This window comes from Amphibacillus jilinensis Y1 (assembly GCF_000306965.1).
Lineage (GTDB): Bacteria > Bacillota > Bacilli > Bacillales > Amphibacillaceae > Amphibacillus_C > Amphibacillus_C jilinensis.
Map to the genome: position 1 here is coordinate 162,958 of NZ_JH976435.1, position 57,671 is coordinate 220,628.

The following is a 57,671-nucleotide window of genomic DNA, read 5'->3' on the forward strand; positions in this document are numbered from 1 at the left end:
TACGCTTTTGATCTATTGTAAAGAACTTAGTTGAGCTAGTCAGGTTATTTTGATAGGTAGTAATGGCTCTATTTATCGAATCATATAGTTTAATTAAGGATGGTGATATTAAATGGTTACATTATCAACTCTGCAAACGAAACAGATCGTATCGATGGATACAGGGGCGAGGATAGGTCATGTGATTGATTTGGAGATAGATGTTGAGACGGGCTTAATTACAGACATTGTTATAGGGAATCGATCTAGCGTAAGTCATATTTTTCAAAAGCAAACCGAGGTGATTATTCCATGGAAAAACATCGTTACTTTTGGTCATGATGTTATTTTAGTAAATGAAAAGTCATAAACAATTGATAGGATTGAAAACAAATTTTTAAAAAAATATGATAGAATAGTGAAAAAAGGAGTGCGATATGGAACCTTTTCAACAAGTACATGAGTCTTTCTATCATGTTTCACCGTGGATTCAACGTGATATCGGCGTACAGGCTGGTCTGACGACACGTTATGGTGGGGTTAGTCAATCTGATTATGCTTCGTTAAATATGGGTTTACACGTTGGTGATGATCCAGAAGCTGTTATGGCGAATCGACATCGACTAGCTAAACAAGTGAACGTTGCACTCGATCATTGGATTCTAGGTGAACAGGTACATGGTACGAAAATAGCTCGGATTGATCATAATAGTAAAAAACGAGGGGCAGGTTCAAATCCCACCCACCCTCCTATTTCAGGGGTAGATGGGTTAATAACGAAAGAAAAAAATATTTTATTAGCAGCTTTTTTCGCTGATTGTGTTCCCCTATATTTTCATGACCAACACACGGGATGGATTGGTATTGCGCATGCAGGCTGGCGTGGAACAGTTAATGGTATGGCAATAGAAATGGTTAAGGCATTACAACAAGAGGGTGTAGAAACTGAGCATTTACAAGCTGCAATCGGTCCGTCAATTAGTCAGATGTATTACCAAGTTAACCTAGACGTGATCAATGCTATCCCTCAAACATACAGAGATCTGGTGACGATCAGAATAAAAGAAGCACCCGAACAGTATTTATTAGACTTACGCCAACTTAATAAACATATGTTAATAGATCAAGGGGTAAACCGTGAGCATTTACTAGTAAGTCAGCGATGTACCTATCAAACCAATGCTCTATATTCATATCGCCGTGATCATGGTAAGACAGGCCGTATGCTTGGATTTATTGGTCACTATTGAAGGGTGTAGTAAGGAGGATTCGATGTCTGTTTCAACTAATCTTGATCAAATAAAGCAGCAAATTGAATATAGCTGCCATCAAGCCAATCGCTCACCTGACGAAATTACTATAATCGCAGTGACGAAATATGTTACAATAGATCGTACCAAGAAAGTAATTGAAGCAGGTGTTAATCATATAGCAGAGAACAGAGACCAAGGGTTACTTGAAAAACAATCAGCGATTTCAAATCAAGATACAAGATGGCACTTTATTGGGAATCTGCAATCCAAAAAGGTAAAAAAAGTTATTAATGAAGTTGATTACTTCCATGCATTAGATCGATTATCACTTGCTGAAGAAATAAATAAGCGAGCAATTAAAAAAATCCGATGCTTTGTTCAAGTAAACATAAGTGGTGAAACCTCTAAAAGTGGACTTGCTCCTCATGAGGTTGAAGATTTTATTGTTGATCTTAGTACTTACTCAACTATTGAAGTCATCGGGCTTATGACAATGGCGCCGTTTACGAGTGATGAGGATACATTACGTCATGTTTTTAGGTCACTGCGAGTATTAAGAGATCAGATTGCGTTAAAAGCCTATTCTCATGCACCATGTACAGAGTTATCAATGGGAATGAGCAATGATTATCACATTGCAGTAGAAGAAGGCGCAACGTATATCCGAATCGGTTCCAAACTAGTGGGAACAGAAGGGTAGAGGTGAGAGATGAGTATAAAGAATAAATTTAGAACATTATTTTCTGTTGAAGATGAAGAGTATTATGAAGAACTAGCGCCTGATGAAACGGAAGAATTGTCAAGGCGAAGTCAAAAGCAAGAAAAAAAAGATTCTAAAAATGTAGTAAGTTTAAAGTCAGTTCAAGCGCAAACAAAAGTTGTGCTTTCTGAACCGAGATCTTATGATGAAACACAAGATATTGCTGATCAAATTGTTAATCGTCGCTCAGTTGTGATTAACTTACAGCGGGTTGACTATCAACAAGCGAAGCGTATCGTTGATTTTCTAAGTGGAACGGTGTATGCTGTTTCTGGAGAAATTCAAAAGTTAGGCCCTCATACTTTTTTGTGTACGCCAGATAACGTTGAGATAACAGGAAATATAACACAAATGGTAGAAGATGAGGAAGACTTTGAACAAAGGTGGTAAATAGATGGTATTATTTGAAAGGTTAGTTTTTCAATTAGTCAATTTATATCAAATCGCTATTGTCATTTATATTTTAATGTCGTGGTTTCCTGGTTCACGTGACTCATCAATTGGTCGATTGCTTGCCAATATTGTAGAGCCTTATCTTGAACCATTCAGAAAAATCATACCACCGATTGGCATGCTTGATGTTTCAGCCCTTGTAGCACTGATTACTTTGCGATTAGCAACACAGGGTTTAGCAGTTCTATTCTCATTCTTTCGATAAGGCGGCAGATACATAATGGATATATATCAGCATTTTCGTAAAGATGAGCAGGGTTTTATTGATCAAGTATTAAACTGGCGTGAGCAAGTAGATCGCCAGTATATTCCAAAATGCAGTGATTTCTTAGACCCGAGAGAGCAATTGATATTTCGGACAATTATCGGGCAAGATTCGCCATTTAAATTAACCTTTAATGGTGGCTTTGAAGGAGCAGAACGTAAGCAGGCACTGCTTGCACCTTATTATGAAGCGGAAGATCAAGCTGTTTTTCCTATTATCGTTTTATCTGCCAGATATCCAGTGAAATTTGTTAATATAGCACATCGTGATGTGTTAGGTGCATTTTTATCTCTCGGCTTACTTCGAAAGAAACTTGGAGATATTGTCATTGATGTTGAACATGGTCAAATACAGATCGCTGTGAGCGCGGATATTGCAGATTTTGTCATGATGCAACTGACGTCAATTAAAAAGGCCACACTACAATTTCAAACTGTTTCTGACAAAAAGAAGTTAGCAATTGAAAACGAATGGGATATTCAAGAAACAACCGTTTCTTCACTTCGATTAGATGTTCTGATTAAACATTTTTATCGTTATTCTAGAAAAGAAGCATCTGCTTTAATTGACAAGGGTTATATTAAAGTTAATTTTAAAGTTGTTGATGATTCGGCATTTTTAGTTGAACCAGGTGATGTCCTTTCTTGTCGAGGTAAAGGTAGAAGCCGTTTGGATAATATTATTGGAGAAACCAAAAAAGAAAAAAAACGTATTCAATATGCCTTGTTAAAAGACTAAACAATTTTGTATAATAAGCAGGATATTTAATTAAATATGTCGAATACACCAGTTAAGTTAAACAACAGATAGAGGAGGTGGCCGTTGTGCCATTGACACCATTGGACATTCATAATAAAGAGTTTACCCGTGGCATTAGAGGATACGATCAAGATGAAGTAAATGAATTTCTTGATCAGATCATTAAAGATTATGAATTAGTTATTCGTGAAAAAAAAGATTTAAAGCGACAAGTTGATGAGCTTCAACAAAAATTAGGACATTTTTCAAATATTGAAGAGACTTTAAATAAATCGATTTTAATTGCGCAACAAACAGCTGAAGAAGTTAAAGGTAATGCGACTAAAGAGTCTAAATTAATCATTAGAGAAGCTGAAAAAAATGCTGATCGTATTATTAACGAAGCATTAGAGAAATCAAGAAGAATAGAGATTGAAGTTGAAGAATTAAAGAAGCAAGGCAAAGTGTTTCGAACACGATTAAAAATGTTAGTAGAAGCTCAGCTTGAATTAGTTGAAAATGGCGATTGGGACCAACTATTGCATCTACCAAATGGCACTGAAGATCCAGATGAAGAAGGTATGTAGGTGGAGCTTGACGTAATTGAATTTATTACATATAATGCATAGACGAAGATTATATTATCTAACCTATATTATCGACAAAAGCAATGCAAGGAAGAGTAGATTTTTCATTTCTTATTTAAGCGAGCTAGGAAATGGTGAAAGCCTAGTATAAGTAGAGAAATTGAAGATCATCCTTAAGCTTTCTTTTTGAATACTAAACCGATTAGTTAGTAAAAAAGAACGGTTCATCACGTTACGATGCTAGGAGTGGGTTGCAATATGTTGTAACTAACTAGGGTGGTACCGCGAGTTCTCTCGTCCCTTCGAGGATGTGAGGGCTTTTTTTATATGTTAGAAAAGGGATTACATGTGAGCAAAAAAAGCGGAAATTAGCGAAGTTCGCATTTAAAAGCGCTAATGATGAAAAACTTGTACATTCAGTAAATACCAACAATATAGTGAAGTTCTTTTTAAAATGCTGATGAGGAAGCGTTATAAACGAAGGAGGAAATAAAATGGACTATAAAGAAACATTATTGATGCCGAGAACTGAATTTCCAATGCGAGGGAATTTGCCTAACAAAGAACCAAAAATCCAAGAACAATGGGATGAAGCTGATCTGTATCATAAAGCTCAAGAACGGACAAATGGTCGTCCTTTATTTGTGCTTCATGATGGCCCGCCATATGCTAATGGGGATATCCATATGGGGCATGCATTAAATAAAATTTTAAAAGATTTTATTATCAAATATAAATCGATGTCAGGTTTTCATGCACCGTATGTACCCGGATGGGACACCCATGGGTTACCAATCGAAACAGCACTTGCAAAGAAAAAAGTCGATCGCAAGAAAATGACTGCAGCAGAATTCAGACAAAAATGTGCAGAATATGCATTAAAGCAAGTAGATAATCAACGAACACAGTTCAAACAACTTGGTGTTCGAGGGGATTGGGAAAACCCTTATGTAACATTAGATAAGGTCTACGAAGCAGCTCAAATTGAAGTTTTTGGCGAAATGGCTAAAAAAGGTTACATTTATAAAGGCTTAAAACCAGTTTATTGGTCACCGTCTTCTGAATCGGCATTAGCAGAAGCAGAAATTGAATATCAAGATAAGCGTTCACCTTCAATCTATGTCGCTTTCGAAGTAAAAGAAGGTAAGGATTTATTAGCGGGTGATGAGAAGTTTGTTATTTGGACAACGACACCTTGGACAATTCCAGCAAACTTAGCTATTGCACTGCATGCTGATTTAAATTACGTCGTTGTGAATGTTAACAATGATAAGCTTATTATTGCTGAAGACCTTGTAGAAAACGTAGCAAAAGCATTGGAATGGGAAAACTATCAAATTGTAAAATCCTTCAAAGGAAAAGAAGCAGAACATTTAGTTGCTAAGCATCCCCTTTATGATCGCGATTCACTTATTATTTTAGGTGAGCATGTGACAACAGATGGAGGAACAGGACTCGTTCATACAGCTCCAGGTCATGGTGAAGATGACTTTCTTGTAGGGAAAGCATATGGATTGGATGTATTATGTCCAGTTGATGAAAAAGGTGTTTTAACTGATCAAGCACCAGGTTTTGAAGGTTTGTTTTATGATAAAGCTAATAAACTGATTACTGAGAAATTGGAAGAAAATAATGCTTTACTCAGCATAAGCTTCATTACTCACGCTTATCCTCATGATTGGCGAACGAAAAAGCCTGTGATCTATCGTGCGACCAATCAATGGTTTGCATCTATTAAAGATTTCCGTGCTGATATTTTAGCGGAAATCGAACGGATCAACTGGGTGCCAAAGTGGGGAGAAACACGGTTATTTAATATGGTACGTGATCGCGAAGATTGGTGTATTTCCCGACAACGTATTTGGGGCGTGCCGATTCCGGTTTTTTATGGTGAAGATCGTACACCGATTATTACCGATGAGACGATTAAACATGTAGCCAATCTATTTCGTGAGCATGGTTCAAACATTTGGTTTGAGTGGGAGGCGAAAGACCTGCTACCTGAGGGCTTTAGTTCCGAACATAGTCCTAATGGGCAATTTACTAAGGAAATGGATATTATGGATGTCTGGTTTGATTCGGGTTCTTCTCATCAAGGTGTCCTCGAACAAAGACCTGAACTTAGGAGACCTGCGGATCTTTACTTAGAAGGTTCTGATCAGTATCGTGGCTGGTTTAATTCGTCATTATCTACTTCAGTAGCTGTAACGGGGAAATCACCTTATGAGACCATTTTAAGTCATGGCTTTGCTTTAGATGGTCAAGGACGTAAAATGAGTAAATCTGTTGGTAACGTGGTGGTTCCAGCAAAAGTAATGAAGCAATACGGTGCTGATATTTTACGATTATGGGTAGCCTCCGTCGACTATCAAGCTGATGTGCGTGTGTCAGATGAGATCATTAAACAAACATCTGAAGGTTATCGAAAAATAAGAAATACGTTCCGTTTCTTATTAGGAAATTTAGCGGATTTTGACCCTAATGAACATCAAGTGGCTGATGACGCTCTTTTTGAATTGGATCGCTATATGTTAATTAAGTTGCAGCAGCTCATTAATAAGGTGAAGAAAGCATTTGATGCATTTGATTTTTCAACGGTCTATAACCAAATTCATCAATTCTGTTCAGCTGAGCTAAGTGCATTCTATTTAGATTTTGCCAAGGATATTTTATATATTGAACCAGAGAATAGTCCACGGCGACGTTCGATCCAATCTGTTTATTATGAAACAGTTGTTAGTCTTGTTAAATTAATAACACCTATTTTAACCCATACTGCTGAAGAAATTTGGAGTTATATTCCTGAAAAAGAAGCGGAGTTTGTCCAGTTAACGGATCTACCGGAGCCAAGAGATATTACAAATGCTGATCAACTTTTAGAGAAATGGGATCACTTCATTGAGGTGAGAGACGATATACTAAAGGCTTTAGAAGAAGCGCGAGCGGATAAAATAATTGGTAAGTCTTTGGAAGCTAAGTTAATGGTAAAAGCTAAAGATGATGCGACTAAAGCAATGTTAGACCAAATTGAACGTTTAGATCAGCTATTCATCGTCTCTAAAGTGGAGGTTGTAGATCAGATTGAAAGCAATAAAGACTATCAATATGTGCAAGTAAATGTAGAAAAGTATGATGCCGATAAATGTGAACGTTGCTGGGTGGCTTCTGAAACTGTTGGACAAAATGAGCAACATCCTCAATTGTGTCAACGTTGTGCAGAAGTTGTCATTGAACACTATTAATATTTGTTAATGTTCAGGTCTTCGCCTGAACATTTTCTTTTTTTAAAAGAACTGTGGTAAAATGCAGAAGTAAGCAAGCTTTGTTAGAAATAGGAGGAAGAACATGCGTTATTATTTAATTGCAGTTGGTGTTATTATTTTAGACCAATTAACTAAATGGTGGATTATTAATTACATGGAATTAAGGGAAAGTTTTGCTGTTATTGAAAATGTACTGTACATAACATCACATCGAAATCCTGGAGCTGCTTGGGGGATTTTGCAAGGAAGAATGCTTTTCTTTTATATTATAACGGTGGTCGTCATTGTGGCCATTGTCTATTATATGCAAAAGTTTGCTAAACAAGATAGATGGTTAGGTATAGGTTTAGGACTTGTCTTAGGTGGTGCAATCGGTAATTTTATTGATCGTTTACTTTATCAAGAAGTGGTCGATTTTATTAATGTTTACATCGGATCTTATAATTATCCTATTTTTAATATTGCTGATTCATCCTTAGTCATGGGTGTAATTGTAATAGGGATTGCCACTTTAAAAGAAGAATTTGGGAAAGGGCGTTCAAATAAATGAATCTTGACGAACATTATGTACGGGAACATGAACAAAATCAACGGATTGACAAATTGATGACCGAGATAATATCTGACACATCAAGGGCGCAAATTCAGTCAATGATTAAATCAGGGCATATTCGCGTCAACGGTGAAGCGGTAAAGGCAAATTACCGTTGTGTATCTGGAGCGCATGTGACATGGACGATCCCTGAACCGGAAGTATTAGAGGTTGAGCCTGAACAAATACCGCTTGATATTATTTATGAAGACGAAGATATTTTAATTGTAAATAAGGAAAAAGGTATGGTTGTACACCCGTCTGCTGGACATCATTCTGGTACATTAGTTAATGCATTACTTTATCACTGTCAGGATCTATCAGGTATTAATGGTGTCATTCGACCTGGAATTGTACATCGTATTGATCGTGATACAAGTGGGTTACTAATGGTTGCCAAGCATGATCAAGCCCACCAATCGCTTGCTGATCAATTACAGAATAAAACGATTAAGCGCTCATATCTTGCATTAGTACATGGTGATATTCCACATGAATATGGCACGATAGAAGCCCCAATCGGACGAAATCCCAAGGATCGCCAGAGTATGGCTGTTGTCGATGATGGCCGTGAAGCAATTACACACTTTGAAGTGATTGATCGGATTGAACATAAATATACGTTAGTAAAATGCAAATTGGAAACAGGCCGCACCCATCAAATCCGTGTCCATATGAAATATATCGGTTTTCCTTTAGTGGGTGACCCTAAATATGGACAAAGAAAAACATTGGATGTGAAAGGACAAGCCTTACATGCGCAAGAGCTAGGGCTTAAACATCCGCGTTCCAACGAGTGGCTTGAATTTGAAGTTGACCCACCGAGCATTTTTCAAAATGCTTTAAAAAAAGTCCGAGATATACATTGACTTTTGAAATGAAGTTTGAAATAATGAGTATTAATAAAATAACCTTTAAGAACAGTCCCGTGAGGCTGAAAAGGAATGTATTAACCATTTAGATAATTGACGTTTATCTAAACCCTTTTCTCGTGCGCGGAGAAAAGGGTTTTTTAGTTTAACGCACACGCTATGCGGTGAGTTGGACAGATGATGATACAGTCGTAAGTTGTCGAGGTTATTTTAGAATAAGGGGGCAGTGAACGGTGAAGCAAAAGGCGGTCATTTTAGATCAACCGGCTATAAATCGAGCATTAACACGGATTGCGCATGAAATATTAGAGCGAAACAAAGGTGTTAATGATCTGGTTATCGTTGGTATTAAAACAAGAGGCATTCCATTAGCTCAACGTTTAAGAAAAAAAATTACGGAGATCGAAGGCGTAGACATTCCGATTGGTGATATTGACATTACGCTTTATCGTGACGATTTAACCCATGTGTCTGCTAAAAACGAACCAATGGTTAAGCATACAGATTTGCATGCAGACATTAGTGGGAAGAACGTTATTTTAGTTGATGATGTCTTATACACAGGTCGGACGGTAAGGGCCGGAATGGATGCTTTAATTGATTTAGGAAGACCGTCACAAATACAGCTTGCTGTACTAGTCGATCGCGGACATAAAGAGTTGCCCATACGTGCTGACTACATTGGCAAAAATATTCCAACTTCTCAAGAAGAGATTGTTGTCGTGACTTTAGAAGAAACTGATGAAATGGATCTTGTCAGTATTTATCAAAGATAGCCGTCCGTAAGAGGTCCACCTCAAAAATGAGGGCAGTGTTCAGCTATTTAGGTGGGAGTTAACGGCGGTTAATGGCCTGATTCACTTAACGACCAATTAGAGGGAGAAGCACGAAATAACCCGCTGATTGAAAGTTCGTTTTATCAAAGTTAAGATCAATGATTAGAATAGCTAAACCTTTAAAACAAGTCCCGTGAGGCTTGCAAGGTTGTTTAGGGATACGTGTGTGCACACGTCTACCTCTTTGCGACTTTGCAAAGGGGTTTTTTATTTGAGTGAAAGATAAAGAATATAAGAGATAGAGAGCGCTTAGAGGAGGATGTTAAACATGGAAAGATTAGATATGGTGATGGATGTTGGGGATGTCCCAAAAAAATCAAAATGGTTTATGTTAAGCTTGCAACACTTATTTGCAATGTTTGGTGCTACGGTTCTGGTACCGTTCTTAACCGGTTTACCACCAGCTGTAGCTCTCGTATCAAGTGGATCTGGTACGATTGCCTATTTATTAATTACAAAAGGTAAGATTCCCGCTTATTTAGGATCAAGTTTTGCTTTTATTGCACCAATAGTAACAGCAATAAATGAAGGTGGTGTCCCAGCTGCAATGATGGGTAGTTTTATGGCTGGACTTGCTTATGGTGCCATAGCGCTTCTCATTGGTACCTTTGGTTTAGATTGGATTATGAAAGTTTTACCCCCGATTGTAGTAGGTCCTGTTATTATCGTGATCGGTCTTGGTTTAGCACCTACAGCTATTGGTATGGCCATGAATGTAGATGGCGACTATAGCGGTGCACATTTCTCAGTTGCGATTCTCACTTTAATTGTAACGATAGTCGGATCCTTGTTTTTTAAAGGCTTCTTCGGTCTTATCCCCATTCTAATCGGAATCGTTGTTGGCTATGTATATGCTCATATAATAGGGATCGTCGATACAACTGGAATCAGTGAAAGTTGGGCGCAAATTACTAGCGCGGGCTCGATTGGAGAATTTTTCTCAGCAATATTTGTTATGCCTGATTTTGTTATACCATTTATAGATTATTCACCACTAGATGTCATTAATATGAATATTATTGCGATTATGGTGCCTGTAGCTATTGTAACGATAGCTGAACATATTGGTGATCAAATGGTTCTCTCGAAAGTTGCTGGACGTAATTTTATTAAAAAACCTGGCTTGCATCGATCAATTATGGGAGATGGGGTAGCCACTCTAATCGCTTCATGTTTAGGTGGACCGCCAAATACAACTTATGGTGAAAACATTGGTGTTTTGGCAATTACTAGAATTTTTAGTGTTTTTGTCATCGGTGGTGCTGCTGTTTTAGCAATCATCTTTGGTTTCACAGGCATTATTTCAGAACTTATTTCTTCGATTCCTTCACCGGTAATGGGTGGTGTATCAATTCTATTATTCGGGATTATTGCGTCAAGTGGTTTAAGAATGCTTGTTGATAACCAAGTCGATTTAGGTCATAATCGGAATCTTATTATTGCGTCAGTTATTTTAGTAATTGGAATTGGTGGAGCATTGATCAGATTTTCCATCTTTGGTGTAGAGTTTGAAATAGCTGGTATGGCATTAGCGGCAATTACAGGGGTAATTTTAAATCTCATTTTACCTAATAAGGAAGTTGGCTATGGAAACGGAAAAATGTTTGAAACGGAAGAGGTAGAAGAGTAAATAATCTAGGACTAGCCATAATAATTAGCTAGTCCTTTTTATAAAAAAAATGAGGTGAAAGAGTATGAATAACTTTGTCTCTATGAAAACGATAAAAGCGAATGAAATTTTAAAATTATTAGAGCAGACCGATGCGTTTGCTAATGGAAAATCATTTGATTTAGCAAGTCGTAAAAAGCGTTTTATTGCTAATCTATTTTATGAACCGAGCACACGGACTAAGATGAGCTTTGAGGTAGCAGAGAAGAAATTAGGGCTAGAAGTTTTGGATTTTCATGCGGAACGTTCGAGTGTACTTAAAGGTGAGTCTGTTTATGATACAGCCAAAACGTTTGCTTCGATCGGTGCAGAGGCACTTGTTATTCGTCATCCACTCAATAATCAAGTTCAACAGTTAGCAGAATCGTTAGATTTACCGGTGATTAATGCAGGGGACGGCGCTGGAGAACATCCTACACAGTCGTTGCTGGATTTGTATACCATGTATCAGGAGTTTGGTGTGATTAAAGGACTTAATGTCTTAATTGTTGGTGATATTTTACACAGCAGAGTCGCACGATCAAATGCTTATGCGTTAAAAAAACTGGGGGCAAATGTGCATCTAGCTGCAAAGTCAGACTGGAAAGATCCAAGTTTGGATTTCCCTTACGTCGACTTAGATCAAGCGATTGAGCAATGTGATGTCGTTATGTTATTACGGATTCAACTTGAACGCCATCAGCAGAGTGAAGATATAAAGACTAGTGCATACTTAACACAATATGGTTTGACAGAGGAACGGGAACAGCGAATGAAGAAAGATGCAATCATTATGCATCCAGCACCGATCAATCGCGGAGTGGAAATAGATGATAAGTTGGTCGAGTGTCAACGTTCAAGGATATTTAAACAAATGGAAAATGGTGTTTATGCTCGTATGGCTGTTATTCATCAACTATTAAACAAGGGAGAGTCTACACATGGCAACGATTATCAAACAATGTTCGCATATGCTCACTAATTTTAAAGGGAAAATGATAGATATAAAGGTTGAGCAAGGAAAGATCAGTGAGATTAAGGAACATATTACAGCAACTGAAGAAGATCAAATCATTAACGCAAACGGAAAAATGATTGCACCTGGTTTTGTTGATGTACATGTCCATCTTAGGGAACCTGGTGGTGAAGAAAAAGAGACGATAAAAACAGGGACACAAGCAGCTGCTCATGGTGGTTATACCACCATCTGTTCGATGCCAAATACAAACCCGGTTCCGGATGATAAAGAAGCGATGCAGCGCGTTCAAGATGTTATTAACCGTGATGCAGTTATTAATGTGTTACCATACGCCTCAATCACATTAGGTCTACAAGGGAAGCAACTTGTAGATATGAATGCATTAGCAGATCAAGGAGCGTTTGCTTTTACAGATGATGGTGTCGGTATTCAATCGGCCGCTGATATGATGGAAGCAATGCGTCGGGCAAAGGTTGTCAATAAAGTTATTGTAGCTCATTGTGAAGACAATTCACTAATTAATAATGGAAGTGTACATCAAGGTGAAGTAAGTGAAAGACTGGGGATTAACGGCATACCATCTGTTTGTGAATCAACTCAAATTGCGCGTGATGTTTTGCTTGCTGAAGCTACAGGCTGCCATTACCATGTGTGCCACGTTAGCACAAAGGAATCTGTTCGCGTGATTAGAGATGCAAAGCGAGCAGGCATAAAGGTGACAGCTGAAGTAAGCCCCCATCACCTTCTATTAAATGAAACTGCGATTAAGGAAGCTGATCCACAATTTAAGATGAATCCACCGTTACGAGCTCAGGATGACCAAATCGCTTTATGGGAAGGACTAGTTGATGGAACGATCGATTTTATTGCTACTGATCATGCGCCACATACTAAATTAGAGAAACAACAGCCAATCGATAAGGCGCCTTTTGGTATCGTAGGCCTTGAAACAGCTTTTGCACTTTTGTACACCCATCTTGTTGAGACAGGGAAATGTCAGCTTGATCAATTAATTGACTGGCTAGCAAAGAAGCCAGCAGAGGTATTTGGTTTAAATAAAGGAACAATTGAAATTGGGGCAACTGCCGATCTCGTATTAATCGATTTAGAAAAAAAATGGACGATTGATGTGCAAGACTTTTATTCAAAAGGTAAAAACACCCCTTTTAATCAGTGGGAGGTCACAGGTAAGCCGATGATGACAATCGCTAATGGAACGATTGTATACGGGGAGGAGCAAATGGCATGAAGAGAGATTTGATATTAGAAGACGGTACCGTTTTTACAGGTGAAGCATTAGGTGATTTAAATGAGAAACAAGGGGAAATTGTATTTAATACAGGTATGACAGGTTATCAAGAAATTTTATCTGATCCGTCTTACTGTGGTCAAATGGTGACGATGACTTATCCGCTAATCGGCAATTATGGTATTAATCGTGACGATTTTGAATCGATCAATCCATCCATTCATGGTTTGATTGTTAAGGAAATGTGTGATCAACCTTCAAATTTCCGTCATGAAATGCGACTAGATACTTATCTTGCATCAAAAGGGATACCAGCTATTTCCGGGATTGATACGCGACAATTGACTAAAAAAATTCGCCAACATGGGACGATGCGCGCGGTACTTACTGGTGTTAAATCAGCACAAACAGAAGCCGTGAACTGGTCTCCGATCATTAAGGATCAAGTTAAGCGTGTGTCAACGAAGAATCCTTATGTAGTCCCTGGACGAGGCTACCGTGTGGTCCTTGTCGATTTTGGTATGAAGCACGGTATCTTAAGAGATTTAACTAAACGCAATTGCCATGTAACGGTTGTCCCTTATTGGTATTCAGCCCAAGACATTATGGCATTAAAACCTGATGGACTCATGTTAACAAACGGTCCAGGCGATCCCAAACATGTCCCAGAAGCCATTAATATGATCAAGGCTATCCTTGGCCGTGTTCCTATTTTCGGCATTTGTCTAGGGCATCAGCTTTTAGCGTTAGCTTGTGGCGCAAATACAGAAAAGATGAAATTTGGACATCGTGGTGCCAACCATCCCGTCAAAGATTTGCAATTAAATCGAGCATTTTTAACTTCACAAAATCATGGTTATGCGGTAAAGGCGGATTCACTAAACGATACCGATTTAATGTTGACACATGTAGCGATTAATGATGAAACCGTAGAGGGGATTAGTCACCGTTATTATTCAGCCTTTTCTGTTCAATATCATCCAGAAAGTTCACCAGGACCAGAAGATACCAGCTATTTATTTGATCAATTTATTACTGAAATCAAAGCAAATAAACAAGAAAACAAGGGGGCGATATAATGCCTAAACGTCAAGATATAGAAAAAATTTTGGTGATTGGCTCGGGTCCTATTATTATTGGACAGGCTGCGGAATTTGATTATTCAGGAACACAAGCTTGTCAAGCGTTAAAGGAAGAAGGCTACCAAGTCGTCTTAGCGAATTCCAATCCTGCTACAATTATGACTGATCATACCATTGCAGATACGGTATATATGGAGCCACTAACTGTCGATTTTTTAGCGAAGATCATTCGTAAAGAACGACCAGATGCGATCTTACCTACATTAGGTGGTCAAACTGGATTGAATTTAGCAATTGCTTTACAAGATAGTGGTGTATTAGAACAATATCCAACCGAAATGTTAGGAACAAGTTTAGACGCCATTCAATTAGCTGAGGATCGTGAAAAATTCCGACAACTCATGCATCATTTAAATGAACCGGTACCAGAAAGTGAAATTGTGACATCTATTGATGAGGCGTTAGATTTTGCTGATCAAATTGGCTATCCACTTATTGTTCGTCCTGCATACACTTTAGGTGGTACGGGTGGCGGTATGTGTTTTAACGAAACAGATTTAAAAGAGATTACCAGAAATGGTTTGAACTTGTCTCCAGTGGGACAATGTTTAATTGAGCGTAATATTGCTGGATTTAAAGAAATTGAATATGAAGTGATGCGTGACCACAAAGATCAAGCAATTGTCGTTTGTAATATGGAAAATATCGATCCAGTTGGTATTCATACTGGTGATTCTATTGTTGTTGCTCCTTCTCAAACATTAAGTGATCGAGAATACCAATTATTACGCAATGCATCATTAAAGATTATTCGAGCCCTAAAAATTGAAGGAGGTTGCAATGTTCAATTAGCACTTGATCCGAATAGTTTTGACTATTACATTATTGAGGTTAATCCGCGTGTCAGTCGATCATCTGCTTTAGCCTCAAAAGCAACAGGCTATCCGATTGCAAAAATAGCTGCAAAAATAGCTGTCGGCTTGACTTTAGATGAAATTAAAAACCCAATTACGAAAACAACGTATGCAGCTTTTGAACCGGCATTGGATTATGTTGTAACAAAATTTCCTCGTTTTCCATTTGATAAATTCACAGCAGGTAATCGAACATTAGGGACACAGATGAAAGCAACTGGTGAAGTAATGGCGATCGGTCGAAACTTTGAAGAAGCCTTTTTAAAAGGCATTCGGTCGTTAGATTTTAATGCAGATGATTTTTATTTAAGTGAACTTACTTCATTATCTGACCAAGAATTAGAAGATCGAGTTGCTCAACCCGATGATCAGAGAATCTTTGTTGTTGCAGAATTGTTCCGCAGAAATTATACAGTTGAAACGCTTCATCGCTTAACCCGAATGGATAGTTTCTTTTTAAATAAAATAGCTAAAATAATTGCTTTTGAACAAGAATTACAAGATCATCCATTAGATAAAGCCTATTTAAAATTCGCCAAAACAATAGGGTTCTCTGATGCGCAATTGGCTCGAATTACGGATCAATCAGAAGATCAGATTTACCAACTACGCAAAACTTACCACGTTCAACCGGTTTATAAAATGGTTGATACTTGCGCAGCTGAGTTTGAGTCTGCTACACCTTATTTTTATAGTAGTTACGAATGTGAACAAGAATCGAAGGTCTCCGACCGTGAGAAAGTGATCGTGATCGGTTCAGGTCCAATTCGAATTGGACAAGGGATTGAATTTGATTATGCTACTGTACACTCCGTTCTTGCTTTAAAAGAATTAGGTTATGAAGCAATTATTATGAATAGCAATCCAGAAACCGTCTCAACCGATTTTAGTGTGTCAGATAAGCTTTACTTTGAACCCTTAACATTAGAAGACGTCATGCATGTTGTGGAGTTAGAGCAACCTTTGGGCGTAATTGTTCAGTTTGGCGGTCAAACCGCTATTAATTTGGCTGACGGACTGCAAAGAAGAGGTGTAAAGATTTTAGGAACCTCATTAGAAGCGATTGATCAGGCTGAAGATCGCGATAAATTTGAGCGTATGCTATCACAATTACAAATTCCACAACCAACAGGTGAAAGTGTGCGAGAAATTGAGCAGGCCAAAGAAGTTGCTAAAAAAATTGGCTATCCGGTGCTTGTGAGGCCATCGTATGTGATCGGTGGAAGTCAAATGGAAATTGTTTATAATGACGATGAGTTACAACATTATTTGAACAAAACAACACATATTAAACGAAAGCACCCCGTTCTTATTGATAAATATTTAACAGGAATCGAAGTGGAGGTCGATGCGATTAGTGATGGTGAAACAACCATCATACCAGGTATTATGGAGCATATCGAACGAGCAGGTGTGCACTCTGGTGATTCAATTGCAGTCTATCCAACACAACGGATTGCTCCAGACATTAAACAACAATTAATTGATACGACGATTAAAATTGCAGAAACGTTAAAAATAAGAGGACTAATTAATATTCAATTTGTTGTTCATCACAATGATGTCTATGTCTTGGAAGTTAACCCAAGAGCAAGTCGAACGATTCCTTTCCTCAGTAAAATTACAGGTGTTACGATGGCAAATTTAGCAACACGTGCGATTCTAGGTGAACAATTACAGGCATTAGGTTATCAAAGTGGTTTGTTGCCGGAGGCGAATTATGTATCAGTAAAAGTGCCTGTCTTCTCCTTTGAAAAATTGAGAAGTGTAGATACCATGTTAGGACCTGAGATGAAATCAACCGGTGAGGCAATAGGTCGTGATAAAACATTAGCTAAAGCTTTATTTAAAGGTTTAACTGCTTCAGGTTTGAAAATACCATTTGAAGGTGCAGTGCTGATGACCGTTGCGGATAAAGACAAGGAAGAAGCATGCACCATTGCCCAGCGCTTTCAGGAACTAGGTTTTAATATTTATGCAACGACTGGTACTGCTCAATATCTATCAAGTAAAAACGTTAATGTTCAAGAAGTTGGCAAAATCGGTTCAGATCAAGAGAATGTCTTATCAATCATTGAACAGAATCAAGTGCAATTTGTCGTTAATACATTAACTTCAGGTAAGAAACCAAGAAGTGATGGCTTTCGTATTCGTAGAGAAGCAGTTGAACATGGGATAGCTTGTTTGACTAGTCTCGATACAGCTACGGCTATATTAGATGTGATTGATTCGACTACATTTTCTGCACAACCTGTTGTAGCTAACCAGGAGGTTATTCGATAATGAAAGTTTGCGAAGCAGTGATTGATGATATCAAACAAATTGCCAGAGATACGATGCAAGTTCATTTAAAAGTTGAAGCAAATATATTGCAGACGATAAAACCCGGTCAATTCGTGCACATTCAAGTAAATAATGGAACAGAGCATATGCTGCGCCGTCCCATTTCTGTTGCCAATATTGACCAAGAGCGTCAATTGCTTACGATTGTATTTAAAGTGTTTGGACAAGGTACAGCTAAATTAGCAGCATACGAAGCAGAACAGTCTATTAACCTTCTGATCCCTTGTGGTCAAGGTTATCCTATTGAAGAATTGCAGATAAAGAAGGCTCTACTAATCGGCGGGGGGATTGGCGTCCCTCCACTCTATTATTTAGCACGTCAATTGGCGAAAAAAAACATTGAGATTATTTCAGTGCTCGGTTTTCAAACGCAAGCGGATGTTTTTTATCAGCAAGATTTCGAAGCTTTTGGACAATGCTTTGTGACAACGATGGATGGTAGCTATGGCTATAAAGGTGTGGTGACTGATGTGATTAAGCAAGAACATCTGCTATTTGATTATTATTTTAGCTGTGGGCCAACGGCAATGTTACGAGCGGTTCAAACAGAGTTAACGAACTATCCTGGCTATATTTCTCTTGAGGAGCGCATGGGCTGTGGTATCGGCGCTTGCTATGCTTGTGTCGTACCGAGTAAAGACCAAGCGACTTACAAGAAAATCTGCCAAGATGGTCCCGTGTTTCGAGCGAACGAGGTGAGTATATGAGTGATTTAACCGTTCAATTGCCAGGATTAGATTTGAAGAATCCGATTATGCCAGCATCAGGGTGTTTTAGTTTTGGTCGTGAATATAGCAAGTTTTATTGCTTAAGTCAGCTTGGGGCGATCATGATTAAAGCGGCAACAGCAGACAAACGGCTTGGTAATGCAACACCGAGAGTAGCGGAAACGCATGCGGGTATGTTAAATGCAATTGGTTTGCAAAATCCTGGTGTCGAAGCGATTATTGATCACGAGCTTCCTTTTCTCCAAACGTTTGATGTACCCGTTATCGCAAATGTTGCGGGTTCAACCATTGAAGAATATGAAGGCGTTGCTCGTGCTTTAAAACGAACTGAAGCTATCTCAGCAATAGAGTTGAATATTTCTTGCCCTAATGTTAAAGAAGGGGGGGTGCAATTTGGTACGCGACCAGAATTAGCAGCAGAAGTAACCCAACGTGTAAAGGCGGCTAGTCATGTGCCAGTTTACGTAAAGCTATCACCAAACGTCACTGATATTGTAGAAATTGCACAAGCCGTTGAACAAGCTGGCGCAGATGGACTAACGATGATTAACACGTTAACAGGTATGAAAATAGATTTAAAGAAGAGGCAACCATTATTAGCCAATCAAGTAGGCGGTTTATCCGGTCCGGCAATCAAACCCATTGCGATTCGGATGATTTATCAAGTCTATCAAGCCGTTGATATTCCGATTATTGGCATGGGAGGGATCACTTCAACAGATGATGTGATTGAATTTTTATTGGCTGGTGCTAGTGCTGTTGCGATTGGAACAGCTAATTTCAAAAATCCATTGATTTGCTCTGAGATCATTGAGCAGTTACCTCAAGCTTTACAAAAATATCATTTTGCATCAGTTAAAGACGCAATTGGGAAGGGGCATGGACATGGATAATTCAATTTATATTGCACTAGATTTTCCAGATTGGCATGAAACTGAACAATTTTTAAGCAGACATCGATTCACACAAGCTCCTGTGAAGGTAGGCATGGAACTTTTTTATCGTGAGGGACCGGATGTGATCAAGCGATTAAATGATCGTGGTCATGCAGTATTCCTTGATTTAAAACTTCACGATATCCCAACAACGATCTATAAAGCGATGAAAAACATCGCTAAATTGAATGTTGTACTAACAAATGTCCACGGGCTAGGTGGTAGTGAAATGGTGAAGGCTGCCAAACAAGGCTTGTTAGATGGGACAGAAGGACAGCAAACCCCTAAGCTATTAGCGGTGACACTGTTAACTTCAATCGATCAAACAGTCGTGAATCACGAGTTGCAAATTCCAAATACACTAGAAAATATCGTCGTTGACTTAGCGAAACTAGCGCAAAATAATGGAGCTGATGGTGTGGTATGTTCGGCACATGAAGCACCAAAACTTAAAGCAGCATGTGGCCAATCTTTTCTCGCAGTCACACCAGGCATTCGATTAACAGATACGGCATCAAATGATCAGAAGCGTGTCGCTACACCTGCATTTGCAAAAGAAAAAGGAGCAGATGCCTTAGTAATCGGTAGAAGTATTACTGCAGCTAATGATCCAAAAGCAAATTACTTAGCGGCGTTAAAGGAGTGGCAAGATGACAAACTTAGCTAATAAAGTGATCGCCAATTTATATGAGATTGAAGCGATCCAGATTAAACCAGATCGTTCTTTTACTTGGACTTCAGGGATAAAATCGCCTATCTACTGTGATAATCGGTTAACAATGTCATACCCGAAAGTACGTAAACAGATTACCCAAGGCTTTGTTGAAAAACTTCAAAGTTGTCTTGAAGAAATTGATGTAATAGCAGGTTGTGCAACAGCAGGGATTCCCCATGCAGCATGGTTAGCCGATGCATTAAATATACCAATGGCTTATGTTAGAGGTAAAGCAAAAGCACATGGTAAAGGAAATCAAATTGAAGGTGTGATCAAGCAAGGGGATAAAGTTGTGGTAATCGAAGATTTAATTTCGACGGGTGGTTCAGTTTTAGAAACTGTAAAAGCCATTGAAGCAGTTGGGGCAAAAGTTATTGTTGTGCTAGCAATCTTCAGTTATGGACTAAAAAAATCAGTTGAAGCCTTTAATGAAGTAACTATTGATTATCATACGCTAGCTGATTTTGATCTTTTAATTAAGTTCTTACTAGCTAATCATGAAATCACTGATGCCGAAGCGGATGATTTGCTAGAGTGGCGGGATCAATTAGGCTAGCCTATGACAAACGTTACATACAAGCACCATTGTTTTCCATGAAAACAATGGTGCTTGTGCGTTTTATCATAAATAAACGTCCGTAAAACATCCACCTCAAAATAGGGAACAGAGGTAAAAATATTTAGTTGGGTAATATCGAACGCTAATGTCCGATTCACTCAATAACCATCAGTGGGTGGGTGAGATCGCAGACTAAAATCGTCATATCTTTAAGAAGGATTACAGACTAAGACCTCCACGTCCTGTGGCCCTCCGCCCACTGATTGAATTTGTTTTATCTTTTCTGCTACTGTTTCAATTTCTTAATAAATTGCCGGTCTGGTGTGACAAATAAAGTTTTTTGATGATCATAAATCACATAGCCAGGTTTAGCGCCATTTGGTTTTTTGACGTGACGAATTTCTGTATAATCAACAGGAACAGAAGAAGATTGGCTAGCTTTGCTAAATAAAGCAGCTAACTGTGCTGCTTCTGCTAAGGTATCTTCACTAGGTGAATCAGAACGAATAACGACATGTGAGCCAGGAATATCTTTAGTATGAAGCCAGATATCTCTACGGCCAGCAAGGCGCATGGTTAAATATTCATTTTGTTTATTATTTCGTCCAACTAAAATCGTTGTCCCATCTGTTGCTAAATACTGCTCTGGATCAGGTTTGCTCGTTTTTTTCTTTTGCTTACGATCGTAAACTTTCTTTTTTAAATAGCCTTGTTCCCGAAGCTCCTCACGTATATCTTCAATGTCTTCGACGCGTGCGTTTTCAACTTGTTGGATCAACTGATCAAGATAGTCCATTTCTTGTTCAGCTTTTTTTATTTGATGCTGTAACTTCTGTTTAGATGTTTTTAATTTCTGATATGTTTTAAAATAATGTTGTGCATTTTCACTTGGTGTTTTATTGGGGTTAAGCTCAATCGTCAATGATTGTTGCTCGGGATCATAGTAATCGATCACATCGATTTGTTGATCTCCAGCTTTGACAAGATGCAAATGAGCGGTCAATAACTCCCCTTGTTTTTGATAGAATTCGGCTCGTTCGGCCTTTTTTAATGTTTGTTTCTGCTTTTTTATTTTTCTTTTATTTTTGTCGTATTCATTATTTAAGAACTTTATTAAATCCCCAGCTTGTTGCTTCACACGATCTCTTTCTGCTTTATCAGAATAGAAGTTATCGAGCATATCGCTAACGGAAGCAAATACTTTAGATTCACCATCAAATTGATCAAGTGGAATGACGTGGAAATCCTCTTTGCTGCCATAATGAATAACAGGTGTTAGCTCATCATTGTTAACTTGTTCAATCATTTTTTTAAAGGCTTTGGCGATAGGGGCAACCGTTTCAGGTTGGACTTGATTACATATCTCGCTAGCTAATAATGGTGAGATTCCCATAAATGTAGCAACAAGTTTTTGTTGATAGGAAAGGTCGTCATCTTTATTTAATAAAATTTCCTCAATCGTCTGTAAATCAGTTGCGAAAGGGTTCTTCTTATCTTGGTCAGGTGGATAGATATAAGTTTGTCCTGGTAGGATCGTACGGTATCGATTTTGATTCGGTGAAAGGTGCTTAATGCTGTCTAGTATATGCCCTTTTTCACGGTCAATCAAAATAATATTGCTATGTTTTCCCATAATTTCAACAATAAGCTTTTTACTTATGTCATCACCAATCTCATTCTTACCACGTACATTTATTTCAATAATCCGTTCATTTTTGTATTGATGAATCGATTCAATAAAACTCCCAATCAAATGTTTTCTTAATAACATACAAAACATTGGTGGTTCCGCAGGATTTTGAAAAGGTTCTTCTGTTAAATGAATCCGCGAATAGCTAGGATGTGCAGATAGAAGTAAGCTGTGATTAGAACGTTGTGCCCTAATAGTTAAAATTAACTCTGTCGCAGTAGGCTGATAGACTTTGGTTAGTCGACCAGAAGTTAAAAGTTTGTTTAATTCATTTGATATCGCATGTGTTACAATGCCATCAAAAGCCATAATATCACCTCATTCTTAACATTATAGCATGTTTTTGCTTGCTCATGCATATCAATCAGTACGAGTGAACAATGATGGAGGAATGCTAGGTGAAATGGTATAAACATTCAGTTAACGAAGTAATTAATCTATTAGGCAGTCATGCTAACTTCGGTTTAACAGAGGACATAGCAGCACAGCGTCTCAAAAAAAATGGCAGTAATCAATTAACAGACCAACAAAAGCCTTTGTGGTTTATGCTGTTTTTTAAACAATTCCAAGATTTTATGGTGATTGTTCTTCTTATTGCCACTTTTATTGCTGCCTATTTAGGTGAATTTGTTGATGCAATTGTCATTGTGATTATCGTGTTAATTAACAGTTTATTAGGGTTCTTTCAGGAACAAAAAGCAGAAAGATCATTATCAAAGTTAAAAGCAATGGCAACACCAAATGCCTTTGTATTACGAAATGGACAGTGGGTGACGATTCCTTCCCAACATGTGGTGGTTGGTGATATTGTTAAGTTGAAGAATGGTGACCGTGTAGTAGCTGATATGAGGATCATCAACAGTACACAACTGGCGATTGAAGAATCCGCTCTAACTGGTGAAACGTTACCGATTCGAAAAACGAGTCAAGCTATTGAGACACAGCAATTGAATATTGCTGACCAAACCAATATGGCTTTTATGGGTTCAATGGTTGCTACTGGGCATGGTATAGGCATTGTTGTTGCTACTGGTATGCAAACGATGGTTGGTCAAATTGCTGATTTAATTGTTCAAGCCCCCAGCCAAAAAACACCTCTTGAAAAAAGATTGCAACATTTAGGGCAAGTGCTTATCTTTATTTCTTTGGTATTAACAGCTTTAGTTGTATTAGTAGGTGTTTGGCAAGGACAACCATTATATCAAATGTTCCTTGCTGGAATATCCTTAGCTGTTGCCGTTATTCCAGAAGGTTTACCGGCTATTGTGACCGTTGTATTATCATTAGGTGTACAACGAATGATTAAGAGAAAAGCCATCGTGCGAAAATTAAGTGCCGTGGAAACGTTAGGTAGTACGTCGGTCATTTGTTCAGATAAAACAGGGACGCTCACAGAAAATAAAATGACTGTCGTTGAACTGTTCACTAATAATAAAAGTTTTCAAGTATCAGGTGGATATGGTTTAACAGGTTCAATTACAAATGCGACAAACGAAGTTGATTCAGCTCTGCTTAATCAACTGTTGATGTACAGTTCGTTATGTTGCAATGCGGAGATGTTAGACAATAATGGAAATATAACATTACAAGGTGATCCCACCGAAGTAGCGATTATCATGGCAGCTCTGAAGAAAGATCGACAGTTAGTCGAAGGGAAGACATTAACAAAAGTTAAAGAGTTTCCTTTTGATGCGAATCGAAAGCGGATGTCGGTTGTTGTAAAGGATAGAAATAATCAATATATATCGATTGTTAAAGGCGCACCTGATCTGCTTTTAGATTGCACTTCAAAAATGACAGTGAATGGACAAGTTCAGTCACTAAGTCAACGAATGAAGAGGCAGATAGAACACCAAATCGAGTCGATGGCCAATCAAGCTTATCGAACGATTGCTGTATGTATGAAGCCTTTGTCATCGCCACACGCGCTAAAAGTTGAGCAAGTGGAAAGCCAATTGATCTTTATTGGTTTAATAGGTATGGTGGACCCACCTCGTCGGGAAGCAAAGTTAGCGATTAAACAATGCAAGGATGCTGGGATTAAAACGATTATGATAACGGGTGATCATGCCAAAACAGCTAGTGCTGTTGCAAAGACACTAGATATCATTTCTTCAGAACAACAAGTGATTACTGGACATGATCTCGAAGTGATGTCAGAGGAGATGTTAAAACAACAGGTTGATCATGTTCATGTTTTTGCGCGCGTTACGCCAAAAGATAAGCTTAGAATTGTCCAAGCGTTACAAGCTAACGGACATGTTGTTGCTATGACAGGAGATGGGGTAAATGATGCTCCTGCTTTAAAAGTAAGTGATATTGGCATCAGCATGGGGAAAACAGGAACAGATGTGGCTAAAGAGGCTTCTGATTTAATTTTGTTAGATGACAATTTTGCTACCATTGTTGGAGCTGTAGAAGAGGGACGTAATATTTATGAGAACATTCGAAAGTTTATTCGTTATTTATTAGCATCAAATGTTGGTGAAATACTTGTGATGTTATTTGCGATGCTAGTCGCTTTACCACTGCCTTTATTACCAGTTCAAATCTTGTGGGTTAACCTTGTTACGGATGGATTACCAGCGCTCGCTTTAGGGCTAGATCGTCCCGAGCGTGATTTAATGCAACAACCCCCAAGACCCGTTAAAGAAGGCGTTTTTGCACGTGGTCTAGGGATTAAAATTGTTTCCAGGGGATTCTTGATAGGAGCGATTACTTTCCTTGCTTTTATGTTGGCATTCCAAAATGGGGCCCAATCCGTTAGTTATGCAAGGACGATAGCATTTATGACGCTTGTCATGTCTCAATTAATTCATGTTTTTGATTGTAGGAGTCATCGATCAGTCTTTGATCGTAATCCATTTGGTAACAAATACTTAATTATAGCTGTTATTTCATCAATTGCTTTATTATTACCTGTTATTTATTTTGAGCCACTTCAAGCAATTTTTCATACGGTTGCTTTAACTGGTACGGATTGGCTAGGTATTCTTCTATTTAGTGCGTTACCAACATTGTTGTTTGGTTTTACAAGACGTTAATTTATTGTGTATAATATATATCGTAAAGTAAAAGATGCCTTCGTTTAGTGAGTTTTTAACTAAATGTCTTTATTATAGATTCTATTTGGGGTTTACTGTGCGATAGTGTGAGATCAATGGATAGCCGTTATGTGACTATCCATTTTTACACGTTAAGAAAGCACAATATTAGCGATTGCATGCTAGTTTTTTCTAATTCATCTCTGAAAGGTCAGAAATAACTGATTTAAATAAGCGTGGTAAAGTAAGATAATAGGATGTGATGGTTTGGTAAAAAGTATGACAGGTTATGGCGAAGTAGATTTAGTGTTAGATCAGACAAAGATTACGGTTGAAATAAAATCGATCAACCACCGCTTTTTAGATTTATCGATAAAAATGCCTCGTTCCATTGATAAATATGAGGAACAGATTAAACAACTTATCCGCACATATTTTATTCGTGGTAGAATCGAATGTTATATCCATATTTCTGATGAGCGGATAGCAACTCAAACAGTAGCTGTTAACTGGTCATTACTCGAACAATATGATGACGCAATTCAGCGTATATCTAAGCAATATCCTGATTCTTCACAAGCATTATTAAAGTTACTACCAGAATTAACAGATGTCTTTCAAATCGCGGAACCAGATGAAATAGAAGAAAAGTTAGTTCGTCAAATGCTTGATGCTGTTAGTAGTGCCTGTCAGCGCGTCAATAATATGCGAGAAGCTGAAGGTTCAAAGTTAGCAGAGGATGTAAAGTGCCGAATAATAACGGTTAGAAATATTACAGCTGAACTGACTCAAATGCGTGAACAAGTCAAAACGCATCACTATGAGCGGATGTTAGAAAGATTAAATGCTTTATTAATGAAGCAAGGCTTAAAACAAGATGAACGCTTCTATTATGAATTAGCAAGTCTAGCTGAAAAAGGGGATTTAACAGAAGAATTAGTCCGTATTCAAAGTCATATTGCACAGATGGAGACACTACTTGAGCAACCTAATGAAATAGGACGTAAACTGGATTTCATTGTTCAAGAAATGATTAGGGAAGCGAATACCATCGGTGCAAAAGCCAATGATCCTTCTATTAGTGAATATGTAATAGAATTAAAGGCAACAATTGAAAAGATAAAGGAACAGGTTCAAAATATTGAATAGACATTTCAAATCATCTTCATTTATAATATAATGATATAGATAACATAGGAGAAGGACGTAACGATCCAATCGAAAATTAGAGGGGGAGCAAGCTTGAGTTTAAGATTAATTAATATTGGCTTTGGAAATGTTGTTTCAGCCAACCGTATTATTTCGATCGTCTCACCAGAATCCGCACCCATTAAACGTATTATTACGGTGGCTCGAGATAATAACAAACTGGTCGATGCGACTTATGGAAGACGAACACGCGCGGTCATTATAACAGACAGTGATCATGTTGTCTTATCTGCAGTGCAGCCTGAAACCGTTGGCCAACGTGTGCTAAGTCATGAAGAAGAGATTGATGAATAACGAGATCTTATACGCGTTTTTTAATAAATTATTTCAATTAAGATGAAGAAGAGATGATGATGGAGGGAATAAATCGTTGATTGAACAAAAAGGAATTTTATTTATTTTGTCAGGCCCGTCGGGGGTAGGGAAAGGAACGGTTAGAAAAGCACTATTTGATAAGGATACCGCATTGCAATATTCGATTTCAATGACCACTCGCCCGATGCGTTCGGGTGAAAAAGAAGGTGTTGATTATTTTTATCGTTCAAAAGAAGAATTTGAATCGATGATTGAAAAGAATCAACTACTTGAACACGCTGAATATGTAGGGAATTATTATGGTACCCCCCGTCATTATGTAGAAGACACACTTGATCAAGGAAAAGATGTATTTCTAGAAATTGAGGTCCAAGGTGCATTACAAGTAAAGGAAAACTTTCCGGAAGGTGTTTTTATATTTTTATCACCCCCGAGCTTAGATGAACTAAAAAACCGGATCATTAGTCGAGGTACAGAAACAGAATCACTTGTCATGAATCGACTTAAAGCAGCAAAAGACGAGATTGAACTGATGGATGCTTATGATTATGTTGTTGTTAATGATCAAGTTGATCATGCCGTCGACAAAGTTCAAGCCATTGTTAAGAGTGAACACTGTAAACGTGAACGCGTAGCTAGTCAATATAAAAAATTATTGGAGGTGAGCCAATCATGATGTTAGAACCATCAATCGACCAATTACAAACAAAAATTAATTCTAAATATACATTAGTTACCTTGTCTGCCCGCCGTGCTCGACAGATTCAAAATGCTAAAATTATCCAAATTGAAACACCAACAGCAGCAAAAAATGTTGGTATTGCATTAGAAGAAATTCATGCGGGAAAATTAACGTATGTATCGACTGAATATAAAGAAAGACGCTAATCACGTCGCCGTTAAACGACCCCTTGTTTGCCAATCGGCAGGCGAGGGGTTAAACTTTTAGCATATTAAAAATAGAGGGTGTGATCAAATGTTAACAGATAAAAAGATTGTATTAGGGGTTACAGGTGGAATAGCTGCGTATAAAGCTATTGCCCTAACAAGTAAGCTAACCCAAGCTGGAGCAATAGTGAAAGTGATTTTAACAAAAGGGGCGCAGCAGTTTGTTACTCCACTTTCATTTCAATCGATTTCACGACAGCCAGTCTATGTCGATACATTTGATGAGCTTGATCCAAAAGAAATTCAACATATTGAATTAGCTGATTGGGCAGATTTGATCGTAATTGCCCCTGCTACAGCCAATATTATTGGTAAATATGCAAATGGTATCGCAGATGATATGTTGACGACGACCTTACTAGCGACTGAGGCGCCAGTATATCTTGCGCCTGCTATGAATGTCCACATGTATCAACATCGAGCAGTTCAGGAGAACATGGAGCGTTTAAGAGAACGAGGATGCTATTTTATTGATCCCGGTGAAGGGTATTTAGCCTGTGGCTATCATGGGAAAGGTCGACTGCCGGAACCTGAAGAAATGGTTGAGTATTTAAAAAGGGAACAGGTAAAAGCAAAGCCTTTGGCAGGAAAACGACTGTTAGTCTCAGCGGGACCGACACAGGAAACCATTGATCCTGTTCGTTTTCTAACCAATCATTCATCTGGAAAGATGGGCTTTGCCATTGCAAAAGTCGCTGCTCAATTAGGTGCGATTGTAACCTTAGTGAGTGGACCCGTTAATTTGGTCACGCCGAAAGCTGTTGAGCGGATAGATATTACCACTGCCGAAGAAATGTATCAAACGATGTTGGATCACTTTGATGAACAAGATATTGTCATCAAATCTGCAGCTGTTGCTGATTATCGGCCAGTCACTGTTCATCAGCATAAATTAAAGAAACAAGCGGATACGCTAACGCTTAAATTAGAAAGAACAAAAGATATTTTACAAACACTAGGTACTCAAAAGCGCGATCAGTATTTGGTTGGATTTGCTGCGGAAACAGAAAATACGGAGGCGTATGGCCAACAAAAGCTGACTCGAAAAAATTTAGATGCTATTGTGATAAATGATATAACCAAGGCGGGGGCAGGCTTTAAGTCAGATACCAATGAAGTCGTTATATTAACAAAGTCTGGAATGAAAACGAGAATTGAGCAGACGAGCAAACAAGCTATTGCCTATCAGTTACTGAATCAAATAGCTAAAGAAATGGGAGTAGATCGCTAGTGACAATTGCTAGAGTTGTTGTCGACGTGCCCGCGTCACAAACCAATAAAGTATTTGACTACTTCATTCCAGAACATTTATTAGGGACGATTGAAATAGGTATACGTGTGATTGTTCCTTTCGGTTCAAGAACGATTATGGGCTATGTATTGGAAATAGTAGAGGATACAGAGGTTGAGCGTGTTAAGTCGATTAAAGCTTTGCTTGATTATACACCGATTTTAACAGAAGAATTAATTGAATTAGGTAAGTGGCTGGCTGATCATACGATGAGTTTTTATATATCAGCATTTCAAGCGATGCTACCGCAAGCGTTAAAAGCAGATTATCATAAGCAAGTACATCGAATAACCGACGTCCCGTTAGTTCCAATACTAGAGTCTGTTTTTGCAGGAAGGGATTATATCGATGAAAAAGATTTATCAGATCAGAATATTCCGCTTAAGTATGTTAAACAAGGGATAGCAGATGGCGATCTGGAAATGGTCTATCAAGTTAAAAGCAAAGAAACCTATAAAAAAGTAACCATGCTCAAACGTAAAGTAGCTGTCGAACGTTTAGATGCTTACTTAGCTAATTTATCAAGTCGGGCTAAAAAACAACGAGAACTAATAAATTATTTTATAAGGCACGATCAACCGGTTATGTTAAAAGTATTTTTGGAAAAAATGAAGACGACAAGACAAACGTTAAAGCCGCTTTTATCTGCTGGTATAGTAGAGTTATATCAAGAAGAGTTATACCGTAATCCGTATCGCGATGATTTAATTAAGCCGACAAGTCCATTGCCATTGAAGCCACAACAGCAACATGCACTTACCCCGATTGTTAATAAACTTGATCAAATGCAGCATCAAGTTTTCTTATTACATGGTGTAACAGGTAGTGGAAAAACTGAAGTGTATTTACAAGCTATTGCCCATGCTTTATCCCTTGGTAAAGAAGCGATCGTCCTTGTCCCAGAGATAGCATTGACCCCCCAAATGGTCAATCGTTTTAAAGGGAGATTTGGTGCTGATGTAGCTGTTATGCACAGTGCACTGTCAAAAGGGGAGCGGTTTGATGAATGGCGGAAAATACAAAGAAAAGAAGTTAAGGTTGTGGTTGGTGCGCGATCAGCTATCTTCGTTCCATTTGAGAATATTGGATTAATTATTATTGATGAGGAGCATGAATCAAGCTATAAACAAGAAGATCATCCACGTTATCATGTTAAAGATGTAGCGATCGCGCGTGGTGAATATCATCGCTGTCCAGTTATATTAGGTACCGCGACACCAACATTAGAAACGTTTGCTCGTGCTAATAAAGGGGTTTATCACTTATTGTCAATGCCAGCGCGAATGAATGAAGGTCAGATGCCAAATGTCTCGGTTGTAGATATGAGGCAAGAATTACATGCTGGCAATCGGACAATGTTTTCTCGACAATTAAAGACAGCAATCGAAGAAAGGATTGCAAGAAATGAACAAATTGTTTTATTTCTAAATCGCCGAGGGCACTCAACTTTTGTTATGTGTAGAGATTGTGGGCATGTCGTTCAATGTCCGCATTGTGATATATCACTCACTTATCATCGCAAGCAAAACCTGTTAAAATGTCATTATTGTAATTATCAAGAAAAAATGCCACAAAAATGTCCGAGTTGTGACAGTCAAACGATTCGATACTTTGGTACGGGTACTCAAAAAGTAGAAGAAATGATTCACCAGCTAATACCTGAGGCAAGAGTGATCCGGATGGATGTTGACACCACGCGAAAAAAAGGGGCCCATGAGCGTTTGTTGGGTCAATTTGGTGGAAAACAAGCTGATATTTTGCTAGGCACACAAATGATTGCTAAGGGTTTAGATTTTCCTGATGTTACGCTAGTTGGTGTATTAGCAGCAGACAGTTTATTAAACTTACCAGACTTTAGATCAGCGGAAAAGTCTTTTCAACTTTTGACACAGGTTAGTGGAAGGGCGGGACGTCATCATCTTGAAGGTGAAGTTATCGTTCAAACATATACACCGGAACATTACAGTATTACGTTTGCTAAAGACTATGATTATCATGGTTTCTTTGAAAAAGAAATGGCATTGAGAAAAGCTTTTCAATATCCACCTTACTATTTTTTGACGTTAATTACTGTATCACACGAAAACCCAAATCAAGCGTTAGAAGTCACGCGGACAATTAGTCAGTTATTAGCAAAACACTTGTCGAATCAAGCGCGTATTTTAGGACCTACCCCATCACCTTTAGAGCGAATAAAGAATCGCTATCGCTTTCAGTGCATGGTAAAATATAAATATGAACCAAAACAAAAACAAGTATTGGCAAAGATATTAACGTATTATGAAGAGCAGATGAGAAAAGAAGATTTGCTCATTCAAATTGACCTTCAACCATATCAATTAATGTAGAAAGAAGGGTTTTTTATGAAGAAAGTTATCTTTATGGGAACGCCAGATTTTGCTGTACCGGTGTTACAGCAAATCATCAATGATGGCTATGAAGTCGTGCTTGTTGTCACACAGCCCGATCGCCCGAAAGGTAGAAAGCGAACACTTACACCACCACCTGTTAAAGAGGAAGCGATTAAGCATGACTTACATGTTTATCAACCCGAAAAGATAAAAGAAACGTATCAAGAAATTTTAGCTTATAAACCAGATTTAATTGTTACGGCAGCTTTTGGCCAGATTTTACCTAAAGCGTTACTTGATGCACCTCCCTTTGGTTGTGTGAATGTCCATGCGTCATTATTACCTGAATTGAGGGGTGGTGCACCTATCCACTATGCCATTAAACAGGGGAAAGAAAAGACCGGAATCACGATTATGTATATGGTTGAAGCTTTAGATGCGGGGGCAATATTATCACAAAAAGAACTACCCATTGAACGTAATGATCATGTCGGAACATTACATGATAAGTTATCAAAGCTTGGTGCTGAGCTTTTACATGAAACACTCCCAGCTATTTTTAATAAAACAATTGAACCAGTAGAGCAAGACGACACGAAAGCTACTTATGCACCGAATATTACACGTGATCAAGAAAAGATTAATTGGGACAACAATGCTATGGCTATATATAACCATATTAGAGGCTTACATCCGTGGCCAGTTGCTAGTACAACCATTAACAGTAGAAATGTGAAAATATGGTGGGGTGAAAGGGTTGATTTAAGAACGGATAAAAGACCTGGAGAAATTATAGAAATGGAATCGGATGGTGCCATTGTTGCTTGTGGAGATCAAACAGCAATCAAGCTAACTGATATTCAAATATCCGGAAAAAAGAGGATGTCCATGAAAGATTATTTAAATGGAAGTGATCCATTGTTTAAAGTAGGTATTCAACTAGGAGTCGAACATGAATAAATATCAACTACGAGAAAAAGTGTTAGAGGTTTTAGTAAAGGTAGGAGATAGTGGAGCATTTAGTCACCTCATCATTGATCAAACATTGAAAAGATCAGATTGGGCGATTAAAGACCAGGCATTATTTACTGAGATCGTTTATGGGACGTTACAGTATAAATTAACGCTTGACTATTTTCTCAAACATTTTGTAAAAAGAACGGATAAGTTGGAAAAATGGGTAAGATGGCTAATACGTTTATCGTTCTATCAAATGTACTATTTAGATAAAGTACCAGATCATGCGATTATTCATCAAGCGGTTGAGATTAGTAAAGTAAGGGGACATAAAGGGATTGTCAAATTGGTAAATGGTGTGTTGCGTTCAGCACAACGTCAAGGATTTCCAGCGTTTGCTGATATCTCCGATCCGATTGAACGCCTTTCGATAGAAACAAGTCACCCTTATTGGTTAGTAGAGAGATGGATCGATAGCTATGGAAAAGATAAAGCAACTTCAATCTGTAAAGCGAATCTCAAAACAAAACCGATAAGTATCCGTATTAATCCATTGAAAGTGACACGAAAAGCGGCGATGGAACAACTTACCGAAGATGGTTATCAAGTGGTAGAATCAGCTTTTTCCGGCCAAGGTATTGTCATTGAAAAAGGAAATATCCTTAAGCACCCATTGTTGGAAAATGGTTCGGTTACCGTACAGGATCAAAGCTCTATGCTTGTTGTAGAGATGCTGGATGTTGTAGAAGACCAAAACGTTTTAGACGCCTGCAGTGCACCTGGTGGGAAAACGACACATATTGCTGAAAAACTAAATAATACCGGGCATGTATTTGCTTATGACTTGCATCAAAAGAAGGCTGATCTTGTTAAGAAAAAAGCTGAATTGCATGGTTTAATCAATGTAAGAACAAAAGGAATTGACGCTCGTCTATTAGGTGATACGCATCAACCTCATTCATTTGACCGCATTTTAATTGATGCACCGTGTTCGGGTTTGGGTGTTGTACGAGGGAAACCAGATGTAAAATATACAAAAACTGCGAAAGATATTATCTCCTTGGCCAAGATTCAATACGAATTGTTGACAAGTATTGTTCCTTTGCTTAAAAAGGATGGTAAACTCGTTTATAGCACATGTACGGTTGATCCTACTGAAAACGAAGCGGTCATTACCGAATTTTTGGCTAGTCACCAAAACGTTGAAGTTGATCCTAGCTTCTTTGATGAGTTGCCAAGCTTTTTGCATAGAAGTACCGGTATTACGAAAGTGGGATTGCAAATATTCCCTGATGATTTTAATTCCGATGGTTTCTTTTTGACACGTATACGCCGTAGAATAGATAATTAATCATAAGAGTCTTATGAGTTATTGAAGATAAGAGGTGAATGGCACAATGAAACAATACTTTATTTCAGATCAAGGTAAAGTTAGACCTCATAATGAAGATGCGGGAGGACTATTCAAAAATAAAGCTGATCAAACATTAAGTATCGTTGCAGATGGAATGGGTGGCCATCAAGCGGGTGATGTGGCAAGTGAAATGGTAAAAACGTATTTTGCAAGTGTTTGGGAAGCAACCGAAAGGATAGATACACCTGAAGAGGCTGAAGCATGGCTGAGATCACATATTTTAAAAGCTAATACTAATGTTTTTCAACATGCGGAACAGCATCCTGAATGTCGAGGGATGGGGACAACAGTTATTGTTGTTATATTTATGGCTGATCAACTATCGATAGCGCATATTGGAGATAGCCGTTGCTATCGATATCGTGAAGGTGACCTTATTCAAATTACAGATGATCATTCACTCGTAAATGAACTCGTGCGATCAGGTCAGTTATCAAAAGAGGATGCTGAGTATCACCCTCGTAAAAATGTACTAATGAAAGCACTTGGTACAAACCCTACGGTTGAACCAGATGTCTTTTCATCAGCATGGCATGAAGGAGATCGCTTAATCGTTTGTTCGGATGGATTGACAAATAAATTAACTGATCAAGAGTTAAAAGACTATTTAGCTACGAATGAATCATTACACGATATAGCTAAAGAGATGGTTAATGAAGCAAATGATCGCGGTGGTGAGGATAATATTACGTTAGCATTAGCAGAACACAGTGAAGCCGAAGAAGCGGAAGAAGGTGATGCCACTTGTTAGAAGGGAGACTGTTAAGTGAACGTTATCAGGTCAAGCAACTGATAGGTGGCGGCGGAATGGCCAACGTATATCTCGGTTACGACTCGATCTTAGAGCGTGAGGTAGCGATAAAAGTATTACGTTTGGAATATGCGAATGATGAGGAATTTATTACACGTTTTCATCGTGAAGCACAATCTGCCACGAGTCTATCCCACCCTAATATCGTGAATATATTCGATGTTGATGATGAAGATGATATTTATTACATGGTAATGGAATATGTCGAGGGCATGACGTTAAAGAAATACATTCAACACTATGGTCCAATTCCTGTAGAAGAGTCAATTGATATTATGGTGCAAATCTGTTCAGCTATTGAACATGCGCACGAAAATCATATTGTGCATAGAGACATTAAACCCCAAAATATTTTGATAAGCCCAGATCATCAGGTCAAGGTGACTGATTTTGGTATTGCTTTAGCATTGAGCGCCACGTCTTTGACTCAGACAAACTCCGTGTTAGGGTCTGTTCATTATTTATCACCTGAACAAGCGAGGGGTGGAACAGCTGATAAAAAGTCAGATATTTATTCTTTAGGAATTGTATTGTTTGAGTTGCTAACTGGAAGAATCCCGTTCTCTGGTCAATCTGCTGTTTCCATAGCTTTAAAACATTTGCAGTCCAATACACCATCGGTTCGACAATGGATAGATAATGTTCCACAAAGTCTGGAGAATGTTGTATTAAAAGCCACCACAAAAGATCCTTTTCATCGCTATCAAACATTAAGCGAGTTGGAAGCTGATCTGTCTACTGTACTTAACCCAGAAAGAATAAACGAACCACCCTTTGTCCAACCTGATGAACCTGGTGAGGCGACTAAGGCCATTCCCGTTGTGACAAATGAACAATTAGCGCAAAATTCGACAGATAATGAGACACTTGTCCATTCGAAGCAAACGACAGCGTCGACACAACCTGTCAATCCCAAATCTGAAAATGATGAAGCCGAGGCTAAAGGTAAAAAGAGCAAGAAAAAAAAGAAAAGTAAGAAAAGAAGGATTATTTTTTGGCTTACGATGACATTTTTGGTTGTTCTTATCGCTAGTTTATTTGCACTTTTTATTTTGCCGAACTTGCTACAACCTGATGATATTGAGATCCCTGATTTAGAAGGGGAGCACGTTGATGATGCTGAGGAATTACTAACAGAATTAGGTTTAGAAATGGAGCGAGAAGATATTTTCTCAGAAGATATTGAGATTGATCATGTGGTCGATACTGATCCAGAAGCCGAAACGAGTGTGAAGGAAGGAACGACGATAACAGTGTTTGTCAGTCAAGGCCCAGAAACTGAAACCTTCCCTGATTATGTCGGGCAATCGTATAGTCAAGTTGAACGTTTATTATTACAGCGCGGCTATCAAGATGTGCAAAGAATTGACTCCTATTCTGATCAACCAGAAGGCCAAATTATTGCTCATTCTGATCCAGAGCCTGATAGTGAAGTCGTACCTGCTGAAACGGTTGTTATATTTGAAGTCAGTATAGGGGAACGTACAGTTGAGTTAGATAATCTGGTCGGTATGGATGAGGATAGTGCACGACAATACTTACAAGACCAAGGTTTAACTGCTAATGTAACAAAAGAACATTCCGCTACGGTTAATGAAGGAAATGTTATTCGTCAATCCCCTGAACCGGGTACCGAGTTAGAAGAGGGTGCTGTTGTCAACTTGGTTATCTCTTTAGGCGAAGAAGAACAATCACCGATTACACATAGTGTGACTTTCAATGTTCCTTATACGGGCGAGAGTAACCCACCGGACGATGAGGAAGAACAGGAAGATGAGGAAGAAACAAACCCAGAGAGGCAAGATGTGCGTATTTATGTGGAAGATATGAATAACGAGCTCACTGATTTATATGAGACGGATACTATTGTAAGTGATACAGAGTTCACTATACGTTTAGTTATAGCCCCGGGTGATACAGCTACCTATAAAGTTGAACGTGATGATCAAGTCGTTATTCAACGAACAATAGCTTATGAAGATGTGGAAGGAGATTAGTGTATGCCTGAAGGTCAAATTATCAAGGCATTAAGCGGGTTCTACTACGTGAGCAGTCAAGGAACAACTTATCAATGTAGAGCAAGAGGTCTGTTTCGTAAGCAGAAGCAGACACCTCTTGTTGGTGACTTTGTTGTATTTGAAGCGGAAAACTTAACCGATGGGTATGTAACAGCACTGTTACCAAGGAAAAATCAGCTTATCCGCCCTCCTGTTGCAAATGTTGATCAAGCCTTGATCACTGTTTCAGCAAAGGAACCCGAATTCAGTACGGTTTTACTCGACCGATTTTTAGTTTTAGTTGAATTTAATCAGATTGAACCCATCATTCTAATAACTAAAATAGATTTATTAACAAAAGAAGAAGCTTCATACTTAAATATGTTTGTAGAAAATTATCGTCGTTTAGGTTACCAAGTGAAGTTACTATCTGATGAACCTGATCAGAACTTCCAAGAAATGCAAACAACGCTATCCAACCGGACTTCAGTCATTGCCGGACAATCTGGTGTGGGTAAATCTTCTCTATTGAATCGTTTGAACTCAGATTTATCAATAAAAACAGCTGAAATTTCAACAAGTTTAGGCCGGGGAAAGCATACGACAAGACATGTGGAATTAGTAGAAGTCAATAATGGATTAGTTGCTGATACGCCAGGGTTTAGTTCTTTAGATTTTGAGCAGTTATCACGAGAAGATCTACCCCTATGTTTTCCGGAGTTTGATCACTATCGTTCGCAATGTAAATTTAGAGGTTGCATGCATATAGAAGAACCAAAGTGTGCGGTGAAAACTGCGTTAGAACAAGGTGAAATCGCTGAATATCGCTACCAGCATTATTTACAATTTGAGCAAGAAATACAATCAAGAAAGCCGAGGTATTAATTATGAAAAAAATTGCCCCTTCAATCTTATCAGCTAATTTTGCCCAACTGGGTGAAGAAATAAAAGAGGTAGAACAGGCTGGCGCCGACTATATTCATGTAGATGTTATGGATGGCCACTTTGTGCCTAATATTACGATCGGACCATTAATTGTAGATGCGGTTCGTCCAGTGACGACATTACCATTAGATGTTCACTTAATGATTACTAACCCAGATCAGTATATTGATGCTTTTGTTGCAGCAGGGGCAGATATAATCTCTGTACATGTAGAAACGTGTAATCATTTACATCGTACAATTTTAGCAATAAAGGAGAAAGGGGTAAAGGCGGGATTAGTTATCAATCCTGCAACACCGATTGAGCTCGTTAAGCCGATTCTTCCGGAACTTGATTTACTATTATTTATGACTGTCAACCCTGGCTTTGGCGGACAAACGTTTATATCGTCAGTACTTGATAAAATTAAACAAGCAGATCAATGGCGTAAAGCACTTGGTTTAAATCTTGAATTTGAAGTGGATGGGGGAATAAACATCGATACCGCAAAGCAATGTGCAGATGTAGGTGTTGATGTGTTCGTAGCAGGGAGTGCTATTTTCAACGTTAATGATCGTTCGCAAGCTATTAAAGAACTTAGAAGTGTGATTATAGGAAATGCATGATATTAAACGCCTTGCAATCGTTGCTGGTGGACCAGACAAGAACATTCCAAATATTAGCCATTATAATAAAGAAATAGATTATTGGATTGGGTGCGATCGAGGAGCACTAACTATACTTAAACACCAGTTGCCTTTAAATTTGGCAATTGGTGATTTTGATTCCGTGACCGAACGAGAACGTGAACAGATACGAAGCTATGCTACTCGAACAGACATGTATCCGGTAGAGAAAGATTATAGTGACTTGGAGCTAGCTATTAAAGCAGCATATGCCTTAAATATAGAAGAAATCATATTATTTGGCGTAACTGGTGGAAGACTTGATCATGAACTCCTTGTTATTTTTATACTTGAAAAATACTTAATTGAGGGCGTTAAAATTAGCGTAATAGATCGACAGAATGAAATAACTGTCTATCTGCCCGGGCGCTATCGTCTTGAACAAGATGATCGTTATCCTAAGCTATCGTTTTTACCTATGTCAGAAGTTGTTCATAAACTTCATTTGGAAGGTTTTTATTATCCATTAACTAATGTTGATGTCAAACGAGGAGATTCTTTAACTTTATCAAATCATTTGATTGGTCAATATGGTTATTTTTCGTTTGACAATGGCATATTAATATTGATAAAGAGTAGTGAACAACTTAATGATTAAACAAGACATTCATTGAGGTGTTAGATAGGGTTAGGAGGGGTCACATGCGTTTTTATACGATAAAGCTCCCAAAATTTCTAGGAGGTATTGTCCGTTTTTTTGCAGGGGCAGCGCAAAGAAAAGACAAGAAAAAGTAACATAAACAGAAGAGCACCTTAATTTAAGGTGCTCTTCTGTTAAAAGTTATTATACACGTTCAACTTTACCTGACTTCAAGGCGCGGGCAGAAACATATACACGTTTAGGTTTACCATCTACCATAATGCGGACTTTTTGAACGTTTGCTTTCCATTGACGTTTATTTGCATTCATAGCGTGTGAACGGTTATTGCCAGCTTTAGTCTGACGTCCAGTTACAGCACATTTACGACTCATATTAATCCCTCCCAATTTACAACTATCTGATTTCATACTTATATAATTTATCATAGTTACAGCTTAAATGCAATCACTAGTTTCAGCGAGTAGTATGTACTTTTCTTATAGTACCACCTCAGCCGTAAAGCATAATTATAATCAATATGTAAGGGTTGACAGGCGTAGGCTTTTCGTCCATTGTAGAGGATAAGAATGGCGGGTGCGTTTTTCGATTGACTGACTACATCCATTAAAGCCTTTTCTATTTGATAAAAGTATTGTAAAATGTTTAATGGCTATTGATGTTTAGTTGAGGTTATAATACTTTTGACTATCCTTATAAATTTTAAATAATGCTAAAGAAAGATTGACTATCGAGGAGGCTAAAGATATGGCTATTGAGTTGACCACAAAAGATGGACGGGTTACGATCACAAACGAAGTGATTTCAACAGTTGCTGGTGGTGCTGCTATTGAATGCTATGGTATTATTGGTATGGCTTCAAAAAATCAATTAAAAGATGGCATTGCTGAAATTTTAAGAAAAGAAAATTTCTCTAAAGGTGTCGTTGTTCAGCAAGATGGAGATCAAGTATCGATTGATATGTATATCATTGTTAGCTATGGAACAAAGATATCTGAAATTGCTCACAATGTCCAATCACAAGTTAAATACACATTAGATAAAACATTAGGTTTGCCAATTAAAGCTGTAAATATTTATATTCAAGGGGTTCGTGTACAAGCCGAATAATAAACAGTGTCATTTGTGGCGCGTGTTCGTGAATGACAAGGGAGGAAGTAGCAGTGGTATTAACAAAAATAGAGGGTGAAAAGCTAGCAGAAATGATTCTACTAGGCGCTAATCACCTCTCTAATAACGCAGACATGATTGATGCACTAAATGTATTCCCTGTTCCGGATGGGGATACAGGAACAAATATGAATTTATCTATGACTTCAGGGGCTTCAGAAGTTAAAAAAGTAACTAACAATAATGTAGCTGAAGTAGCCAATGCATTTGCCAAAGGTTTATTAATGGGTGCGCGTGGTAACTCAGGAGTTATTTTATCGCAATTATTTCGTGGTTTCTCTAAAAGTGTGAGTGATTTAGAGATGTTGACACCTCAAGAATTTGCTAAAGCTTTGCAAAGTGGGGTGCGTACTGCATATAAGGCTGTTATTAAACCTGTAGAAGGGACAATTTTAACAGTCGCAAAAGATACAGCAAACGAAGCAGAACAATTTGCGACTCAAACCGATGATTTCATTGCATTTATGGAAGGTGTTGTTAAGGCGGCCAAGCAATCTTTAGAACGGACGCCAGATTTATTACCCGTTCTTAAAGAAGTTGGTGTTGTTGATAGTGGTGGGCAAGGTTTAGTCATTATATATGAAGCATTTTTAGCTTCTCTAAAAGGGGAAGCTTTGCCGGAAACCGATACAGAGACTGCACCAATGGATGATATGGTAAGTGCTGAGCATCATAAATCCAATCAAGATTACCTCAATACCGAAGATATTGAGTTTGGTTATTGCACAGAATTTATGGTTAAATTTGAAGCTGATAAATTGGAGGCTCAGCCTTATGATGAAGCAGCTTTTCGTGAAGAGTTGGGTGAATTAGGTGACTCATTATTGGTTGTTTCAGATGAGGATTTTGTTCGTGTCCATGTTCATGTGGAGTATCCAGGTGAAGCATTGAATCTTGCTCAAAGGTTTGGAAGTTTCGTTCAACTGAAGGTTGAAAATATGCGTGAGCAACATTCTTCTATTGTTGGAGAGAGTGAAGTTAAAAAAGACAAGCCAAAATCCGATTATGGAATTGTCGCCGTTGCTATGGGTTCAGGAATTGACGAGCTGTTAACAAGTCTAGGAACAACTGTTGTCATGCAAGGCGGACAAACCATGAATCCTAGCACTCAAGATATTACAGAAGCGATTGAAAAGGCACATGCAAAAAAAGTCATTATTCTACCAAATAATAAAAATATTATTATGGCAGCGGAGCAGGCTGCAGAATTAAGTGAGGCTGAAGTTGCGGTTATACCTACAAAAACGATACCTCAAGGTATGAGTGCGTTGTTAGTCTATAATCCAGACGCAAGCTTAGCTGAGAATTCTACAAACATGTCTGAGGCATGCCAGCGAGTTAAAACAGGTCAAATCACATATGCGGTTCGTGATACACAGATTGATGGTTTAACAATCGAGAACGGCAATTTTATGGGGCTTGCTGATGGGAAAATTAAAGCCACAGACCCTGATAAATTAGTAGCGACAAAACAATTACTTGATGAACTTATCGATGAAGGTGATGAAATTATCACTATTTTAGAAGGCGAAGATGCTACTGCACAAGAGACAGAGATGATCCAGTCATTTATAGAAGAGAACTATAAAGATATTGAGGTTGAGGTTCATAAAGGAAATCAACCGATCTACGCTTATATCTTTTCAGCTGAATAATATATTATTTTTCTGATACTTTAGGTGTTTCGGAGGCTCACTTCGAAACACTTTTTTGTATAAAACGAACCTTCAATCAGTGAGCGTTTTCGCTCTTCTACCATGAGCTCCCGTCCAAATAGATTTGCCTTATCCTCTATCTTGAGGCGGGTGTTTGACGGTCAGTTATCTGTGCTAAAAAAATAGCAGTTTATTTTTAACGAAAAGATAAGTCGATGAGATTCAGTTATAGCATATACAATGGGCTTTGATAGAATTTAGAGCCAGCTAAGTGTATACTAAATGCATACAACTTCGTTAATAGGGGTGATCAAATGGTAAAATTTAATTCAGTCTTTGATATAATTGGACCAGTTATGGTTGGACCATCAAGCTCTCATACAGCTGGTGCAGTTAAGATAGGGAATGCAGCAAGACATTTATATGGGAAAACACCAGAAAAGGCAAAGATTCACTTATATGGTTCTTTTGCAAAAACTTATCAAGGTCATGGTACCGATCTGGCTTTAATTGCTGGTCTGCTTGGTTTTGATACAAATGATCAACGTATACCTGACGCAGTGAGTGAAGCAAAGAAGGCGGGTTTGACATTTCAATTTGTTGAAGAGCATACAGCAACTGAACATCCTAACACGGTTAGAATAACGCTGGGAGATAGTCAAGAACAATTAGAATTGGTAGGTGTCTCAATTGGTGGAGGGAAAATCGAAATTATTGAGTTAAATGGTTTTGAACTTCACTTGTCTGGAAATTATCCAGCAATATTAATTATGCATAATGACCGCTTTGGGGCGATAGCTTCAGTAACTAAGATTTTAGCCAAACATGAAATTAACATTGGTAGAATGGAAGTAAACCGTAAGGACGTTGGCAAAGAAGCACTTATGACGATTGAATTGGACCAAAATATTGAGAGCGATGTAGAGCAAGAGCTACAGTTAGCTAAACATATTCTGAAAATTGTAAAGGTCGTTAACTAATAGATAAATACGTGGAGGGAACAAGATGTTTCGTACAGTAGCAGAGCTTGTGGCACAAGCAGAAGAAAATAATATTAGTCTTGCGGAAGTGATGATCCAGCAAGAAATGGACATTTATGATTTATCTCGACAGGACATTATTGATCGAATGGATCGAAATTTAACCGTAATGGAAGAGGCGGTCGAGCGTGGACTTTCGGGAGTAGAATCACATTCTGGCTTAACAGGCGGGGATGCAGTATTACTTCAACATTACATGAAAAATAGTCAGCCCTTATCTGGTCCATTGCTTTTAGATGCAGTTAGCAAAGCTGTTGCCACAAATGAAGTTAATGCGGCGATGGGTGTTGTTTGTGCTACACCTACTGCTGGTAGTGCTGGTTGTGTACCTGGTGCTTTATTTGCGGTTAAAGAAAAGTTGAACCCAACAAGAGAAGAAATGATTAACTTTTTATTTACCTCGGGGGCTTTTGGTTTTGTTGTCGCTAATAACGCGTTTATTTCCGGTGCGGCAGGTGGATGCCAAGCAGAAGTCGGTTCAGCCGCCGCGATGGCATCAGCAGCTGTGGTTGAAATGGCTCAAGGTACACCTGAGCAAAGTGCCCATGCTTTTGCCATTACATTAAAAAATATGCTTGGCCTTGTTTGTGATCCAGTAGCCGGATTGGTAGAAGTGCCGTGTGTAAAGCGAAATGCAACAGGTGCCGCTAACGCTATTGTGTCAGCTGATATGGCATTAGCAGGAGTGAAAAGCAAAATACCTTGTGATGAAGTTATCGGCGCCATGTACCGTATTGGCAAACAAATGCCAACTGCATTAAAAGAAACAGCAGAAGGTGGTTTAGCAGCAACACCGACAGGGAAAGCACTTGCGGCTCAATTGTTTAATAAGCAAGGGGGAAGTGTAAGCGGTGAAGGATAGGTTAGTGACAGAATTAACAGGGGTTGGACAAGCAATGGCTGATAAGTTAGCATTGCTTGATGTGTACACCATTGAAGATGTCTTAAATACATTTCCATCACGTTATGATCATGATCAAGTAACGCCATTAGCAACATTAGTCAATCAACAAAAAGCAACGATAGAAGGTGTGATAATAAGTGAAGCGGTCGTTACATACTACGGCAAAAAAAAATCGCGTCTCACTGTTGCGATACAGGTTGACACTGTTGTGGTTAAAGGCGTTATGTTTAACCGTCCTTTCGCTAAAAAGCACTTAGTCGTTGGTGAAACGGTTACCTTTACAGGAAAGTGGGATCAGCACCGTCAACAATTGACGATTGAGCGCTATCGAGTCGGCGATCAAAACGACACGCAAGCGATACAGCCAATTTACTTGCTTAAGCAAGTTGTAAAAACTTCACAATTCAAAAAAATCGTTCAGCAAGCAATTGATAGCTATATTGGTGATATTGAAGAAATATTACCACCTCAATTTTTAAATGACTATAAGCTGTTAGATCGTGCTACAGCCATTAAGCAAATCCACTTTCCAGATGATTTTAATTATCTTAAACAAGCCAAACGCCGACTTATATATGAAGAAATTTTACTATTTCAATTAAAGATGCAAGCTTTTCGTAAATATAATCGAGAACGCACACAAGGTAAGGCGCACTGTTTTAAGGAAGAGAAAGTGGCTACATTTATTAATCAGTTGCCTTTCCAATTAACAGAAGCACAACAAAATGCGTGGCAAGAGATTCAATATGATTTGCGTTCACCTTATCGTATGCATCGCCTCCTCCAAGGGGATGTTGGATCGGGAAAAACCGCCGTGGCAGCTATAGCCATGTATGCGATCATTAATGCAAATAAACAAGCAGCATTAATGGTGCCAACTGAAATTCTCGCTGAACAGCATCTGCAATCATTGCAAGCATTATTTCGTGATGGCGGACGGATCGAATTGCTAACTGGATCAATTAAAGGGAAGAAGAGAGAGCAATTATTAAGCGACCTTCAACAAGGGCAAATTAATATTATTATTGGTACACATGCTCTGATTCAAAATGATGTCGATTTCTATAACCTTGGTCTAGTTATTGTTGACGAACAACATCGTTTTGGCGTGAATCAAAGAAAAATATTAAGGGAGAAAGGTTTCGATCCTGATGTGCTGTTCATGACAGCAACACCCATTCCAAGAACATTGGCAATAACTAGTTATGGTGACATGGATGTGTCAGTTATTGATCAAATGCCGATAGGACGAAAAACGATTGATACGTTTTGGGTTAAAGAATCAATGTTACCACGGATTTTAACCTTCATTGAAAAGGAAGTAGCAAGTGGCCATCAAGCCTATGTCATCACCCCATTAATTGAAGAATCGGATAAGCTAGATATTCAAAATGCAGTTGATTTATACCAACGTCTAGAAGTCACCCTATCTGAGCAAACTAAAATAGGCTTGTTGCACGGACGCTTAACAAATGATGAGAAAGAACAAGTCATGTCACGTTTTGCTCAAAATGACATACAAGTTTTGGTGGCAACAACTGTGGTGGAAGTTGGTGTTAATGTACCGAATGCAACGGTAATGGTAATCTACGATGCTGAGCGATTTGGGCTTTCTCAATTACACCAATTAAGAGGGCGTGTTGGTCGGGGCGATGCTCAAAGCTATTGTATTTTAATTGCTGATCCACAAGGTGAGACTGGAAAAGAGCGTATGCGTATTATGACGGAAACAACCAACGGTTTTGAGCTTGCTGAACATGATTTGAAGTTAAGAGGCCCTGGTGATTTCTTTGGCAAGAAACAAAGTGGCCTACCAGAGTTTAAACTAGCTGACTTGATTCATGACTACCGTACGTTAGAAACAGCTAGACAAGATGCACAAACGATTATATTTGAAGAACGTTTAACTAATGATCCTGACTATCATCGACTCAAAGACTATGTTGACAAATGTTTGCACGAACATATTAGTGGGTTTGATTAAGATTGGGGTTGCAAATTTTTAAATAGTCAGCTATATTACTATTAGTACCTAGTCATAGGATGTAATAAAAGACTGAAGTTTACATAGGTGGTGCAAGTATGAGATTACCGAAAAAAATACGTCAAGAACAATTAAAAGCAAAGATTGAAGAAACGCCTTTTATAACAGATGAAGCACTGGCAGAAGCATTTTCAGTTAGTATTCAAACGATTCGTTTGGACCGTATGGAGTTGTCGATACCAGAATTACGAGAACGGATAAAGTCGGTAGCAACTGATCAATGGAATGAGACGGTAAAGGCATTGCCTATTGATGATGTTATAGGTGAAATTATTGATCTGGAGTTAGATCATCGTGCCATTTCGATTATGGATATTACAGTAGATCATATTTTTTCAAGAAATAATATTGCTCGAGGGCACCACCTTTTTGCTCAAGCAAATTCTTTGGCTGTTGCGGTTATAGACGATGAATTGGCACTAACAGAAAGAGCAGAGATTAAATTTTCACGGCAAGTTAAACAAGGTGAACGCGTAATAGCTAAAGCTCATGTTGCGTCAATTGAAAGAAATAGTCGTACATCTGTAACTGTAGAGAGTTATGTTGACAATGAGCTTGTTTTCTCTGGACGTTTTATAATGTATCGTTCTAATGATAAATAAGGAGGAGAAGTAAAATGAAAGTCGTTATTGACGCGATGGGTGGAGATCATGCACCTCAAGCAATTGTAGAAGGCGCACTACTAGCTGTTGAGGCTATTCAGAATCTTGAGATCACTTTGGTTGGTGATCAAGAAAAAATTGCTCCTTATTTAACTAATGATCGCAATATATCAGTTATACATACGACTTCAGTCATTACCGGAGAAGATGAACCTGTCCGTGCGGTAAGGAAAAAGAAAGATGCTTCGCTCGTTTTGATGGCAAAAGAAGTTAAAGAGGGTAGAGCAGATGCTTGCATATCAGCAGGCAATACGGGTGCGTTAATGAGTGCTGGATTATTTCAAGTTGGTCGCATAAAAGGGATTGAGCGACCAGCATTAAGTCCTACCCTACCAACGATTGACCAACAAGGATTTGTACTTTTGGACGTTGGTGCCAATGTTGATGCAAAACCGAAGCATTTGTTACAATATGGCATTATGGGTTCGATATATAGTGAGAAGGTGCGAGGTGTATCCCGTCCACGTGTCGGTCTATTAAATGTTGGAACAGAAGAGGGTAAAGGAAATGAATTAACGAAGCAAGCGTTTGAATTATTGCAAGATGCACCGATTCATTTTATCGGTAACATTGAAGCCCGTGATTTATTGGATGGTGCGGCTGATGTTGTGGTAACTGATGGGTTTAGTGGTAATATTGCTTTAAAAACAATTGAGGGAACAGCCCTAACCATGTTTAAAATGTTAAAACAAACCATGCTGTCATCATTAAAGACAAAGTTAGCAGCAAGTGTACTTAAACCTGATTTAAAACAATTAAAAAATCAACTAGATTATGCTGAATACGGAGGAGCTGGTCTGTTCGGATTAGCAGCGCCAGTAATCAAAGCACACGGCTCATCCAATGCCCGAGCGATTTTCAGTGCAATTAAACAAGCACAACATATGGTCGAGTTTCAGGTGACAGAAACGATTGAGAAGACTATCGCAACAATGAACAAAGCAGAGGAGGAATAAGATGAAGCGAGTAGCTTTTGTTTTTCCAGGACAAGGGTCACAACAAGTTGGAATGGGCGAACTATTTTTGGCCGAAAGTCAACAAGCCCGGTCTTTGTTTAAACAAGCGGATCAAATATTAGGCTTTCCAATATCAACAATGATTAGCGAAGGGCCAACAGAATCATTAACGGAAACGAAATATGCTCAACCTGCCCTATTATTAGTAAGTACAATGATTTTAGAACGATTAACCGAGGCGGGTGTTACCCCAACGGTCGTTGCAGGGCATAGCCTTGGTGAATACAGTGCTCTGGTCGCTGCAAATGTATTGACATTTGAGCAGGCGATACAGCTTGTTCATCAACGGGGGAAACTAATGGAGAGTGCTGATCCCGAAGGACAAGGCGGAATGGCGGCTGTGCTAGGTTTAGATAAGCAGGTCATTGAAGAGCAGTTATCATCAATTGCAGAAACAGTTGAATTGGCTAATATTAATTGCCCTGGACAAATTGTTATTTCTGGTACTAAAACAGGCATTGATGCAGCTGTTAAGCTATTAAAAGATGCAGGTGCCAAGCGAGTTATTCCTCTCAATGTGAGTGGACCTTTCCACTCTTCCTTAATGCAACCTGTTGCGGATGATTATGAAAAACTTCTTACACCGATCCAATTTAAGGATGCCGATGTTTCAATCTACACCAATGTGACAGCTGAGAAGGTAACAGATGCTGAAGTGATAAAGTCTTTGCTTGTTGAGCAATTATATTCGCCAGTTAGATTTCATGAAATTATTGATCAATTAGTGGCTGAACAGCTTGATGCAATTGTTGAAGTGGGTAATGGCAAGGTATTAAGTGGGTTAGTAAAAAAAGTATCACGTCGTGCTAAAGTTTTTTCTGTACAGGACCCAGCATCGTTTCAAGACTTTATCAACTGGTACAAAGGAGAGGGAAATAATGACAAGTAAAGTTGCACTAGTTACGGGTGCCTCACGAGGTATTGGTCGTGCTATTGCGTTGGATCTAGCTGAACGTGGTTATCACGTCGCTATCAATTACGCAGGTAATGAAGAGAAGGCTAATAACGTTGTTGCAGAGATTACTGCAAAAGGATCTCAAGCATTTGCTTATAAAGCAAATGTATCTGATGAGCTAGAAGTCAAAGCAATGATAAAAAAGGTGATCGAAACCTTTGGTAGGATAGATGTTTTAGTCAATAATGCTGGTATTACTCGGGATAATTTATTAATGCGCATGAAAACAGAAGAATTTGATCAAGTTATTGATACTAATTTAAAAGGTGTTTTCTTATGTATGAAAGCTGTCACGCGTCAGATGATGAAACAAAAACAAGGAAGAATAATAAATATCTCTTCTGTTGTAGGGATAAGCGGTAATCCAGGTCAAGCCAACTATGTAGCAGCTAAAGCTGGTGTAATTGGTATGACTAAAACTGCTGCAAAAGAGTTGGCTCCGCGAAATATTTTAGTTAACGCCATTGCACCAGGATTTATTACAACAGATATGACAGATGAACTAAATGACGAATTGAAGGCACAGTTGCTGGCACTTATCCCTTTACAAAGATTAGGAAAAGCAGAAGATGTCGCACATGCAGTAGGGTTTTTAGCGTCTGATCAGGCAAACTATATTACTGGTCAAACCTTGCAAATTGATGGTGGAATGGCTATGTAACGAAAATGTCGATCTTGAAAGGAGGTGAAAGGAATGGCAGATACGTTTGATCGTGTTAAGAAGATTGTTGTTGATCGCCTTGATGTAGAAGAAGATAAAGTGACGATGGAAGCGTCATTTAAAGACGATTTAGAAGCTGATTCATTAGACGTCGTAGAACTTGTTATGGAACTAGAAGATGAGTTTGATACGGAGATTGCTGATGAGGAAGCGGAAAAAATTGAAACAGTAGGCGATGCTGTTAAGTACATAGACAGCCAAGCTTAATAAATGATGAATAAGGTCTCGTAAATAATACGAGACCTTTGCATTCTACATTAGGAAAGTATAAAATTTAATAGAGAAGTTAGCAAGCGATCCTTTCAATTTTTTAAAGTGTCAAGTGTAAAAATCCATTTGCAATAGGACGAACGAATGCAAGCTTTTCTGATTAAAATAAACGAAAGATATGGGAGGAAAAGGAGGTGTAAAGTGATGAATTTTAAGCCACTGCAAGAATCTTTAGGTATTACCTTTGAAAATGAACAAATTTTAATCCAAGCTTTTACCCATTCTTCTTATGTTAATGAGCATAAAAATCGCATCCATCAGGATAATGAGCGTTTAGAGTTCCTAGGTGACGCTGTGCTTGAATTAGGTATTTCTCAATATTTGTACCGTACATACCCTGACAAAGCTGAGGGGGAATTGACGAAGTTGCGTGCATCGATTGTATGTGAACCGGCCCTTGTTAAGTTTGCCACCGATCTTAATTTTGATCGATATGTACTGCTAGGTAAAGGTGAAGAGCGAACAGGTGGACGAAGACGCCCGGCTTTATTAGCTGATGTCTTTGAAGCTTTTATTGGTGCATTATACTTAGACCAAGGTTTTGAAGTGGTTGTTAGCTTTTTGAAACGGTATGTTTACCCGAAAGTTAAGCAAGGTGCTTTCTCACATGCGATGGATTATAAAAGCCAGTTACAAGAATTAATTCAGCAAAATAAACATGCTGTGATTGATTATGAAATTATAGCTGAACATGGGCCAGCTCATGACCGTGAATTTGTAGCACATGTAAGAATAAACCAGGAAGTAGAAGGAATTGGACGAGGTCGTACGAAGAAAGAAGCTGAGCAACGAGCAGCTAAAAAAGCATTAGACAACCAAAAATTACCATCATAATTGGGCGTTGGCTCGTTTTTATGAAATGAATTCGTAAAAACAAGCCAACGGTTACGACGTTTGATAAAGAAATATTTTGACTAGATAAGCGTTCGTAAAACGTCCGTCTCGAAATTGAGAGGCAGGTGCTAACGGACGCTAATGTCCTGATTTACGCAACGAACGATCAGTAGGCGGGTAAGATCGTAGACTAAAGAAGGATTCCAGACTAAGGCTGCCACGTCCTGTGGCGACGTCTGCATGATCTACTTCCTGTAGTCCTCCTCCGAAGATTGAAGGTTCGTTCTATTTCCGAATCGTCGATAACTCCTCAATAAAGGCTTGGGTTTCAGAAACACTTAAACTGTCTTTAGTCATTAAATGATCATATAACCATTTTAGATCATCGTATTTCTCTAAGTTATAATCTTCTGGATCGAATAATGTGGTATTCACTACAGCTAACTTTGTTCCCATTTCCTTTAATATATACGCTAAATTTTTTTGATTAGCAATTGATAAATCCAATCAGCATCCTCCTTTTCAATCAAATCTTCTAACCTGTCTCTCTTTATGATAAAATAAATAAGTTGAAATAGAAAGAGAAGAGCAAATTTTAATATGATTGCTGGGGACATTTTTTGCCACTAGCACATCATAGATGTTTTTAAGGTGAAAGTTATTAAACGGAATAGGTGAAAGCTATGTTTCTTAAAAAATTAGAATCTGTTGGATTTAAATCGTTTGCAGAACGGATATCTGTAGACTTCGTACCTGGTGTAACAGCTGTTGTTGGACCTAACGGAAGTGGTAAGAGTAATGTTACTGACGCGATACGTTGGGTGCTTGGCGAGCAATCTGCCAAGTCTTTACGTGGATCTAAAATGGAAGATATAATCTTTCAGGGCAGTGATACACGAAAACCGTTAAATGTTGCAGAAGTTACGCTTGTACTTGATAATGCGTCGAGGAAACTACCCATTGATTATCAAGAAGTCAATGTAACAAGACGTGTTTATCGTTCTGGAGAAAGTGAGTTCTTTTTAAATAAGCAGCCATGTCGGTTAAAAGATATTATCGACTTATTTTTAGATTCTGGTCTTGGTCGAGAGGCCTTCTCTATTATTAGCCAAGGCAAGGTTGAAGAAATATTGAGCTCTAAAGCTGAAGAACGCCGTACGATCTTTGAAGAAGCAGCGGGTGTCTTAAAATATAAACAGCGAAAGAAAAAAGCAGAATATAAATTAGCAGAAACCCAAGAAAATTTAAATCGTGTGGAAGATATTATTTATGAGATTGAAACACAGTTAGAACCGTTAAAACAACAAGCTTCGTTAGCAAAGGAGTATTTAGAGAAACAAGATCAGTTAACGGAAACGGAAGTTGCTTTAATTCGTACAGAAATTGAGATGTTACATAATGATTGGCAGCTTTATCTAAAGCAAATCGAAACATTTAAGGAACAAGAAGCTCAACTTTCTGTAGAGATTCAATCAGAAGCTGCTCAGGTGGAGCATGATCAATATCAGATTGAGCAAGTTGATCAAGCCATTGAAGGCTATCAACAGCAATTGCTGAGGTTAACTGAATCGATTGAAAAATTAACGGGCGAAAAGAATGTCATGCTCGAACGTGCAAAACACACTACTGAAAATAAAGAAAAATTAGAAAAACAATTAAAAGAGCGGTTGGAAGAACTTGAACAGTTAAAAACAGATCTGGATGACGAACAAGAAAAGCTTAATAAGGTGAAAGCTAATAAGGCATCTACTGTCAAAGAGCTAGAGCACCTAAAAGCAGACTTTAATCTAGACATTCATGATTTGGAAGAAAAGATAGAGTCATATAAAGCTGATTACATTGATTTACTTAATGAACAAGCAACGACTAAACATGCCATTCAAACGATCAGCCAACAACTTACGCAAATCGATCAACGCCAACAATCTTATGATGAGCAACGATCAGATCAGAAACATGTCTATCAGCAACTAGTAACAGAAAAAGAACACCTTAGTGAAGAGAGCGAACGTATAAATCAGAAGGTGACCGCGCTAGAGAAGGAGCTTACAGACAAACAACACTATATTGCTAACGAACAGTCATTATTAGATGATATGCACAATAAGCTCGAACAAGGTAACCGCCATATTGATAAATTGGCTTCGCGTAAGGAAATGCTTGAAGAAATGAAAGAAGATTTCCAAGGTTTTTATGGAGGCGTCAAATCAATCCTTAAGGCAAGAGAACAAGGGGAAATTGACGGTATTGAAGGTGCAGTTATTGAATTGATCGATATCCCTAAAGTATACCTATCCGCATTAGAAACAGCCTTAGGTGCTCAAGCACAACACGTTGTCGTAGCTAACGAAAAGGCAGGGCGACATGCGATTAGTTACTTGAAGCAATTTAATAAAGGACGTGCAACTTTTTTACCGCTTGATACGATGAAAGCTAAACAGATGGCAACTTCTACTTTACAGCGATTAACGAATCATCCAGGTTTTATTAAGATGGCGAATACAGCTGTAAATACAAAAACACGCTATCAAGTTATCATTGATCATTTGTTGGGTCATACTATTATGGCAAAAACGTTAAAAGATGCTAATGAACTTGCCCGTATCGTTGAACGACGTTATCGTGTCGTTACACTAGAGGGTGATATTGTTAATCCTGGTGGCTCAATGACTGGTGGTGCAAAAAAGAATACCAACCAATCGTTATTTGCAAGAGAGCAAGAAATTGAAGAGTTAACTGTAAAGCTAAAGGACTACCAAACAAGAACGAGTCAGTTTAAAGAGGAAGTCGTTAATAAAGAAGAACTGCTCGAACAACAACGTAGTGAACTGTTGGAGCTTGAAAAAAGTCGTGAAAGTTATCAAGATCAAATCCGTGAGCATAAAGGACAGCTGCAAAGTTGTCAAATTAAGCTCGCCCATTATCAAGAGCAATTAAAACGCTATGAACAGGATCAGGTACAAGAAGATGCTGAACGGACAAAATTATTAGAAGAAAAAACAGCAAAAGAACAAAAGTTAATGCAATTGCAAAGTGAAATTACGCATTTGCAAAAAGACACTGAAGCACTAGAAGAACGCAAACAAAACTTTGAACAAAACCGTGCGAGTGTTCAGAGTAAAGTACAAGCACTTGAAGTGAAATTAGCAGAGGAAAATAAAGAAGTCGGCTACCAAGCGGAGCGTGTCAAACAGCTTGTTGATAAAAGAACCGCATTAGAAACGAGCAAGGACCAACTTGAAACTGAATTGCAAACGATTAATGAATTAGAACAAGGTATTGATCAGATCGGAACGATTAATCTCAAACTAGAAAAAGAAGAAGCGGAAAAGCAGATAGTCACAAGCTCCATCCAAGATTGTCGAAAAAAACGCCTATCGTTAACAGAAACGTTATCTGAACGTGAAGATAAGCATCGTACCTTGCAAAATAAGCGCCAAGCGATTGTTGAACAACGGCAAAGTATTGAAGTGAAAGCCAATCGTTTGGATGTTGAATTGGAAAGTCGTTTGAAGCATTTACAAGAGGAATATCAGATGAGCTTTGAGAAAGCAAAAGAATTGTATGCTCAGGTTGAAAATATTAAACAATCGCGACAAGATGTTAAATTGCTTAAACGGTCAATTGAAGAATTAGGAACGATAAATTTAGGTGCGATTGATGAATATCAACGTATTGATGAGCGCTATCAATTTTTAACAGAGCAACAGACGGACTTAATTGAAGCAAAACAAACGTTATATGCTGTTATTTCTGAAATGGATGAAGAGATGGAAAGACGTTTTGAGCAAACATTTTCACAAATAAAAGAAGAGTTCGCGGTTGTTTTTAAACAATTATTTGGGGGCGGACATGCTGCATTAACACTAACAGATCCACAGCATTTATTAACGACAGGTGTGGATATTAAAGCACAACCACCCGGTAAGAAAGCTCAGCAGTTAGCGCTATTATCTGGTGGAGAGCGAGCTTTAACGGCAATTGCCCTGCTGTTTGCGATTTTACGCGTAAGACCTGTTCCTTTCTGTGTATTGGATGAAGTTGAAGCCGCATTAGATGAAGCAAATGTTGAGCGGTTTAGTCGATATTTAAAGATGTATAGTCAAGATACCCAATTTATCGTTATTACACATCGGAAAGGCACGATGGAAGGTGCTGATGTATTATATGGAGTGACTATGCAAGAGTCGGGCGTTTCACGCTTTGTCTCAGTTAAACTTGAAGAAACCAATGCATTACTTGAATCAAATTAAAAGGTGGATGTTATATGAGCTTTTTTAAAAAGTTAAAAGAAAAATTCTCCGCATCTGCGGAAAATGAAGAAGTATCTGATAAATATAAAACGGGTTTAGAAAAAACAAGAGCTTCATTTTCGACAAAATTAAATGATCTTATTGCCCGATATCGTAAAGTAGATGAAGATTTTTTCGAAGATTTAGAGGAAGTGTTAATATCGGCTGATGTGGGCGTTAATACAGTTATGGAATTAGTTGAAGAGTTAGAAATGGAAGCTAAACGTCAAAATATTAAAGATGCTATCGATTTAAAAGAGCTGATTTCAGAAAAATTAGTGGAGATTTATTCAGCAGGCGATTTCGCAGCAGAAGCTCCTCTGAATCTGCAGAACGATACTTTATCAGTTATACTATTTGTAGGTGTTAATGGTGTAGGTAAAACGACATCAATTGGTAAATTAGCTTACCAATTAAAACAAGAAGGAAAGAAAGTTCTGCTCGTAGCAGGTGATACATTTAGAGCAGGTGCAATTGAGCAGTTAGGTGTTTGGGGTGAACGGGTTGGCGTCGATGTTATTAAGCAACGAGAAGGTAGTGATCCTGCAGCGGTGATGTATGATGGTATTCAAGCTGCTCGATCACGTGGAGCAGATGTGTTGTTATGCGATACAGCAGGTAGATTACAAAATAAAGTCAATCTTATGAATGAGTTAAGTAAAGTCAAACGCGTCATTGAACGAGAAATACCTGGTGCTCCACATGATGTGCTGTTAGTTTTGGATGCCACGACAGGGCAAAATGCATTGAGTCAGGCTAAGACCTTTGCAGAAGCTACAGATGTTTCTGGTATTGTCCTTACTAAGCTGGATGGAACAGCAAAAGGCGGGATTGTATTAGCGATTCGTAAAGAATTAAATATCCCTGTGAAATTTGTAGGGCTTGGTGAACAAATGACAGATTTAGAAAAATTCGATCCAAATGCATTTGTATATGGGTTATTTGCAGATATGTTATGAGAACAATAGCCATTCAACTTGACAGATGGTAACGAAATCGTCTAGTATTTTCATGTAAAGGGGCTTTACTTAACAAGGGGTGTTATTATGTTAGAGAAAACAACGCGCATCAATTTTTTATTAGATTTCTACCAAGCATTATTGACACCAAAGCAACGGAATTATATGGAATTGTATTATTTAGAAGACTATTCTTTAGGAGAAATATCAGAGGCTTTCAATGTGTCTAGACAAGCGGTTTATGATAATATACGTCGTACAGAATCAATGCTTGAAAGTTATGAAGACAAATTGAAACTTTACAAAAAGTTTTTAGAACGTCAAGCATTGTTAAATAAATTAAGTGACGCTGTTGAGCCTTATGAAGCTAAAGAAATTAACAATTATGTTGAACAATTAAAAGAATTAGATTAGGAGGGTTTCCTCTATGGCATTTGAAGGTTTAGCTGACCGTCTGCAAAGTACAATAAAAAAGATGACGGGAAAAGGAAAAGTAAGTGAGCAAGATGTTAAGGAAATGACTCGAGAAGTTCGTCTAGCATTACTTGAAGCAGACGTTAATTTTAAGGTTGTTAAAGATTTTGTCAAGCGCGTAAAAGAACGTGCAGTTGGCGCAGAAGTAATGGAAAGCTTAACCCCTGGTCAACAGGTGATTAAAATTGTTAAAGAAGAACTCACTGCCTTAATGGGTGGAGAACAGAGTAAAATTGCTGTCTCTGAACGTCCGCCTACTGTGATTATGATGGTAGGTTTACAGGGGGCTGGTAAGACAACCACAAGTGGTAAATTGGCCAACTTACTTAGAAAGAAGCATAACCGTAAACCATTGCTAGTTGCGGCTGATGTGTATCGTCCCGCAGCGATTGATCAGTTGCAAACCGTAGGGAAACAATTAAGCATTCCTGTGTTTGCGAAAGGAACGGATGCGAATCCTGTTGATATCGCTAATGAAGCGATTGCTCATGCTAAAGAAGAACACTATGACTATGTCCTTATCGATACGGCAGGACGTTTGCATATCGATGATAACTTAATGGATGAACTTGCACGCATTAAAGGTGATGTAAGCCCTGATGAGATTTTTCTAGTGGTTGATGCTATGACAGGACAGGATGCAGTAAATGTTGCTGAAAGTTTTGATCAGCAATTAAATGTATCTGGTGTTATCTTAACAAAACTTGATGGTGATACACGTGGTGGAGCGGCTTTATCAATAAGAGCAGTTACGGATAAACCCATTAAATTTGCAGGTATGGGGGAGAAATTAGATGAGCTGGAAGCATTCCACCCAGAAAGAATGGCTTCTCGTATATTAGGGATGGGCGATGTCCTTACTTTAATTGAAAAGGCTCAAGATAACGTTGATGAGAAAAAGGCGAAAGAATTAGAAGAAAAAATGCGATCAGCTTCCTTCACTTTTGATGATTTTCTAGATCAAATGGAGCAAGTTAAAAGTATGGGGCCATTAGAAGACCTACTTGGCATGATACCAGGTGCTAATAAAATGAAAGGTCTAAAAAATGCCCAAATTGACGAGAAACAATTGGTCCATGTTGAAGCCATTGTTAAATCAATGACCAAACAGGAACGTCAAGATCCAAGCCTTATGAATGCAAGTCGAAAAAAACGTATTGCAAAAGGGGCAGGACGTCCGGTTTCAGAAGTAAATCGATTATTGAAACAATTTGAAGAAATGAAAAAAATGATGAAACAAATGTCTGGTATGCAAGGTGGAAAAAAGGGAAAAAGGAAAAAAGGTTTTAATTTACCCTTTATGTAATGTAAAAACACTTTACAGATAGAAAATAATCTGATAAAATCTAAACTTGTGTAAAACATTTAGTAATGGAGGTGCGAAACATGGCAGTTAAAATTCGTTTAAAGCGTATGGGATCTAAACGTAACCCATTTTATCGTGTAGTTGTAGCTGACGCACGTGCTCCACGTGACGGGCGTATTATCGAACAAATTGGCACATACAATCCGGTTGTTAATCCGGTTGAAGTGAAATTAGATGAAGAAAAAGCATTAAACTGGATGGCTAATGGCGCGAAGCCTAGTGATACAGTTCGTAATCTGTTCTCTAAAGAAGGCATCATGAAGAAATTCCACGACCAGAAAAACCAAAAATAAGGTGGCGTGATAACATGGAAGCCTTAATAA

The 57,671-nt window shown here is 38.3% G+C and carries 55 protein-coding genes and 1 other annotated feature (1 of these 56 running past the window's edge); of the genes, 52 read left to right on the plus strand and 3 right to left on the minus strand.

The window, feature by feature from the left end:
• Nucleotides 1-112: 112 nt before the first annotated feature.
• The 20 genes from B494_RS0107700 to pyrE all read left to right on the plus strand — a co-directional run bounded on the left by B494_RS0107700 (nt 113) and on the right by pyrE (nt 20,747).
• Nucleotides 113-349 (plus strand): YlmC/YmxH family sporulation protein, encoded by a 237-nt coding sequence (locus B494_RS0107700; protein WP_017471809.1) that lies wholly within the window; start codon nt 113-115, stop codon nt 347-349.
• A gap of 67 nt (nt 350-416) precedes the next feature.
• Nucleotides 417-1,229, plus strand: a complete 813-nt coding sequence (gene pgeF / locus B494_RS0107705) for a peptidoglycan editing factor PgeF (protein WP_017471810.1) — start codon at nt 417-419, stop codon at nt 1,227-1,229.
• Nucleotides 1,230-1,251: 22 nt separating this feature from the next.
• Nucleotides 1,252-1,932: a YggS family pyridoxal phosphate-dependent enzyme gene (locus tag B494_RS0107710; RefSeq protein WP_017471811.1), complete on the plus strand. Its 681-nt coding sequence runs from the start codon at nt 1,252-1,254 to the stop codon at nt 1,930-1,932.
• Nucleotides 1,933-1,941: 9 nt separating this feature from the next.
• Nucleotides 1,942-2,382, plus strand: a complete 441-nt coding sequence (locus B494_RS0107715) for a cell division protein SepF (RefSeq protein WP_017471812.1) — start codon at nt 1,942-1,944, stop codon at nt 2,380-2,382.
• Nucleotides 2,383-2,386: 4 nt separating this feature from the next.
• The gene (locus B494_RS0107720; protein WP_017471813.1) at nt 2,387-2,650 is read left to right on the plus strand and encodes a YggT family protein; all 264 of its coding nucleotides are present in this window, start codon (nt 2,387-2,389) and stop codon (nt 2,648-2,650) included.
• Nucleotides 2,651-2,665: 15 nt separating this feature from the next.
• Complete coding sequence (locus tag B494_RS0107725; protein ID WP_017471814.1) at nt 2,666-3,448, plus strand: YlmH family RNA-binding protein; 783 nt, start codon at nt 2,666-2,668, stop codon at nt 3,446-3,448.
• Nucleotides 3,449-3,534: 86 nt separating this feature from the next.
• Nucleotides 3,535-4,035, plus strand: coding sequence for a DivIVA domain-containing protein (locus B494_RS0107730; RefSeq protein WP_017471815.1), 501 nt, complete (start codon nt 3,535-3,537; stop codon nt 4,033-4,035).
• 74 nt (nt 4,036-4,109) lie between these two features.
• Nucleotides 4,110-4,340 (plus strand) — a binding site (T-box leader).
• Between the two features lie 189 nt (nt 4,341-4,529).
• Entirely contained in the window at nt 4,530-7,277 is a 2,748-nt protein-coding gene (gene ileS / locus B494_RS0107735; RefSeq protein ID WP_017471816.1) for an isoleucine--tRNA ligase, read from the plus strand.
• A gap of 103 nt (nt 7,278-7,380) precedes the next feature.
• Entirely contained in the window at nt 7,381-7,848 is a 468-nt protein-coding gene (lspA, locus tag B494_RS0107740; protein ID WP_017471817.1) for a signal peptidase II, read from the plus strand.
• A complete protein-coding gene (locus B494_RS0107745) occupies nt 7,845-8,759 on the plus strand; it encodes an RluA family pseudouridine synthase (RefSeq protein ID WP_017471818.1) in 915 nt (304 codons plus the stop codon). Before lspA ends, B494_RS0107745 begins: the two co-directional genes overlap by 4 nt.
• A gap of 236 nt (nt 8,760-8,995) precedes the next feature.
• On the plus strand, nt 8,996-9,538 hold the full coding sequence (gene pyrR, locus B494_RS0107750; RefSeq protein WP_017471819.1) for a bifunctional pyr operon transcriptional regulator/uracil phosphoribosyltransferase PyrR: 543 nt from the start codon (nt 8,996-8,998) through the stop codon (nt 9,536-9,538).
• A gap of 328 nt (nt 9,539-9,866) precedes the next feature.
• Nucleotides 9,867-11,228 carry a solute carrier family 23 protein gene (locus B494_RS0107755; protein WP_017471820.1) on the plus strand — a complete coding sequence of 454 codons (1,362 nt, stop codon included), beginning with the start codon at nt 9,867-9,869 and terminating at the stop codon, nt 11,226-11,228.
• A gap of 64 nt (nt 11,229-11,292) precedes the next feature.
• Nucleotides 11,293-12,228, plus strand: coding sequence for an aspartate carbamoyltransferase catalytic subunit (locus B494_RS0107760; RefSeq protein ID WP_017471821.1), 936 nt, complete (start codon nt 11,293-11,295; stop codon nt 12,226-12,228).
• On the plus strand, nt 12,188-13,474 hold the full coding sequence (locus B494_RS0107765; protein WP_017471822.1) for a dihydroorotase: 1,287 nt from the start codon (nt 12,188-12,190) through the stop codon (nt 13,472-13,474). The genes B494_RS0107760 and B494_RS0107765 overlap by 41 nt, the downstream gene beginning before the upstream one ends.
• The gene (locus B494_RS0107770; RefSeq protein WP_017471823.1) at nt 13,471-14,553 is read left to right on the plus strand and encodes a carbamoyl phosphate synthase small subunit; all 1,083 of its coding nucleotides are present in this window, start codon (nt 13,471-13,473) and stop codon (nt 14,551-14,553) included. Before B494_RS0107765 ends, B494_RS0107770 begins: the two co-directional genes overlap by 4 nt.
• Nucleotides 14,553-17,753, plus strand: coding sequence for a carbamoyl-phosphate synthase large subunit (carB, locus tag B494_RS0107775; RefSeq protein ID WP_017471824.1), 3,201 nt, complete (start codon nt 14,553-14,555; stop codon nt 17,751-17,753). Before B494_RS0107770 ends, carB begins: the two co-directional genes overlap by 1 nt.
• Complete coding sequence (locus B494_RS0107780; protein ID WP_017471825.1) at nt 17,753-18,520, plus strand: dihydroorotate dehydrogenase electron transfer subunit; 768 nt, start codon at nt 17,753-17,755, stop codon at nt 18,518-18,520. The genes carB and B494_RS0107780 overlap by 1 nt, the downstream gene beginning before the upstream one ends.
• Nucleotides 18,517-19,434 (plus strand): dihydroorotate dehydrogenase, encoded by a 918-nt coding sequence (locus B494_RS0107785; RefSeq protein WP_017471826.1) that lies wholly within the window; start codon nt 18,517-18,519, stop codon nt 19,432-19,434. Before B494_RS0107780 ends, B494_RS0107785 begins: the two co-directional genes overlap by 4 nt.
• The gene (gene pyrF, locus B494_RS0107790; RefSeq protein ID WP_017471827.1) at nt 19,427-20,143 is read left to right on the plus strand and encodes an orotidine-5'-phosphate decarboxylase; all 717 of its coding nucleotides are present in this window, start codon (nt 19,427-19,429) and stop codon (nt 20,141-20,143) included. Before B494_RS0107785 ends, pyrF begins: the two co-directional genes overlap by 8 nt.
• Nucleotides 20,127-20,747: an orotate phosphoribosyltransferase gene (gene pyrE / locus B494_RS0107795; RefSeq protein WP_017471828.1), complete on the plus strand. Its 621-nt coding sequence runs from the start codon at nt 20,127-20,129 to the stop codon at nt 20,745-20,747. Before pyrF ends, pyrE begins: the two co-directional genes overlap by 17 nt.
• A 289-nt stretch (nt 20,748-21,036) precedes the next feature.
• Here pyrE and B494_RS0107800 read toward each other — a convergent pair whose 3' ends face one another.
• On the minus strand, nt 21,037-22,749 hold the full coding sequence (locus B494_RS0107800; RefSeq protein ID WP_017471829.1) for an Rqc2 family fibronectin-binding protein: 1,713 nt from the start codon (nt 22,747-22,749) through the stop codon (nt 21,037-21,039).
• A gap of 89 nt (nt 22,750-22,838) precedes the next feature.
• Between B494_RS0107800 and B494_RS0107805 the strand changes: the two genes are divergently transcribed.
• The 15 genes from B494_RS0107805 (at nt 22,839) to spoVM (ending at nt 39,122) form a co-directional block, all read left to right on the plus strand.
• Nucleotides 22,839-25,484 (plus strand): cation-translocating P-type ATPase, encoded by a 2,646-nt coding sequence (locus B494_RS0107805; protein ID WP_017471830.1) that lies wholly within the window; start codon nt 22,839-22,841, stop codon nt 25,482-25,484.
• A 267-nt stretch (nt 25,485-25,751) separates the two neighbouring features.
• Complete coding sequence (locus tag B494_RS0107810) at nt 25,752-26,633, plus strand: YicC/YloC family endoribonuclease (protein WP_017471831.1); 882 nt, start codon at nt 25,752-25,754, stop codon at nt 26,631-26,633.
• Between the two features lie 93 nt (nt 26,634-26,726).
• A complete protein-coding gene (gene remA, locus B494_RS0107815) occupies nt 26,727-26,987 on the plus strand; it encodes an extracellular matrix/biofilm regulator RemA (protein ID WP_017471832.1) in 261 nt (86 codons plus the stop codon).
• A 76-nt stretch (nt 26,988-27,063) separates the two neighbouring features.
• Nucleotides 27,064-27,684: a guanylate kinase gene (gene gmk, locus B494_RS0107820; protein WP_017471833.1), complete on the plus strand. Its 621-nt coding sequence runs from the start codon at nt 27,064-27,066 to the stop codon at nt 27,682-27,684.
• Entirely contained in the window at nt 27,681-27,896 is a 216-nt protein-coding gene (rpoZ, locus tag B494_RS0107825) for a DNA-directed RNA polymerase subunit omega (protein WP_017471834.1), read from the plus strand. The genes gmk and rpoZ overlap by 4 nt, the downstream gene beginning before the upstream one ends.
• An 88-nt stretch (nt 27,897-27,984) precedes the next feature.
• Nucleotides 27,985-29,187, plus strand: coding sequence for a bifunctional phosphopantothenoylcysteine decarboxylase/phosphopantothenate--cysteine ligase CoaBC (coaBC, locus tag B494_RS0107830; RefSeq protein ID WP_017471835.1), 1,203 nt, complete (start codon nt 27,985-27,987; stop codon nt 29,185-29,187).
• A complete protein-coding gene (gene priA, locus B494_RS0107835; protein WP_017471836.1) occupies nt 29,187-31,595 on the plus strand; it encodes a primosomal protein N' in 2,409 nt (802 codons plus the stop codon). Before coaBC ends, priA begins: the two co-directional genes overlap by 1 nt.
• A gap of 15 nt (nt 31,596-31,610) precedes the next feature.
• Nucleotides 31,611-32,558, plus strand: coding sequence for a methionyl-tRNA formyltransferase (fmt, locus tag B494_RS0107840; RefSeq protein ID WP_017471837.1), 948 nt, complete (start codon nt 31,611-31,613; stop codon nt 32,556-32,558).
• Nucleotides 32,551-33,906: a 16S rRNA (cytosine(967)-C(5))-methyltransferase RsmB gene (rsmB, locus tag B494_RS0107845; RefSeq protein WP_017471838.1), complete on the plus strand. Its 1,356-nt coding sequence runs from the start codon at nt 32,551-32,553 to the stop codon at nt 33,904-33,906. Before fmt ends, rsmB begins: the two co-directional genes overlap by 8 nt.
• 46 nt (nt 33,907-33,952) lie before the next feature.
• On the plus strand, nt 33,953-34,720 hold the full coding sequence (locus tag B494_RS0107850; protein ID WP_017471839.1) for a Stp1/IreP family PP2C-type Ser/Thr phosphatase: 768 nt from the start codon (nt 33,953-33,955) through the stop codon (nt 34,718-34,720).
• The gene (pknB, locus tag B494_RS0107855) at nt 34,714-36,777 is read left to right on the plus strand and encodes a Stk1 family PASTA domain-containing Ser/Thr kinase (protein WP_017471840.1); all 2,064 of its coding nucleotides are present in this window, start codon (nt 34,714-34,716) and stop codon (nt 36,775-36,777) included. The genes B494_RS0107850 and pknB overlap by 7 nt, the downstream gene beginning before the upstream one ends.
• Before the next feature lie 3 nt (nt 36,778-36,780).
• Nucleotides 36,781-37,662: a ribosome small subunit-dependent GTPase A gene (rsgA, locus tag B494_RS0107860; RefSeq protein WP_017471841.1), complete on the plus strand. Its 882-nt coding sequence runs from the start codon at nt 36,781-36,783 to the stop codon at nt 37,660-37,662.
• Nucleotides 37,663-37,664: 2 nt separating this feature from the next.
• Nucleotides 37,665-38,327, plus strand: a complete 663-nt coding sequence (gene rpe / locus B494_RS0107865; RefSeq protein WP_017471842.1) for a ribulose-phosphate 3-epimerase — start codon at nt 37,665-37,667, stop codon at nt 38,325-38,327.
• On the plus strand, nt 38,320-38,985 hold the full coding sequence (locus B494_RS0107870) for a thiamine diphosphokinase (RefSeq protein WP_017471843.1): 666 nt from the start codon (nt 38,320-38,322) through the stop codon (nt 38,983-38,985). Before rpe ends, B494_RS0107870 begins: the two co-directional genes overlap by 8 nt.
• 44 nt (nt 38,986-39,029) lie before the next feature.
• The gene (gene spoVM / locus B494_RS21720) at nt 39,030-39,122 is read left to right on the plus strand and encodes a stage V sporulation protein SpoVM (protein WP_017471844.1); all 93 of its coding nucleotides are present in this window, start codon (nt 39,030-39,032) and stop codon (nt 39,120-39,122) included.
• Nucleotides 39,123-39,171: 49 nt separating this feature from the next.
• Here the strand turns inward: spoVM and rpmB are convergent, their stop codons facing one another.
• Entirely contained in the window at nt 39,172-39,360 is a 189-nt protein-coding gene (rpmB, locus tag B494_RS0107880) for a 50S ribosomal protein L28 (protein ID WP_017471845.1), read from the minus strand.
• A gap of 373 nt (nt 39,361-39,733) precedes the next feature.
• Between rpmB and B494_RS0107885 the strand changes: the two genes are divergently transcribed.
• From B494_RS0107885 to rnc, 11 genes are all read left to right on the plus strand, one after another.
• Entirely contained in the window at nt 39,734-40,096 is a 363-nt protein-coding gene (locus B494_RS0107885; protein ID WP_017471846.1) for an Asp23/Gls24 family envelope stress response protein, read from the plus strand.
• A gap of 53 nt (nt 40,097-40,149) precedes the next feature.
• Entirely contained in the window at nt 40,150-41,811 is a 1,662-nt protein-coding gene (locus B494_RS0107890) for a DAK2 domain-containing protein (protein WP_017471847.1), read from the plus strand.
• A 314-nt stretch (nt 41,812-42,125) separates the two neighbouring features.
• Nucleotides 42,126-42,791: an L-serine ammonia-lyase, iron-sulfur-dependent subunit beta gene (gene sdaAB, locus B494_RS0107895; protein WP_017471848.1), complete on the plus strand. Its 666-nt coding sequence runs from the start codon at nt 42,126-42,128 to the stop codon at nt 42,789-42,791.
• A 25-nt stretch (nt 42,792-42,816) separates the two neighbouring features.
• Nucleotides 42,817-43,713, plus strand: a complete 897-nt coding sequence (sdaAA, locus tag B494_RS0107900) for an L-serine ammonia-lyase, iron-sulfur-dependent, subunit alpha (protein ID WP_017471849.1) — start codon at nt 42,817-42,819, stop codon at nt 43,711-43,713.
• Nucleotides 43,703-45,739 carry an ATP-dependent DNA helicase RecG gene (recG, locus tag B494_RS0107905; protein WP_017471850.1) on the plus strand — a complete coding sequence of 679 codons (2,037 nt, stop codon included), beginning with the start codon at nt 43,703-43,705 and terminating at the stop codon, nt 45,737-45,739. Before sdaAA ends, recG begins: the two co-directional genes overlap by 11 nt.
• A gap of 98 nt (nt 45,740-45,837) precedes the next feature.
• The gene (gene fapR / locus B494_RS0107910) at nt 45,838-46,401 is read left to right on the plus strand and encodes a transcription factor FapR (RefSeq protein ID WP_017471851.1); all 564 of its coding nucleotides are present in this window, start codon (nt 45,838-45,840) and stop codon (nt 46,399-46,401) included.
• 14 nt (nt 46,402-46,415) lie between these two features.
• On the plus strand, nt 46,416-47,417 hold the full coding sequence (plsX, locus tag B494_RS0107915) for a phosphate acyltransferase PlsX (RefSeq protein ID WP_017471852.1): 1,002 nt from the start codon (nt 46,416-46,418) through the stop codon (nt 47,415-47,417).
• Between the two features lies 1 nt (nt 47,418).
• Nucleotides 47,419-48,366: an ACP S-malonyltransferase gene (gene fabD, locus B494_RS0107920; protein WP_017471853.1), complete on the plus strand. Its 948-nt coding sequence runs from the start codon at nt 47,419-47,421 to the stop codon at nt 48,364-48,366.
• A complete protein-coding gene (gene fabG, locus B494_RS0107925) occupies nt 48,356-49,093 on the plus strand; it encodes a 3-oxoacyl-[acyl-carrier-protein] reductase (RefSeq protein WP_017471854.1) in 738 nt (245 codons plus the stop codon). The genes fabD and fabG overlap by 11 nt, the downstream gene beginning before the upstream one ends.
• Nucleotides 49,094-49,126: 33 nt before the next feature.
• Nucleotides 49,127-49,360 carry an acyl carrier protein gene (locus B494_RS0107930; protein WP_017471855.1) on the plus strand — a complete coding sequence of 78 codons (234 nt, stop codon included), beginning with the start codon at nt 49,127-49,129 and terminating at the stop codon, nt 49,358-49,360.
• Between the two features lie 207 nt (nt 49,361-49,567).
• Nucleotides 49,568-50,257 (plus strand): ribonuclease III, encoded by a 690-nt coding sequence (rnc, locus tag B494_RS0107935; protein ID WP_017471856.1) that lies wholly within the window; start codon nt 49,568-49,570, stop codon nt 50,255-50,257.
• A 285-nt stretch (nt 50,258-50,542) separates the two neighbouring features.
• Here the strand turns inward: rnc and B494_RS0107940 are convergent, their stop codons facing one another.
• On the minus strand, nt 50,543-50,764 hold the full coding sequence (locus B494_RS0107940) for a DUF1128 domain-containing protein (protein ID WP_017471857.1): 222 nt from the start codon (nt 50,762-50,764) through the stop codon (nt 50,543-50,545).
• 176 nt (nt 50,765-50,940) lie between these two features.
• Here B494_RS0107940 and smc point away from each other — a divergent pair, with 176 nt between their 5' ends.
• The 6 genes from smc to B494_RS0107970 form a co-directional block, all read left to right on the plus strand.
• Nucleotides 50,941-54,510, plus strand: coding sequence for a chromosome segregation protein SMC (gene smc, locus B494_RS0107945; RefSeq protein ID WP_017471858.1), 3,570 nt, complete (start codon nt 50,941-50,943; stop codon nt 54,508-54,510).
• 14 nt (nt 54,511-54,524) lie between these two features.
• Nucleotides 54,525-55,508 carry a signal recognition particle-docking protein FtsY gene (gene ftsY, locus B494_RS0107950; protein WP_017471859.1) on the plus strand — a complete coding sequence of 328 codons (984 nt, stop codon included), beginning with the start codon at nt 54,525-54,527 and terminating at the stop codon, nt 55,506-55,508.
• Between the two features lie 87 nt (nt 55,509-55,595).
• Nucleotides 55,596-55,922 (plus strand): putative DNA-binding protein, encoded by a 327-nt coding sequence (locus tag B494_RS0107955; protein ID WP_017471860.1) that lies wholly within the window; start codon nt 55,596-55,598, stop codon nt 55,920-55,922.
• A gap of 13 nt (nt 55,923-55,935) precedes the next feature.
• Nucleotides 55,936-57,288 (plus strand): signal recognition particle protein, encoded by a 1,353-nt coding sequence (ffh, locus tag B494_RS0107960; RefSeq protein ID WP_017471861.1) that lies wholly within the window; start codon nt 55,936-55,938, stop codon nt 57,286-57,288.
• An 80-nt stretch (nt 57,289-57,368) separates the two neighbouring features.
• The gene (gene rpsP / locus B494_RS0107965; RefSeq protein WP_017471862.1) at nt 57,369-57,641 is read left to right on the plus strand and encodes a 30S ribosomal protein S16; all 273 of its coding nucleotides are present in this window, start codon (nt 57,369-57,371) and stop codon (nt 57,639-57,641) included.
• Between the two features lie 14 nt (nt 57,642-57,655).
• A protein-coding gene (locus B494_RS0107970) for a KH domain-containing protein (RefSeq protein WP_017471863.1) crosses the window boundary here: on the plus strand, nt 57,656-57,671 show its 5' portion. Its footprint extends 212 nt past the window's final position; the window shows 16 of its 228 coding nt (coding positions 1-16); the start codon lies at nt 57,656-57,658; its stop codon lies beyond the right edge, outside the window.

Excerpts from the sequence above, each read along its gene's own strand:
- ileS (WP_017471816.1), top strand. The coding sequence starts at position 4,530 with ATGGACTATAAAGAAACATTATTGATGCCGAGAACTGAATTTCCAATG.
- rsgA (WP_017471841.1), top strand. The coding sequence starts at position 36,781 with ATGCCTGAAGGTCAAATTATCAAGGCATTAAGCGGGTTCTACTACGTG.
- rpsP (WP_017471862.1), top strand. The coding sequence starts at position 57,369 with ATGGCAGTTAAAATTCGTTTAAAGCGTATGGGATCTAAACGTAACCCA.
- B494_RS0107765 (WP_017471822.1), top strand. The coding sequence starts at position 12,188 with ATGGCAACGATTATCAAACAATGTTCGCATATGCTCACTAATTTTAAA.
- pyrE (WP_017471828.1), top strand. The coding sequence starts at position 20,127 with ATGACAAACTTAGCTAATAAAGTGATCGCCAATTTATATGAGATTGAA.
- coaBC (WP_017471835.1), top strand. The coding sequence starts at position 27,985 with ATGTTAACAGATAAAAAGATTGTATTAGGGGTTACAGGTGGAATAGCT.
- sdaAA (WP_017471849.1), top strand. The coding sequence starts at position 42,817 with ATGTTTCGTACAGTAGCAGAGCTTGTGGCACAAGCAGAAGAAAATAAT.
- B494_RS0107800 (WP_017471829.1), bottom strand. The coding sequence starts at position 22,749 with ATGGCTTTTGATGGCATTGTAACACATGCGATATCAAATGAATTAAAC.
- B494_RS0107850 (WP_017471839.1), top strand. The coding sequence starts at position 33,953 with ATGAAACAATACTTTATTTCAGATCAAGGTAAAGTTAGACCTCATAAT.
- fabG (WP_017471854.1), top strand. The coding sequence starts at position 48,356 with ATGACAAGTAAAGTTGCACTAGTTACGGGTGCCTCACGAGGTATTGGT.
- B494_RS0107870 (WP_017471843.1), top strand. The coding sequence starts at position 38,320 with ATGCATGATATTAAACGCCTTGCAATCGTTGCTGGTGGACCAGACAAG.
- B494_RS0107760 (WP_017471821.1), top strand. The coding sequence starts at position 11,293 with ATGAATAACTTTGTCTCTATGAAAACGATAAAAGCGAATGAAATTTTA.
- B494_RS0107710 (WP_017471811.1), top strand. The coding sequence starts at position 1,252 with ATGTCTGTTTCAACTAATCTTGATCAAATAAAGCAGCAAATTGAATAT.
- carB (WP_017471824.1), top strand. The coding sequence starts at position 14,553 with ATGCCTAAACGTCAAGATATAGAAAAAATTTTGGTGATTGGCTCGGGT.
- B494_RS0107745 (WP_017471818.1), top strand. The coding sequence starts at position 7,845 with ATGAATCTTGACGAACATTATGTACGGGAACATGAACAAAATCAACGG.
- B494_RS0107780 (WP_017471825.1), top strand. The coding sequence starts at position 17,753 with ATGAAAGTTTGCGAAGCAGTGATTGATGATATCAAACAAATTGCCAGA.
- fapR (WP_017471851.1), top strand. The coding sequence starts at position 45,838 with ATGAGATTACCGAAAAAAATACGTCAAGAACAATTAAAAGCAAAGATT.
- spoVM (WP_017471844.1), top strand. The coding sequence starts at position 39,030 with ATGCGTTTTTATACGATAAAGCTCCCAAAATTTCTAGGAGGTATTGTC.
- smc (WP_017471858.1), top strand. The coding sequence starts at position 50,941 with ATGTTTCTTAAAAAATTAGAATCTGTTGGATTTAAATCGTTTGCAGAA.
- rpmB (WP_017471845.1), bottom strand. The coding sequence starts at position 39,360 with ATGAGTCGTAAATGTGCTGTAACTGGACGTCAGACTAAAGCTGGCAAT.
- B494_RS0107720 (WP_017471813.1), top strand. The coding sequence starts at position 2,387 with ATGGTATTATTTGAAAGGTTAGTTTTTCAATTAGTCAATTTATATCAA.
- B494_RS0107755 (WP_017471820.1), top strand. The coding sequence starts at position 9,867 with ATGGAAAGATTAGATATGGTGATGGATGTTGGGGATGTCCCAAAAAAA.
- plsX (WP_017471852.1), top strand. The coding sequence starts at position 46,416 with ATGAAAGTCGTTATTGACGCGATGGGTGGAGATCATGCACCTCAAGCA.
- pgeF (WP_017471810.1), top strand. The coding sequence starts at position 417 with ATGGAACCTTTTCAACAAGTACATGAGTCTTTCTATCATGTTTCACCG.
- B494_RS0107885 (WP_017471846.1), top strand. The coding sequence starts at position 39,734 with ATGGCTATTGAGTTGACCACAAAAGATGGACGGGTTACGATCACAAAC.
- rnc (WP_017471856.1), top strand. The coding sequence starts at position 49,568 with ATGAATTTTAAGCCACTGCAAGAATCTTTAGGTATTACCTTTGAAAAT.
- ftsY (WP_017471859.1), top strand. The coding sequence starts at position 54,525 with ATGAGCTTTTTTAAAAAGTTAAAAGAAAAATTCTCCGCATCTGCGGAA.
- lspA (WP_017471817.1), top strand. The coding sequence starts at position 7,381 with ATGCGTTATTATTTAATTGCAGTTGGTGTTATTATTTTAGACCAATTA.
- ffh (WP_017471861.1), top strand. The coding sequence starts at position 55,936 with ATGGCATTTGAAGGTTTAGCTGACCGTCTGCAAAGTACAATAAAAAAG.
- B494_RS0107725 (WP_017471814.1), top strand. The coding sequence starts at position 2,666 with ATGGATATATATCAGCATTTTCGTAAAGATGAGCAGGGTTTTATTGAT.
- B494_RS0107700 (WP_017471809.1), top strand. The coding sequence starts at position 113 with ATGGTTACATTATCAACTCTGCAAACGAAACAGATCGTATCGATGGAT.
- sdaAB (WP_017471848.1), top strand. The coding sequence starts at position 42,126 with ATGGTAAAATTTAATTCAGTCTTTGATATAATTGGACCAGTTATGGTT.
- rsmB (WP_017471838.1), top strand. The coding sequence starts at position 32,551 with ATGAATAAATATCAACTACGAGAAAAAGTGTTAGAGGTTTTAGTAAAG.
- B494_RS0107785 (WP_017471826.1), top strand. The coding sequence starts at position 18,517 with ATGAGTGATTTAACCGTTCAATTGCCAGGATTAGATTTGAAGAATCCG.
- pyrF (WP_017471827.1), top strand. The coding sequence starts at position 19,427 with ATGGATAATTCAATTTATATTGCACTAGATTTTCCAGATTGGCATGAA.
- B494_RS0107930 (WP_017471855.1), top strand. The coding sequence starts at position 49,127 with ATGGCAGATACGTTTGATCGTGTTAAGAAGATTGTTGTTGATCGCCTT.
- rpoZ (WP_017471834.1), top strand. The coding sequence starts at position 27,681 with ATGATGTTAGAACCATCAATCGACCAATTACAAACAAAAATTAATTCT.
- rpe (WP_017471842.1), top strand. The coding sequence starts at position 37,665 with ATGAAAAAAATTGCCCCTTCAATCTTATCAGCTAATTTTGCCCAACTG.
- B494_RS0107770 (WP_017471823.1), top strand. The coding sequence starts at position 13,471 with ATGAAGAGAGATTTGATATTAGAAGACGGTACCGTTTTTACAGGTGAA.
- fmt (WP_017471837.1), top strand. The coding sequence starts at position 31,611 with ATGAAGAAAGTTATCTTTATGGGAACGCCAGATTTTGCTGTACCGGTG.
- B494_RS0107715 (WP_017471812.1), top strand. The coding sequence starts at position 1,942 with ATGAGTATAAAGAATAAATTTAGAACATTATTTTCTGTTGAAGATGAA.
- B494_RS0107955 (WP_017471860.1), top strand. The coding sequence starts at position 55,596 with ATGTTAGAGAAAACAACGCGCATCAATTTTTTATTAGATTTCTACCAA.
- fabD (WP_017471853.1), top strand. The coding sequence starts at position 47,419 with ATGAAGCGAGTAGCTTTTGTTTTTCCAGGACAAGGGTCACAACAAGTT.